The sequence below is a fragment of the Psychrobacter sp. NPDC077938 genome (assembly GCF_044542635.1).
Lineage (GTDB): Bacteria > Pseudomonadota > Gammaproteobacteria > Pseudomonadales > Moraxellaceae > Psychrobacter.
In genome coordinates this window covers 230,686-288,356 of record NZ_JBITUW010000002.1, presented here as the reverse complement: position 1 = coordinate 288,356, position 57,671 = coordinate 230,686, and the positions used below count along the sequence as shown (strand labels likewise).

At 42.9% G+C, this 57,671-nt stretch carries 44 protein-coding genes, 2 tRNA genes, 1 other RNA gene and 1 pseudogene (2 of these 48 only partly in view); 33 read left to right on the top strand and 15 right to left on the bottom strand.

Annotated elements, in window-relative coordinates:
- The 8 genes from ACIGBM_RS04720 to ACIGBM_RS04685 all read left to right on the top strand — a co-directional run.
- Positions 1 to 783: the 3' portion of an ABC transporter permease gene (locus ACIGBM_RS04720; RefSeq protein ID WP_101204314.1), read on the top strand. 117 nt of this gene lie to the left of the window's left edge; the window shows 783 of its 900 coding nt (coding positions 118-900); the start codon falls outside the window, past its left edge; it ends in the stop codon at positions 781 to 783.
- Between the two features lie 64 nt (positions 784 to 847).
- The gene (locus tag ACIGBM_RS04715; protein WP_057759272.1) at positions 848 to 1,642 is read left to right on the top strand and encodes an ABC transporter ATP-binding protein; all 795 of its coding nucleotides are present in this window, start codon (positions 848 to 850) and stop codon (positions 1,640 to 1,642) included.
- 203 nt (positions 1,643 to 1,845) lie between these two features.
- Positions 1,846 to 4,167, top strand: coding sequence for an FdhF/YdeP family oxidoreductase (locus ACIGBM_RS04710; RefSeq protein WP_397476925.1), 2,322 nt, complete (start codon positions 1,846 to 1,848; stop codon positions 4,165 to 4,167).
- A gap of 148 nt (positions 4,168 to 4,315) precedes the next feature.
- Entirely contained in the window at positions 4,316 to 5,344 is a 1,029-nt protein-coding gene (locus ACIGBM_RS04705) for a formate dehydrogenase accessory sulfurtransferase FdhD (RefSeq protein ID WP_397476924.1), read from the top strand.
- Between the two features lie 783 nt (positions 5,345 to 6,127).
- Positions 6,128 to 7,783, top strand: a complete 1,656-nt coding sequence (locus ACIGBM_RS04700) for a sodium:solute symporter family protein (RefSeq protein WP_397477114.1) — start codon at positions 6,128 to 6,130, stop codon at positions 7,781 to 7,783.
- Positions 7,784 to 7,867: 84 nt separating this feature from the next.
- A complete protein-coding gene (locus tag ACIGBM_RS04695; RefSeq protein ID WP_211181310.1) occupies positions 7,868 to 8,002 on the top strand; it encodes a putative transporter small subunit in 135 nt (44 codons plus the stop codon).
- Between the two features lie 181 nt (positions 8,003 to 8,183).
- Positions 8,184 to 8,257 (top strand) — tRNA-Cys (locus ACIGBM_RS04690).
- A 124-nt stretch (positions 8,258 to 8,381) separates the two neighbouring features.
- Positions 8,382 to 8,468 (top strand) — tRNA-Leu (locus tag ACIGBM_RS04685).
- 283 nt (positions 8,469 to 8,751) lie between these two features.
- Here ACIGBM_RS04685 and ACIGBM_RS04680 read toward each other — a convergent pair.
- From ACIGBM_RS04680 to ACIGBM_RS04655, 6 genes are all read right to left on the bottom strand, one after another.
- Positions 8,752 to 10,380 carry a long-chain-fatty-acid--CoA ligase gene (locus ACIGBM_RS04680; RefSeq protein WP_397476923.1) on the bottom strand — a complete coding sequence of 543 codons (1,629 nt, stop codon included), beginning with the start codon at positions 10,378 to 10,380 and terminating at the stop codon, positions 8,752 to 8,754.
- 894 nt (positions 10,381 to 11,274) lie between these two features.
- Positions 11,275 to 12,303, bottom strand: a complete 1,029-nt coding sequence (locus ACIGBM_RS04675) for a sialidase family protein (protein ID WP_296207978.1) — start codon at positions 12,301 to 12,303, stop codon at positions 11,275 to 11,277.
- Positions 12,304 to 12,561: 258 nt separating this feature from the next.
- Entirely contained in the window at positions 12,562 to 12,741 is a 180-nt protein-coding gene (locus ACIGBM_RS04670) for a hypothetical protein (protein WP_296207979.1), read from the bottom strand.
- Positions 12,742 to 13,130: 389 nt separating this feature from the next.
- Positions 13,131 to 13,604, bottom strand: a complete 474-nt coding sequence (locus ACIGBM_RS04665; RefSeq protein ID WP_397476922.1) for an Arm DNA-binding domain-containing protein — start codon at positions 13,602 to 13,604, stop codon at positions 13,131 to 13,133.
- Positions 13,605 to 13,767: 163 nt separating this feature from the next.
- Positions 13,768 to 14,126, bottom strand: a transfer-messenger RNA (tmRNA) gene (ssrA, locus tag ACIGBM_RS04660).
- Positions 14,127 to 14,211: 85 nt separating this feature from the next.
- Positions 14,212 to 14,883 carry an alpha/beta hydrolase gene (locus ACIGBM_RS04655; protein WP_397476921.1) on the bottom strand — a complete coding sequence of 224 codons (672 nt, stop codon included), beginning with the start codon at positions 14,881 to 14,883 and terminating at the stop codon, positions 14,212 to 14,214.
- Positions 14,884 to 15,335: 452 nt separating this feature from the next.
- Here ACIGBM_RS04655 and ACIGBM_RS04650 point away from each other — a divergent pair, with 452 nt between their 5' ends.
- The 4 genes from ACIGBM_RS04650 to ACIGBM_RS04635 all read left to right on the top strand — a co-directional run bounded on the left by ACIGBM_RS04650 (position 15,336) and on the right by ACIGBM_RS04635 (position 19,983).
- On the top strand, positions 15,336 to 16,700 hold the full coding sequence (locus tag ACIGBM_RS04650) for a glycerophosphodiester phosphodiesterase family protein (RefSeq protein WP_397476920.1): 1,365 nt from the start codon (positions 15,336 to 15,338) through the stop codon (positions 16,698 to 16,700).
- Between the two features lie 230 nt (positions 16,701 to 16,930).
- Positions 16,931 to 17,710 carry a response regulator gene (locus tag ACIGBM_RS04645; RefSeq protein WP_397476919.1) on the top strand — a complete coding sequence of 260 codons (780 nt, stop codon included), beginning with the start codon at positions 16,931 to 16,933 and terminating at the stop codon, positions 17,708 to 17,710.
- Positions 17,711 to 17,726: 16 nt separating this feature from the next.
- The gene (creC, locus tag ACIGBM_RS04640; RefSeq protein WP_397476918.1) at positions 17,727 to 19,547 is read left to right on the top strand and encodes a two-component system sensor histidine kinase CreC; all 1,821 of its coding nucleotides are present in this window, start codon (positions 17,727 to 17,729) and stop codon (positions 19,545 to 19,547) included.
- A 235-nt stretch (positions 19,548 to 19,782) separates the two neighbouring features.
- Positions 19,783 to 19,983, top strand: coding sequence for a hypothetical protein (locus ACIGBM_RS04635; protein ID WP_298808020.1), 201 nt, complete (start codon positions 19,783 to 19,785; stop codon positions 19,981 to 19,983).
- Between the two features lie 134 nt (positions 19,984 to 20,117).
- Here the strand turns inward: ACIGBM_RS04635 and aroC are convergent, their stop codons facing one another.
- Both aroC and prmB read right to left on the bottom strand, forming a co-directional pair.
- The gene (gene aroC, locus ACIGBM_RS04630; protein WP_394124253.1) at positions 20,118 to 21,221 is read right to left on the bottom strand and encodes a chorismate synthase; all 1,104 of its coding nucleotides are present in this window, start codon (positions 21,219 to 21,221) and stop codon (positions 20,118 to 20,120) included.
- A gap of 144 nt (positions 21,222 to 21,365) precedes the next feature.
- Positions 21,366 to 22,538, bottom strand: a complete 1,173-nt coding sequence (gene prmB / locus ACIGBM_RS04625; protein ID WP_101206117.1) for a 50S ribosomal protein L3 N(5)-glutamine methyltransferase — start codon at positions 22,536 to 22,538, stop codon at positions 21,366 to 21,368.
- A gap of 340 nt (positions 22,539 to 22,878) precedes the next feature.
- Between prmB and ACIGBM_RS04620 the strand changes: the two genes are divergently transcribed.
- The gene (locus ACIGBM_RS04620; RefSeq protein ID WP_379544005.1) at positions 22,879 to 24,282 is read left to right on the top strand and encodes a L,D-transpeptidase family protein; all 1,404 of its coding nucleotides are present in this window, start codon (positions 22,879 to 22,881) and stop codon (positions 24,280 to 24,282) included.
- 156 nt (positions 24,283 to 24,438) lie between these two features.
- Here ACIGBM_RS04620 and ACIGBM_RS04615 read toward each other — a convergent pair whose 3' ends face one another.
- The gene (locus ACIGBM_RS04615) at positions 24,439 to 24,651 is read right to left on the bottom strand and encodes a hypothetical protein (protein WP_057759250.1); all 213 of its coding nucleotides are present in this window, start codon (positions 24,649 to 24,651) and stop codon (positions 24,439 to 24,441) included.
- A 276-nt stretch (positions 24,652 to 24,927) separates the two neighbouring features.
- Here ACIGBM_RS04615 and ACIGBM_RS04610 point away from each other — a divergent pair, with 276 nt between their 5' ends.
- The 5 genes and pseudogenes from ACIGBM_RS04610 (at position 24,928) to ACIGBM_RS04590 (ending at position 32,163) form a co-directional block, all read left to right on the top strand.
- Complete coding sequence (locus ACIGBM_RS04610; protein ID WP_397476917.1) at positions 24,928 to 26,547, top strand: DUF389 domain-containing protein; 1,620 nt, start codon at positions 24,928 to 24,930, stop codon at positions 26,545 to 26,547.
- A gap of 154 nt (positions 26,548 to 26,701) precedes the next feature.
- Complete coding sequence (gene alaS, locus ACIGBM_RS04605) at positions 26,702 to 29,374, top strand: alanine--tRNA ligase (protein WP_397476916.1); 2,673 nt, start codon at positions 26,702 to 26,704, stop codon at positions 29,372 to 29,374.
- Positions 29,375 to 29,731: 357 nt separating this feature from the next.
- The gene (locus tag ACIGBM_RS04600) at positions 29,732 to 31,018 is read left to right on the top strand and encodes an aspartate kinase (RefSeq protein ID WP_057759246.1); all 1,287 of its coding nucleotides are present in this window, start codon (positions 29,732 to 29,734) and stop codon (positions 31,016 to 31,018) included.
- Between the two features lie 423 nt (positions 31,019 to 31,441).
- Positions 31,442 to 31,609: pseudogene (gene csrA / locus ACIGBM_RS04595) on the top strand (carbon storage regulator CsrA); the annotation flags it as partial.
- A 179-nt stretch (positions 31,610 to 31,788) separates the two neighbouring features.
- Positions 31,789 to 32,163 carry a HopJ type III effector protein gene (locus ACIGBM_RS04590; protein WP_057759243.1) on the top strand — a complete coding sequence of 125 codons (375 nt, stop codon included), beginning with the start codon at positions 31,789 to 31,791 and terminating at the stop codon, positions 32,161 to 32,163.
- Positions 32,164 to 32,288: 125 nt separating this feature from the next.
- On the opposite strand, the gene ACIGBM_RS04585 is transcribed toward ACIGBM_RS04590, so the two are convergent.
- Both ACIGBM_RS04585 and ACIGBM_RS04580 read right to left on the bottom strand, forming a co-directional pair.
- Complete coding sequence (locus ACIGBM_RS04585) at positions 32,289 to 32,600, bottom strand: YeaC family protein (protein ID WP_102094259.1); 312 nt, start codon at positions 32,598 to 32,600, stop codon at positions 32,289 to 32,291.
- Positions 32,601 to 32,655: 55 nt separating this feature from the next.
- Positions 32,656 to 33,660 carry an NAD(+) kinase gene (locus ACIGBM_RS04580; protein WP_179798759.1) on the bottom strand — a complete coding sequence of 335 codons (1,005 nt, stop codon included), beginning with the start codon at positions 33,658 to 33,660 and terminating at the stop codon, positions 32,656 to 32,658.
- A 319-nt stretch (positions 33,661 to 33,979) separates the two neighbouring features.
- Here ACIGBM_RS04580 and ACIGBM_RS04575 point away from each other — a divergent pair, with 319 nt between their 5' ends.
- Complete coding sequence (locus ACIGBM_RS04575) at positions 33,980 to 34,702, top strand: Bax inhibitor-1/YccA family protein (protein WP_057759239.1); 723 nt, start codon at positions 33,980 to 33,982, stop codon at positions 34,700 to 34,702.
- A 119-nt stretch (positions 34,703 to 34,821) separates the two neighbouring features.
- Here the strand turns inward: ACIGBM_RS04575 and ACIGBM_RS04570 are convergent, their stop codons facing one another.
- Positions 34,822 to 37,620, bottom strand: a complete 2,799-nt coding sequence (locus tag ACIGBM_RS04570; RefSeq protein WP_397476915.1) for a heavy metal translocating P-type ATPase — start codon at positions 37,618 to 37,620, stop codon at positions 34,822 to 34,824.
- Between the two features lie 437 nt (positions 37,621 to 38,057).
- Between ACIGBM_RS04570 and mrcB the strand changes: the two genes are divergently transcribed.
- The 6 genes from mrcB (at position 38,058) to purH (ending at position 46,205) form a co-directional block, all read left to right on the top strand.
- Positions 38,058 to 40,562 (top strand): penicillin-binding protein 1B, encoded by a 2,505-nt coding sequence (gene mrcB / locus ACIGBM_RS04565; RefSeq protein WP_397476914.1) that lies wholly within the window; start codon positions 38,058 to 38,060, stop codon positions 40,560 to 40,562.
- Positions 40,563 to 40,625: 63 nt separating this feature from the next.
- Positions 40,626 to 41,438 carry a tetratricopeptide repeat protein gene (locus tag ACIGBM_RS04560; protein WP_397476913.1) on the top strand — a complete coding sequence of 271 codons (813 nt, stop codon included), beginning with the start codon at positions 40,626 to 40,628 and terminating at the stop codon, positions 41,436 to 41,438.
- A 134-nt stretch (positions 41,439 to 41,572) separates the two neighbouring features.
- Positions 41,573 to 42,499 carry a 50S ribosomal protein L11 methyltransferase gene (gene prmA / locus ACIGBM_RS04555; protein WP_397476912.1) on the top strand — a complete coding sequence of 309 codons (927 nt, stop codon included), beginning with the start codon at positions 41,573 to 41,575 and terminating at the stop codon, positions 42,497 to 42,499.
- Between the two features lie 172 nt (positions 42,500 to 42,671).
- Positions 42,672 to 43,934 (top strand): DUF3426 domain-containing protein, encoded by a 1,263-nt coding sequence (locus tag ACIGBM_RS04550; RefSeq protein WP_397476911.1) that lies wholly within the window; start codon positions 42,672 to 42,674, stop codon positions 43,932 to 43,934.
- 178 nt (positions 43,935 to 44,112) lie between these two features.
- The gene (gene fis, locus ACIGBM_RS04545; protein WP_394124262.1) at positions 44,113 to 44,475 is read left to right on the top strand and encodes a DNA-binding transcriptional regulator Fis; all 363 of its coding nucleotides are present in this window, start codon (positions 44,113 to 44,115) and stop codon (positions 44,473 to 44,475) included.
- A gap of 149 nt (positions 44,476 to 44,624) precedes the next feature.
- Entirely contained in the window at positions 44,625 to 46,205 is a 1,581-nt protein-coding gene (purH, locus tag ACIGBM_RS04540) for a bifunctional phosphoribosylaminoimidazolecarboxamide formyltransferase/IMP cyclohydrolase (protein WP_102090397.1), read from the top strand.
- Between the two features lie 179 nt (positions 46,206 to 46,384).
- On the opposite strand, the gene ACIGBM_RS04535 is transcribed toward purH, so the two are convergent.
- Both ACIGBM_RS04535 and ACIGBM_RS04530 read right to left on the bottom strand, forming a co-directional pair.
- Positions 46,385 to 48,259 carry a SurA N-terminal domain-containing protein gene (locus tag ACIGBM_RS04535; RefSeq protein ID WP_397476910.1) on the bottom strand — a complete coding sequence of 625 codons (1,875 nt, stop codon included), beginning with the start codon at positions 48,257 to 48,259 and terminating at the stop codon, positions 46,385 to 46,387.
- Positions 48,260 to 48,610: 351 nt separating this feature from the next.
- Complete coding sequence (locus ACIGBM_RS04530; protein ID WP_045445077.1) at positions 48,611 to 48,883, bottom strand: HU family DNA-binding protein; 273 nt, start codon at positions 48,881 to 48,883, stop codon at positions 48,611 to 48,613.
- Positions 48,884 to 49,407: 524 nt separating this feature from the next.
- Here ACIGBM_RS04530 and ACIGBM_RS04525 point away from each other — a divergent pair.
- The 8 genes from ACIGBM_RS04525 to fdx all read left to right on the top strand — a co-directional run bounded on the left by ACIGBM_RS04525 (position 49,408) and on the right by fdx (position 56,563).
- The gene (locus ACIGBM_RS04525; protein ID WP_397476909.1) at positions 49,408 to 50,052 is read left to right on the top strand and encodes a hypothetical protein; all 645 of its coding nucleotides are present in this window, start codon (positions 49,408 to 49,410) and stop codon (positions 50,050 to 50,052) included.
- A 394-nt stretch (positions 50,053 to 50,446) separates the two neighbouring features.
- Positions 50,447 to 50,956: an Rrf2 family transcriptional regulator gene (locus ACIGBM_RS04520; protein WP_057759222.1), complete on the top strand. Its 510-nt coding sequence runs from the start codon at positions 50,447 to 50,449 to the stop codon at positions 50,954 to 50,956.
- Entirely contained in the window at positions 50,953 to 52,179 is a 1,227-nt protein-coding gene (locus ACIGBM_RS04515) for an IscS subfamily cysteine desulfurase (protein WP_397476908.1), read from the top strand. Before ACIGBM_RS04520 ends, ACIGBM_RS04515 begins: the two co-directional genes overlap by 4 nt.
- Positions 52,180 to 52,333: 154 nt before the next feature.
- Positions 52,334 to 52,744 (top strand): Fe-S cluster assembly scaffold IscU, encoded by a 411-nt coding sequence (gene iscU, locus ACIGBM_RS04510; protein ID WP_057759218.1) that lies wholly within the window; start codon positions 52,334 to 52,336, stop codon positions 52,742 to 52,744.
- A 226-nt stretch (positions 52,745 to 52,970) separates the two neighbouring features.
- Positions 52,971 to 53,291 (top strand): iron-sulfur cluster assembly protein IscA, encoded by a 321-nt coding sequence (gene iscA, locus ACIGBM_RS04505; RefSeq protein ID WP_021814983.1) that lies wholly within the window; start codon positions 52,971 to 52,973, stop codon positions 53,289 to 53,291.
- Between the two features lie 175 nt (positions 53,292 to 53,466).
- Entirely contained in the window at positions 53,467 to 54,048 is a 582-nt protein-coding gene (gene hscB / locus ACIGBM_RS04500; protein WP_397476907.1) for a Fe-S protein assembly co-chaperone HscB, read from the top strand.
- Positions 54,049 to 54,257: 209 nt separating this feature from the next.
- Positions 54,258 to 56,138, top strand: a complete 1,881-nt coding sequence (gene hscA, locus ACIGBM_RS04495; RefSeq protein ID WP_397476906.1) for a Fe-S protein assembly chaperone HscA — start codon at positions 54,258 to 54,260, stop codon at positions 56,136 to 56,138.
- A gap of 86 nt (positions 56,139 to 56,224) precedes the next feature.
- Complete coding sequence (gene fdx, locus ACIGBM_RS04490) at positions 56,225 to 56,563, top strand: ISC system 2Fe-2S type ferredoxin (protein ID WP_101206134.1); 339 nt, start codon at positions 56,225 to 56,227, stop codon at positions 56,561 to 56,563.
- Between the two features lie 97 nt (positions 56,564 to 56,660).
- Here the strand turns inward: fdx and ACIGBM_RS04485 are convergent, their stop codons facing one another.
- Positions 56,661 to 57,671, bottom strand: partial view of an adenylate/guanylate cyclase domain-containing protein gene (locus tag ACIGBM_RS04485; protein WP_397476905.1) — the 3' portion only. The gene runs 21 nt beyond the window's last position; only the last 1,011 of its 1,032 coding nucleotides appear in the window; the start codon falls outside the window, past its right edge — the gene reads right to left on this strand; the stop codon is at positions 56,661 to 56,663.

Here is a 57,671-nt window from a genome sequence, read left to right as displayed (position 1 = left end):
AGTTTTCCGTTAGGTGGCGCAGTCGCTGGTATTTCTATCATCGCTGGTATCAACCCATGGTTGGCCTGTGCTTTTGGGATGTTAGCAGGTTCAGTCGCTGGTATCGTCACGGCATGGTTGCATGTCAAACTTGGCATCTTGCAACTGCTTGCCAGTATCTTGGTCATGGTTGCCTTATATTCTGTCAACCTACGTATCATGGGCGCGCCAAACCTACCCTTGCTTGGCGAAACCACAGTGTTTAGCACCTTGGTGACCGATGGTAATGGTTATTGGATGCGTTGCCTGATTATTGGTGTCGTTGTCGCAGCTGCTATGTTATTTTTGAACTGGTTCTATAGCACTGAGACAGGTCTGTCGATGCGTGCTACTGGCTCAAACCTAAGAATGGCACAGGCGCAAGGTATCAATACCTCGTGGATGACCATCATCGGTATGGCGATTTCTAACGGTTTGATTGCCTTAGCGGGAGCGCTGTTTGTTCAGACTCAGGGTGGCGCAGATATCTCGATTGGTATCGGTACGATTGTTATCGGTCTAGCAGCAGTCATCATCGGTGAGACGATCATTCCTGCCAAGCGTATTTGGCTGATTACCTTTGCCGTTGTTGTCGGCGCGGTATTGTACAAACTGTTTATTCAGGTCGCATTATCAAGCGATACGCTACGTAGCATCGGCTTTGGTCCACAGGATTTGAACTTGATTACCGCATTGCTCGTGGTACTAGCCTTGGTATTGCCAAAAGCGAAAACCAAGTTTTTATCACGCAAGGTTCGCGCCTAATGACAGTCAAAGCAGGTAGTTATAACACTTGCGACGCTTGAAGAGACAATAAGGAATAACGATTATGATGCAAGCCACTGATTTACGGTTGACCTTTAATCCAGGCACGCCTATCGAAAACCCTGCCCTACGTGGTATCAGCTTAAACATTGCTGACGGTGAATTTGTCACTGTCATTGGTACCAATGGCGCAGGTAAATCTACTTTTTTGAATGCAGTAAGCGGTACGACTCGCGTCGATAGTGGCTCAATCTTGCTAAATGGCATTGATGTGACCAAAAAGTCTGCCCATCAACGCGCGCATTGGGTTGCTCGTGTCTTTCAGGATCCGATGGCGGGCACTTGTGAAGCGCTAACGATTGAAGAAAATATGGCTTTGGCCTACAAACGCGGCGGTAATCGCGGTCTAAAATTTGCATTGAACCAGAACAACCGCGATTTGTTCCGAGAAAAACTATCCGTTTTAAAATTAGGTTTAGAAAATCGTCTAACCGATCGTATGGGCTTGCTCTCTGGTGGTCAACGTCAAGCGGTAAGTCTGCTAATGGCATCATTGCAGCCCTCTAAAATCTTGTTGCTTGATGAGCATACTGCAGCTCTCGATCCTAAGACTGCGGCGTTTGTCTTAGAATTGACTGATAAGATTGTCACGGACAATAAGCTGACTACGATGATGGTCACCCATTCAATGCAACAAGCCTTAGCACATGGCACACGCACCGTGATGCTGCATCAGGGTCAAGTCGTATTAGATGTGGCTGGTGATATTCGTAAAGGCATGACCGTACATGATCTACTCGATATGTTTGAGCAAACTCGTGGCGAAAAAGTTGAAGACGACAGTTTGATTTTAAGCTAATGCTGTCCATGACTTACGACTTATAAATTTGTACCTGTCGGATACAACCATTTCCGACAACTTAAAAGGCCTTCAAGAGAATTGATTTTTCTTGGAGGTTTTTTGTTATCTATAGTTAATGATCATATGAACTTTTCACTGACCATTATATAGTTGTCGTCTATCAAAGCTTCGCTGTTGTCACTTACTATATGAGGTCTGTCATGCGCAAAATTCCTATTTACTCCCACCCTGCTGCTGGTTGGCCTGCGCTGATCTCCTCTACCCAAAAACTAATGGACTATAAGACATTTTTGCGCGGCGGTATAAGTGTATTTAAAAGTAATCAGCCCCAAGGTGGATTTGACTGCCCAGGCTGTGCATGGCCTGACCATAAGTCACACAAAGCTATCGATGTCTGTGAAAACGGCATTAAAGTCATTGCCAGTGAGACCATGACCCACAAAGCAGATGCCGAGTTCTTTGCAAGACATACTGTCACTGAGCTACAGAGCTGGACTGGTTACGAGCTTGAGCACAGTGGTCGTTTATCAGAGCCCATGTATTATGATGCGGCACAAGATCGCTATGTTCCTATTCCTTGGGAAGCCGCTTATAGCTTAATCGCTGAGCAGTTAGGACAGTTAGATTCACCTGATGAGGCGCTATTTTATACGTCAGGACGTGTGACTAATGAGCCTGCCTTCTTATTTCAATTGTTCGTACGCTGCTTTGGTACCAATAATTTGCCTGATTGCTCAAATATGTGTCACGAGCCAACCTCAGTAATGCTAAGCAGACAGCTAGGTATTGGTAAAGCGACGGTGATGCTAGAAGATTTCGAGCAGGCCAAGCTGATATTGATGTTTGGGCAAAACCCAGCGACTAACCATCCACGTATGCTAGAGATGCTTGCCCATGCTCATGAGCAAGGCTGTCGAATCATCTCAATTAACCCAATGCGTGAGCAAGGCCTGAGTAAATTTAGGAATCCGCAAAAACCAACACACATGGCAGCTGGTCAAAGCGCTGACATGGTCGATGACGTTATTCAAATTCAAATCGGCGGTGATGCAGCGCTATTGACGGGCATTGCCAAGTGGTTAATTGAAAACGATAAAATCAATCATGATTTTATTACCATTCATACTTCAGGCTTTGAACCTCTAAAACAGTGGCTAACAGAGCAATCATGGTCAGATATCACACTTGGCTGCGGTATTTCTCAGACAGATATTATCAATCTCGCTGAACTCGTGGCCGATAGTCCAGCAACGATTTGCACTTGGGGCATGGGCATTACCCAGCATGTGCAGGGCGATGACAATGTCGCGATGATTACCAACCTATTATTATTAATGGGCATGATTGGCATCGATGGCGCCGGTGCATCTCCAGTACGTGGACACTCGAACGTACAGGGTGATCGCACCATGGGTATCCATGAACGCCCTAGCAAAAGCTTACTAGACAGTTTAGAGCATGTATTTGAGCACCCTATGCCGCAAGAGCATGGCTACGATGTCGTCACAGGTGCCAAAGCCCTTATCGCTGGCAAATTAAAAGTCTTTATGGGCATGGGTGGTAACTACGCAGTGGCTGCCCCTGATACCAGCGCCATTGAGCAAGCCTTAACCACTACTCAGCTTAATATATTTGTCGGTACTAAGCTCAATGAGACCATGCTATACCCCGGTGCAAATAATTTGATCCTGCCTTGCTTAGGCCGTACCGAGCGTATTGTCACAACAAAGGGTGAGCAATTTGCCACTATCGAAGACTCCATGTGTCAGATCGTACCCACTCAGGGCAAACTCAAACCTGTTAGCGACACTTTAAAATCTGAAGCGCAAATCGTAGCGGATATTGCGACCCATGTACTCGGCGCTGACTCGTCTATTCCTTGGCTTGTGATGAGTGAAAATTTCGATATTATTCGAGACTATATCGCTCAAGCTATTAATGGATTTGAAGACTTTAATCAACGTATTCGCACCTCTGAGCGTGGCTTTCATTTGTATCATGCGGCGCGTCATCGTGTATGGAATACCGAGAGCGGCAAAGCCCAGTTTGAAGTACCACAATATCCGATTACTTTTGTCGCTGCACAAATGGCAGCTGCAAACGATATCGATGATATTGCAGATACAGCACAAAAGGTTTGGCAATTGACCAGTGTCCGCAGCCATGACCAATTTAACACTATGATTTTTGGGTTTAAAGACCGTTATCGTCAAACGGATCGTCGTGACGTGCTGTTCATGCATCCCGATGAAATAAGTCGTTTAGGTTGGCAAAAAGGTGACCGTGTTATGGTTACTCGCCAGCGTGCTAAAGATAGCTTAGAACAACCACGCGTATTGGGCCCATTGGTATTGAGCGAGATGGATATTGCCTCTAACGCTGTTGCTGCTTATTACCCTGAGTGCAATGACCTCTTTGATTTAGATACACATGCGCCAGATTCTCATATCCCAGCGTACAAATCGACGACCGTCGTGTTAGAGCGCGTAGAGGCAAATACATCGATAGCTACGCCTGCGTAAATCATACTGCGGAGAGCTAATGAGAATAACATTTTCATTGGCTCTCGCTTCAAATGACCATAAGCACGCTCATAATTTTAGGCCATGATAAACCGTGATAACTATTGAAGATAACGCTCAGCAAAGTGAGGCTCTTATAGACCCCGCTATGATAGATAAATCAACTAGCACTAAGATAGTTACACCTGAGCTGTCTAACGATGAGAGGTTGTCAGAGACACCACTTGCTCGTAGCCACTTAGCACAAAAGCATCATTACCCGTCAGTTAGCAATAACCCTACTCATGACTCTTACCTTCAAATTGAATCTCAGACTACTAGCTTAGCCGTAGAAGCTGCGGTCTCTATCATTATTAATGGGATTCATTATGCTGTGTTGATGGCCAGTCCTCATCAGTTAGAGTATTTGGCTGTTGGGTTCTTATTTAGCGAAGGATTAATTCAATACAGTCACGAGTTACTCGACTGGGAAGTGACTCACCTTGCAGATATCGCTAGCTACCAGAAGTTTGCTCAAGATTCGAATGATGAAAGCCTTGACTCAGTATCAATTGAGCAAAGCTTAGAACAATTTCAAGATTACGATATATATGTCGTGGAGTTGGTATTGAGCCAACGCTGCCATCAACGTATCCAAGCACAAAAACGACAGCTCGCAGGGCGTACAGGCTGCGGCATGTGCGGTATTACTGGATTAACACAAGCTTTGCCTAATTTAAGTGCTTACTCTCAAGATCGTTTGCAATATGAACATAACCAACAGACAGGTATAGATGACATTCAAACGGCCGCACCAAGTCTTGACTACCTATTGGCACTGCGTCAACAAGTGGATGCCGCGCAGCATACACATCAGCTGACAGGTGCGGTACATGCCGCAGCAACGATACATAATCAGCAGCTGTATTTATTTGAGGATGTAGGCCGCCACAATGCACTCGATAAACTTATCGGTTGGCAATTACGCCAAAAAGCAGACATTAGCTGTGTGCTTATGACTTCGCGTCTCTCTATTGAACTGGTTCAAAAGTCCGTTCGAAGTCAGATCCCGTGGCTAGTTGGCATGTCAGCACCTACCAGTACAGCAGTGCGCGTGGCTGAGCGTTATGGCCTTGGATTGGCTGGATTTTTACGTGATAACCGAGTCACTTACTATACCAAACAAGATAATATATAAAAATTCACTTCTACTTGTTCGTTAAGAACAACCATCTATCGCTCATTATCTATTTTTTCTAATGAAAGTTTCAGTTACTTACTCATAGTTATCATTTAGCTCATAGCGATATATTACTCAATGCTACTCATAATAAAACCCTATCTTTCAATACCTTATTAAACATCTTATTAAATCTCTTTAAATAAATACTTATATGTTATCTTCAGTCATTGTCTGGTAAATATCGGATAATGTTTGAGGTTGGTGACATAATAGGTTACTCTTACCGCGCAAATATGTTACAGGCACTTAACAAATATGTAGTTTTATTTATTAATGCCGCTTAGTAATACATCAATCGCAATAGATAAGTAGAGACTTCCTACCTATTGCTTGTTACAGCTGACAAGGCTGTCTAAATCGAGTTCGGGTCATGCCATCATGGCTTAGTGCTTATTCGTAATTCCGCTATAGACACTCATCACATGAGTTTTCTTTAGCATGTAGCTACCTTTGTGTATGCCTATTAATAGCGTGATGGTTTACCCATTAACTGACGCCTATCGAAAGTAGTCCCTGTCTTTTTGATTTGACACTATTTGTCTCATTAAGATTTGGGCGTGACACTTAGCATTTGCTTACCACTACAGTTGGTATTTTCGCTATTTATATTAGCCACATACGTTCGGTATGAGGGCTGTGTAGGCTATGCTGTATTCCTAATAGTTTGGTATCTTTCATTTTTACTGAACTTTATTCATCAACTAACAATTGCGAGGTCTGAGTTTGAAAACTGAGTCATTGTTCCAATTTTCATCATTAACGATTATTTTATTATTATTAGCATTTTATGGCGGCACCTATTTACTGTCTTTATTAATTAAAAAAGATAAAGAGACAACTTCTGGGTTTATGGTCGCAGGTCACGGTGTTGGCTTTGGTATGGGTGCAGCCAGCATGACCGCCACTTGGATTTGGGCCGCCTCATTTTATGCTGCGGCTACTTCTGGTTATAAATATGGCGTCTCAGGGCCGATACATTATGGCTTTTGGGGTGCATTGATGATTTTATTCATCTACCCTTTTGGTATGCGCTTTCGTGAATTGGCACCAGACGGTCATACACTAGGTGAACTGATTCATGCCCGCCACGGTTCATCAAGCCAATTAATCTTAGCCATATCCAATATTATGGGCAGTTTAATTAGCTTGATGGTCAACTTTACCGCTGCTGGAGCCTTGGTGTCAGTTTTATCGCCATTATCGTTCCAAACAGGGGTAATGATCGCAGGTATCGGTGTACTGAGCTACACATTGACATCAGGGTTTCGAGCATCCGTTTTTACAGATTTTGCCCAACTAGTAGCTCTAATGGCCATTGGTATTATCATTATTCCCGCTGTGTTATTTGCCATGGGTGGCCCTGAAGTTATGGTCAGCGGACTATCAAACCTGACATTAGAGCAGCAGAACTTCTTCTCCTCTGAGGCATTCTTTCAACAAGGTGCACCCTATTTTGTCGCTGTATTAGCATATGCTATCGGTAATCAAACCATCACTCAGCGATTATTTGCGATTGATAAAACTAAGATTAAAGCGACGTTTATCACGGCTACAGTCGGCTATGCTGGTATCGTTATTGGTCTTGGGATGATTGGACTAATGGCGGTGACGATTGGCGTCGAGCCACTCGATGGCAATATGAATAACCTTATCCCTCAGATGGTCAGTACTTATCTGCATCCCGTCTTTATCGCCTTATTCTTTATTTTAGTTATTGGGTCATTGTCCTCGACCGCTGACTCAGATTTATCAGCGCTATCAACTATTATGATGGCAGATGTCTACGGTAAAAACATCGCCAAAAAAGGCCATGTAAAACCTAAAACGATGATGCTAATTGGTCGTGGCACGATGATTGTTGCGACGGCAGCTGGACTAATCTTTGCAAGCTTTAAGCTCGATATTCTCGTCATGCTAGTATTCGTTGGTGCACTATGGGGTGCTATTGTCTTTCCTGTTATTGCCAGTGTATTTTGGAATCGCGTCACCAATACCGCCTTTACCTCAGCAGTGATCGTCGGACTACTATTATTTTGCGTTGCCCGTTTCGAATTACTTCCAATCACTGGTGTCATTGCCCTATTCTTTGAAATACTGGCCAGTGTCGGTGCAGCGGTTGTTATTGGGCTAATGGTCTTTGGATTCTTAGGTCGTAAGATTGGCATGGTCGCCGCAGCCATCACGCTAGTGCTGATGCTTATCTTCGCTACTGGCTTCTTACGTCAATATATGGTCCTGCTAGCCTCTCTAACCGCTTACGGCGCTAGTACCGTTGTCTGTGTGATTATCAGCTTGATGGGGGATGAACACTTCGACTTCGACTTCGACTTAATTAAGCAGCGCGTGGGCAATTACGACAAAAAATCGGAAATCCCATCGTCACTTAAATCTTAAACCAAAGTCGCTTTATCCGAATAGTGATTAGTAAGCAGTATTTGGCTAATCGCTACTTATTTAGTAATACTATAAGGAGATATCATGGACAACGTTTTTATCTACGGCTTATATATCTTAATTTGGCCTGCCATTACTCTTGGCGTACTCGTATTAATTTGCACGGCCACTTATCGCGATGTGAAAAGTGCTAAACGTGACAATAGAGATATTGTTTAGCGTATTATATTTTAAATTATCATCATTAAACACTGGGTTACTGATGGCTTGGAAAAGCCTATTAATAGCATAAATGTCCTGAAATTAGGGCTAAATATAGACAAGATAGTAAATAAGCTGTTTTTAACGAAAAAAGGACTTGTAATTTACTATATTTTTGCTAATATAGGCGACCTTGATTGGCTGGATGGCAGAGTGGTCATGCAGCGGACTGCAACTCCGTTAACGCCGGTTCGATTCCGACTCCAGCCTCCAATTATTTATTAACTTTACGTTAATTTTGGCTTGCATTATTATCACAACCGATTATAATAGCGACCACTTATCTAGTAACTAGATGGTCTATCAGCTAGTTTACGTTTTAGATAAAACAAGTTTTGCCCGGGTGGTGAAATTGGTAGACACAAGGGATTTAAAATCCCTCGCTAGCAATAGCGTGCCGGTTCAAGTCCGGCTCCGGGTACCATTATATAGTCCTATACTATCTTATAGAACAACAAAGCCCCTGACATCAGGGGCTTTGTTGTATCTGGCGTTCTATACTGTCCTGATCTATCTATCTCAATCTGTGCATCTGATGTACATTAATCTCTCAATGCTCGTTTGAAATAATAATCATGATAAGCGATATAGATGATGAGCACCTCAAACGCTCTATTCACCTATACCAGTATTCTTAGAGAAATCTAACCAGATTACAAACTTGGTTTTGCAGGTAGCATTATCAATTTTTGTTTTTGACAGCTAAATTAACTATCCAACAATATATTGCTATAGTCATCACGCAGGTCTTTTTTGACCATTTTCCCAGCACCATTTAGGACGATATTATCTACAAATATGACTTTGTCGGGCATTTGCCAGCTGGCAATTTTACCTTCGTAAAAGCCCAGTACTTGCGACTCATCGATTTCTGAATCTGGTTCTTTCACCACAATCAATACTGGACGTTCGCTCCATTTTTTATGCTTTGCAGCAATAGCGGCCGCCATTCTTATCTGCGGATGGGCGATTGCGATGTTCTCTAGCTCTACTGATGATATCCACTCCCCACCAGATTTAATCAAATCTTTTGAGCGATCCCGAATATTCATATAGCCATCAGCATCAATGGTTGCAATATCCCCTGTGTCGAACCAACCGTCTTCAGTTATCGCATCAGGATTTTCTGTGTAATAATCATTGATAATCCAATGCCCTTTGATCTGTAAACGACCTTGAGACATACCATCTTCTTCGACTCGCTGTAGCGGCTCATCAGTATCTATGAGACGTAGCTGAACGCCGTAGGGCGGACGACCTTGAGAATTACGCAACTCATTAATCTCATCTTTACTCAGCGATTTATGCTTGGCTTTTATTTGATTCATCGCTCCAAGTGGACTGGTTTCTGTCATGCCCCAACCATGCACTGCATCACAATTGAAATCTTCTCTGAACGTTTTGATTACCGATGGTGGACATGCGGCTCCTCCGACGATGGTACGCGTCATGCTATCAAGCTTACTGCCTCTGGCTTTGGCAGCGGTCAATAGACTTTGCCAAATCGTTGGAACCCCTAGAGCAACTGTGACATGACAATCATCAATGAGAGATACTAGGCTGTCACCATCGAGATTTGGACCAGGAAGTATGAGAGAGCAACCAGTCAAGGCAGCCGCGTAAGGCGTGCCCCACGCATTGACATGGAACATCGGTACGACGGGTAGCAAAACGTCTTGTGCAGAGAGCGCGGAGACATCAGGCATGCATAACGCCATAGCATGCAGCACAGAAGAGCGATGTGTATATAAAATCCCTTTAGGGTTACCGGTAGTTCCGGATGTATAGCATAAAGAGCTGGCGGTCGCTTCATCGAATTGGGGCCAGTCAAAATCAGTAGAATTTTCTGCTAATAGCTCATCAAAGAACAGTACATTAGGCAGTTTTTCTACGATACTATCATCTCGATCACTTAGACAAATGAAGTGTTCAACACCTTTGATATGCTCTTTGATTGCCATAATTAGCGGTAGGAAAGTAGTATCAAAAAACAGTACTCGATCATCAGCGTCATTGATAATGTAGCTAAGCTGCTCGGGGAACAAACGTGGATTGATAGTATGGCAAACCATGCCACTACCTGAAATCGCATACCAAGCTTCTAAATGACGACGATTATTCCAAGCCAAAGTTGCTATGCGTTCTGATGATTTAAGTCCCAGTGTAGCCAATGCATTGGCCAATCGTTTTGAGTTATCTGAGACAGTGCGCCAATTGGTATGAGTCATCTGTCCATCGACTTCTTTGGACAAAACCGCCGTATCACCATGATAACGGGCAGCGTGTTCGATTAGACCACTGATCAGCAATGGCTGATACATCATTTTTCCTAACATAATACATTCCCTGTAGTTATTTGAAAGTCCGCTTATTCTTGCTACTGCATCGCCTGATGCGAAGAATAGGCCTCAACTAAGAATAATCAGAATTATTCTTTAAGACAAGTTAATATTATGTTCTCCATAGGCAACGAAAAATTGTGATTCAATTTCAAAGGCTTGATGATTACTCTATATAAATAGTTTTTACTTTCTCATTAAAAGTTCATTGGTATCATTGTTTCTTTAATTAACCATAAAATTTAGACAAAAAAAATCCGACCACCTAAGTGATCGGATTTTTAATATTTGGTGGAGATGGCGGAAACTAAACTATAGTTATAAATACCTGATAATAAACATTATTAATAATTTAAAAATAGACGATACCAACCATAATACCAACAATCATTTTTTATTTTGCTGTTATTCAATGCCAACCCTATCAACTAAATATTATTTTGTAATTATTTGCAATATTAAAGTTATGCTGAACGTGCTAGCAACTTAGGAATATTATTTCTTACTTGGAAATTTCTTGCATGGGGTTGAATCGCGCTAAACACTACCGATAACTGTCATAGTTGCATTGAGTCTTTAATAGCTCGATGTTATAGCGATATGTCTTGCCCTTATATTCATAGCTCATTGCCATGCTGTGGGCTTCATTGCTTTGTAGCTGTTACGGCAGGCTTTAATGCTTAGATGTATATAGTCGCTCAATGTGCGCATGGTCGTTATCTCTAAATGTTATCTAAATCATTAGGTGATTTTACTTTGTCCTATCTTAGCTTAATTATTTCGTGCTCTTTTTATGGACATCAAAAACTATCTCAAACTTTCCAAGGTTAGAATAACTTGTGTATCAATTTATACTCACTTTCACGACAATCTTGCTTTTTCTATTCCTTTTCACAAGTTATTAATATCAACAGTGCAGCTATTAATTGATGGCTTACCCTTTGTTGTCTTGCGTGCATACCATACGATAAATATCTTTCCTCTGCCCAAATCAACCACAAAAGGCTGACCACCATCAGTACTATAAATCGGGCTTACTCTTTTTCTAATTGACCATGTTTTGCCATTGTCTGTACTTCTAAAGATGGTTATACCTGTCGTATCGTTGCCATAAACTATATCGCCTGATCCGCCTGCGTAACCTGATTTGCCTGTTCGATCACCTGTGATTAGAATAATCGAGCCATCATCTAGTTTAGTCAAATTTGGTTGACGGCCATTGATGAGCTTAGGGTCTAAAGCTGTAGGAATTGACCACGTATTACCATTATTGGTAGAAATTGAGCTATAAAGATTATTATGCTTACCCTTATCTTCACGAATATAAGCAATCCAGTTGTTTGAATGTGTGTTGACAATGTCAGCCTCACTAAACTGCCTACCTGCTGTCGCAGGAGCTATGACACTCTTAAATCTCCATGTAATACCACCATCTAATGACTCAAGCAACGCGGTTTGCCAAGTTTTAGCGTTATAACCAGTACGATAGAGCCTAGTCCCTGCATTCTTAGGTGTTGACCAAATAGAATACCCATCAGCTTTACTCGTAGTTGTTGCTTTAACTAAACCTGCATTTTTTCTCAAGTTCCAAACTTTCAAATCAACCGATTTCCCCTCGCTTAGTAAATCAGCTATTAGGCTAAAATCATAAGTTTGGTCGTCATTGATAAAAAAGTCTTTGAGTCTAAATGTGTCACCGCCGTCATCTGATCTAAACATAACCTGTTTATCTGATTTTGCGTGCGCAGTACCAGTGCTAAAAATACCGACAATACTGTTGCCTATTTTGGTTGCGTAAGGAAATGCATCGTAATTCTCGTTGTAGATAATTTTACTGCGATAGCTATTTGAGCCTAAGTGTGACGCATCATTAAAACTTACGCACAAATCTTGATTTTTTTCATCTGCTAAAACTGTCATTGATGAAAACCCAAGAAATAGTGCTATTAGCAACTTACTTAGCAAGATAACACCTCATTGTTTAAGCGATAGAACATTTTATCATCTACTGTTGAAAGCATATTGTTTATAATTAATATCGCTTACTTATTTCATGCTATTTTTATGGACTCAAGAAAGTCCGTTATCTTCCTATTGCATTTTAATGCGTTTCGGTATTCCTATACTGTCACTGGGTAGATTGGCTGATAATGTATCAACTAAGCTCTGGCAGCGTGTCTAGTAGTCTATTAAGTAAGGGTTGTCATTATTGCGCTGCTCATCGCACCATACTCTTTGACTGTGCAAATCTTCAGGGCATGCAATCAAGGCACTGGCTAAAAACCCTTGTCCATTCATTATAGGGTCAGCTAGTGCTAGCTCTAGGATAAAGCACTGCCCCTGTATTAATAGCGTCATACGCACGTTGTAGGCATCTATATGCGTATTGCATAGGCAGACTTTAGCGAGCACAAACGAAACACCTCATCATCACCATTAAGGGTCGTCAATGATGATAAGACATTACTTGCAGTATCACCATTAAAAAATTGGGCTGCTTTGTCTGTCATTTATGAAGCATTACTGATACTACCGTCAATAAACTTATCGAGTATCGGCTCAATAGTTACTTCTTTAAAACGTTCTTGGGGCTTTGGGTTGGATTCTAAAAAGTCGGCTAGCTCTTTATCTTTTAGACTTGCCTTGTCATTTTCCCACGATGATAGCTTAATAAGATAATCAGCATATAGCTGCTTTTGTACTTACGTACTTTGAAGCTAGTTAATTCCATAGCTTGTGACTTGCCGCTACCGCTTCCGCCCTCTGCCACTAATATTAGGATGGTTAGCATGAGTCTGTGTTGTATCAATAAATCCTTGCCCCATGTATGCCAGTGCCCCTAAAACGCATTGGTTTGTAATAGCTGTCGGAGCTTGCGTATAGTGTGCTACTGCCTTAACAACATACTGTAGTAAGCCTGTGAACGCATCGATAGGGTATGGCCGTGGGCTTGTTCCAGTTAATGGTTCAGATCCGTGCCATATCTCAGTTTGTAGATCGAGTATGGTTGTATCATGAAGGGCTACTATATCTCTATAATTACCAATAGTGAGGGTTTGCTGTTTACCTTGCCAGCGGTATGCGCTGATCCATGACTTAACGCCCGTGTAACGCACCCATAATTGCAGCCCGTTACCGTCACTATGCTTGTCAGGTCGCTTTGTATCAATCGAGGTGCTACTAGGCTGTAGCTTATTGATGACGGTATGAGTTAAGGGCATTGGGCTATCCTTTGTTGGTATTGAGAGTGTGTATAAACTCTAATACCAACAATAATACCAACATTCTATATGGTTCGCCATACCCCTATGAGGTAGTGAAAACCCAAAAAACGCCCAAAATAAAGGGCTAACAGTCTATGACGGTCAGCCCTTTATCAGTGTTTGGTGGAGATGGCGGGAGTTGAACCCGCGTCCGCCAGCATTACGCTCATGAATCTACATGTTTAGTTTCTGTCTTTAGTTTTAATCCGCACCGATCCGACAGTCAGGATGGATTGGACGATTCTCTACTTTTGAACCCAAGCAATTGAGACAATCACTTGTGGCGAGCCTACATGCGGACGCTTCAACTTAGTTAACCAACTGTAGGTGATCAGCAACTAAGTAAGCAGGGTTTAAGCTGCTAGAGCGTAAGTTTCGTCGTTTGCGACTATAACAATATATGTTTGATTAACGAGAGGACATACACTCTCGACATGCATCATTGAGTTTCATCACCAGCGTCGAAGCCAGAACATCCCCAATAAGACTGGCTATTATATAGGAGATATCGGTTAGGTTTCAACCTATAAGTAGCCTGCATTACATTACGTTACAGCTTAATAATTTACGCCAAAACAGTGTTTAACCATTTGCCGATATTTTGAATTTGCGGCATACAAACCTGATGTGCCATCGGATACGTATTGTACGACACATTATAATCCTTCGCCGACAATAACTGCTGTGCTTGCTCACCTAGGATGACCGGTACCACTGGATCATGAGAACCATGTTCAATCAAAATCGGCATGTTTTTGTTGGCAGCATTATACTCAATATTGTCATTGGTTGCTAAGTAGGTAGAGAGCGTCATCAAACCAGCCAAACGTTTTGGATAGCCAAGTGCCACATGATATGCAACTGCCCCGCCCTGCGAAAATCCTGCGATAACGATATGCTCTGGTAACACGCCGCGCTCTATCTCACGACTGATCAAATCTTGTATCTGCTGAGCAGACTCTTCAATTTGAGCCACATCTACTTTACGCTCCAGGCTCATCTCTATGATGTCGTACCATGCTGGCATCACCATGCCGCCATTTACCGTGACTGGGCGTTTAGGTGCATGTGGGAAGATAAAACGTACTGCCATATCATCAGCCAAGCCAAGCTGCGGTACAACTGGCTCAAAATCATGACCGCTAGCACCTAAGCCATGTAGCCAAATCACTGCGCGATCTATCTTTTTTTGAGAGGGATTATGCTCAACGACGACTGCGTCTAAATAGTTACTCATAGTTATCCTTAATAATGTAGTGAGATATGCCTTAAGCATTTCTATATTTTTTGCCAAAATAATGTGTGTGTCATTATATGGTCAATATCATCTGTTAGTTTGAGAGTATGGTCAATAGTGAGGTACTAAACGAACAATAGCAAAAATAAGAACAGTATAAGAAGACACGTATGGTTTTACGACCGATAAGCTCAATACTATCAAGCTTAAAACTATAAAGCTCAAATACTGTCAGCTGTCTATTCTTTAGTACATGTGCCTACAATTGTATCCGCATTAATGCTAAGTTCTTACAAGGCCAATTTCCTACAAGGCTAGGCTCTTACAACAATGTCACGACCTTTAGTGGTTTTTAGCAAACAGCAAGTAGCAACCAATAGTCAAACGTTAATCTTTCAATTCCTATCCATACGTCCGATGGGATTTTTTATAATTTTGCAGGAACATTTTACATGACAATTTCTAATAAATCAGCGCTTGAGCTGAGTAAGCAGACGCCGGCTAAGGTTAATAAGATTAATATCGCCTTACCTTTAACGCTGATCAGCTCATTATTGATAGTAGGCTGCACTACCGATAGCCGCTCAACGCTAATATCAAAAGCCCCTTTATCGACAGCGCAATCACAGCCACAATTGTCCTCACCTGTCGCATATACCTATGGAGTGCGTCCATTTTACCTGATCAATGATATGGACGAGGGACCACTAAAAGAAGAGCTACAGGCGTGCAAAGGGCAACTGCCAAGTAAGACTGACTTCTCTATTGCACATCGAGGTGCGCCATTACAGCTGCCTGAACATACTTATGATAGCTACGTGGCGTCAGCACAAATGGGTGCTGGAATCTTGGAATGTGATGTCGCTTTTACCAATGACGGTGAGCTTGTCTGTCGTCATGCCCAAAACGATTTGCACACCACTACCAATATTCTAACCACGCCGCTGGCCAAGCAGTGCACTGTGCCGCCCATATTGGACGCTACAGGCAAACTTACTAATGCCGATAGTATCGAATGTCGCACCTCAGATATTAGCGGTACTGAGTTTAAAACACTGACGGGTAAAATGGATGCTGCCAATAAAAAAGCAACCAGTATTAGTGAATATATGAATGCGACTGCGCCTTGGCGAACGGACTTATACTCGCAAAACGGCAAAGTGTTAACTCTAAAAGAGCATATCGCGTTGGCTCGCAAGCTGGGTATGAAGCACACGCCTGAGCTAAAAGCACCCGCCGTGACCATGCCGTTTAACGGCTATCGTTTGAACGATTATCGCCAACAGCTGATAGATACTTATAAGGCAGCAAATGTACCTGCAAGCGATGTATTTGCCCAGTCATTCAATATAGAAGATCTTGATTACTGGATCAAAAACGAGCCAGCTTATGGGGCTAATGCCGTTTATCTGATTGATGACAGCAATGAGACCGCTAAGAGTAAAACATTTGATAAAAATGACGCAAGCACATGGAAGCACTCATTGGCTGATATCAAAGCACGCGGCATTAACACCATTGCTCCAGCACTTTGGTTGTTAGTCACTACTGATGGTAAGGGAAATATGCAACCATCAGAATACGCAAAACAAGCCAAAGCCAATGGTCTAAAAATCATTACTTGGTCGATAGAGCGTTCAGGGCCATTAACCGATGGTGGCGATTGGTACTATAGCGGTCTTAGCGATGCTATCAACAATGACGGTGATATGATGAATTATATTGACGTACTAGCGCAAGATGTCGGTGTCCAAGGCATTTTTTCAGATTGGCCCGCTACGGTGAGCTACTATGCCAACTGCAAAGGTCTTAAATAGGTTTTCGCTTAGTCTATTAATAGATAATCACGCTTAGTTTTTATTACCAAGGCCAGCTTACCCATTGAGCTGGCCTTTTTTACATGCATCAAAATAATCACATCGCATACTATCTACTGAGCACCCTACTTTTCCATTAACTTTTCACACCATTTAACTCGTGGCAGCAAGAGCAACCTGCTGTTTTGTGCTACGATAATTTACTAAGCTTATAATACGATGTAGAGACTATGACCCATATTTTACTGGTAGAAGATGATCCTGCGATCGCGATGTCACTCAAGGTCACCTGCAAGCGCGAAGGTTGGCAGATAACTTGGTTGGATAATGCCAGTAGTGTGTTACCCATGCTGCATAGTCATGAAGCACAAGATCTATCGGCGATCATTATGGATGTCGGTCTGCCAGACGGTGACGGCTTGAGCCTATGTCAACAAATACGTCATACACCTGATATCGACGCCTTAAAAGACTTACCTATCGTGTTTTTGACCGCGCGTAGCGATGAGGTCGATCGTATTCTAGGATTGGAGATGGGCGGTGATGATTATTGCGCCAAACCCTTTAGTCCACGTGAATTGGTCGCGCGTTTAAAAGCCATTTGGCGACGTGAACAGCTGATTCAGCAGTCAGGCTCTCATACCACACACTCAAATGAAAGTACTGATAATACTTCCTCGAATAACCTTTCAGGACAAGCATTAACGTTTGAGAACCAATCTGGCGTTTGGCATTATCAACCGCTCAACTATTCATTAACGTGGCAAGAGCAAAAGCTTGAGCTTAGTAATACAGAACGCAAAATTTTGCTAACGTTATTGCAAGCACCGCATCAAGTCTTTAGCCGTGAGCAGTTACTTAGCGCAGTAAGCGACTATCCTGATCACCGCTTGGCACGCACTATAGACAGTCATATCAAATCAATTCGTAAACAGCTTGCTATGGTAGATGTGAATATCGACGTCATCCATACGCATCGCGGACTGGGTTACGCATTATGTCCAGCTTAACAGTGGCTGCTAGTTTATGAATAATAAAACCAATCCTACTGAGAATGATATTCATAATGACCAAAGCAATTGGTATGCCAAACTGCATCCTATTGGTACTGCTCAGCAAGCTCCTAAACACAAACGACTGCTCAATTTAAGTATATTTTTTAGAATTTGGCTAGCCGTTGCTTTAGTGCTCGTCATATGCGGCGTGGTCGTGTTTACTCAGTTGTTTGGCTACGTCAAGCCAACTGCGCAGCAGGTCATCGAAGACACGCTTCTAGACACCAGTAAATTACTCGCGGCCAGTCTACAGGTGCCGTTATCTACAGGGCAGCTCTATGCTGAAGAGTATCAAGCGCAACTTGATGCTGCATTTGTCGGCATGCCAGCGATGGACGAAACGCTAAGTCCTGTCGATCAAACCAAAAGCTACAGTAGCTTTCGGGTATATGTGACAGACAGTAGCGGCATAGTCATTTACGACTCCCTGCCCAAACCTGATAATAATGAAGGGCAAAACTATGGACGCTGGAACGATGTCTATCTCACCTTAAAGGGACAATACGGCGCAAGAAGCACGCTGCGAGATTATCAGCGGCGCGATGGTTCGGTCATGTATGTGGCTCAGCCCATCAAAAATCCGTCTGGAGATATCATCGGTGTGGTCAGTGTTGGTAAGCCTGTCGCTAGCGTATTGCCTTATTTAGATGACACACGTAACCGCATGCTCATCACCGCCCTACTTATCAGTATCGCTGCCCTTATACTGGCAGGTCTAGTAGCATGGTGGCTTAAGCAAAGTATTACCTTGGTGACTCAATATACCAGTGCATTGGCAGAAGACACTAAAAAGCCCTATTTCTATCTAGGTCATGAATTAAATAGCCTGACAGATACCATCGAGACTATGAAGCATCGACTCGAAAACCGTGCTTATGTGACTGATTATGTCCATACTTTGACCCATGAGCTAAAAAGCCCTTTGACTGCCATACGCGCCAGTAGCGAGCTGTTAGAGGACGATGGGTTAGATGGCAATAAACTAGATAATGAAGATCGGCAGATGCTTATTGAGACGGTTGGTGAACAAAGCGTAAAGATGCAACAGCTCATCGACCGACTTCTGTTGCTTGCTAAAGTAGAACAGCCTACCTTTAAGCTCAACCGACAACTGACTCCCCTATTACCACTTTTGCAAAGTCTGATCAGAGATAATGCCGCCAAGCAGCAACAGCAGAATCTATACCCTATCGATATACATATTGATAATAAGAATGTAACCAATACTGCAAACTTGCCAGCAGAAATATTGGCATCGACCAGCGTGTATGCTGACCAGTTTTGGTTAATACAGGTACTGCAAAATGTGCTTGATAATGCGATACACTTTGCAAATCGTACCATTGATATTTCATTGCATAGCACTACTCGAACCGTCACTATCGATATATTCAATGATGGTAAGCTGCTACCCGAATATGCTGTCGCAAAAGCTTTTGAGCGTTACTTTAGCTTGTCTCATCAAAGCCAACCCTCAGCTCAAATAATGAATCAGGCAACGGACCAAACGACGAATCAAACAAACATCAATGACCTAAATACAGAGTCGGCAGATCCAACGACTGAGCCGAGGCAAACTGACCATAATAGTAATACGCTTAAAAAAGGTACTGGCCTTGGACTTACCTTAGTGAAGCAAGTAATTGAACATCATGGTGGTCAGGTAGCCATCAATAATGTCCGTACCAATGGTGATAAAGCTGACACTAATAAAGCTAGAACTGATAACACTGATACTAGTAAAAACCAGCGTTCTGGTGTGATGGTTAGTATCACCCTGCCATTAGCCTGAAAATAATAACTTATAGTCGATTCAATTTAAGAGTAGTACAAGGCAACCGAGTGCAGATGTATATGTGATACTTCAAGCGAGGTTAACGCTGTAATACTTTTATAGTGGAATGATTATATATGGATTCATCAACTTTCCATCATGACTACACAGGATTTCTACTTCATTGTTTTACGATAGCACTAAGATCTGTTGAACCGTCAAATTCGTAAAGTAAATTAGGAGTAGAAAATCTATGTCACATCAATTAACGGATAACCCTATCGTCAAGAGCCTAATCGGCTTTAGCCGTCATCACTGTGCACAAACCTTATCAAGCCAAGGCGTCGATAGTATTGAGTTTGGTCATTGGCTAGCGATTCCTAGTCAGCGGTTGTTATTGGTATTTCGATACCAGCAGTGCGTCGCTATTGATGAATATCAACTGGCAGCCTGATATCTTGCTCGCTCAATACATTAATTGTATTTAGGTAACACCTCTATTTTATTTGGACATAAAAAAGCCCTTTATCATTTCTAGTATTAAACTACTGGAAACAACAAAGGGCTGATTACTCTACGACAAAAATACTAAGTAATCGATTGTACTGGCGGCTTCACGTCGGCGTTTTGACCACGGTGACGTAGATAATGATCAAGCACTACAATCGCTAGCATCGCTTCAGCAATAGGCGTAGCACGCACACCAACGCAAGGATCATGACGACCCTTAGTCAGCATATCGACGGCTTCACCTTGAGTGTTGATGCTCTTACCAGCAGTGGTAATACTAGATGTTGGTTTTAGAGCAATACTCACACGGATATCTTGCCCTGATGAGATACCGCCCAAGACACCACCAGCATGATTGGCTGCAAATCCATCTGGGGTCAGCTCATCACGAGCGCTATGTCCGAATTGACCTGCCACCGCCATCCCATCGCCAATCTCGACACCTTTCACCGCATTGATACTCATCATCGCATGAGCGATATCTGCATCTAAACGATCAAATACTGGCTCGCCTAAGCCTACTGGCACACCGCTCGCAATGATATCAAGGCGCGCACCGCAACTGGTGCCTTCACGGCGCAAGTTATCAATCAAGGTTTCAAAACGGCCAATCGCTTCTTTGTCTGCACAGAAGAACGGATTGCTATTTACAAACTCCCAGTCAATTTGGCTTGGGTCTAAGACATTACTGTGCTCATTGCCAATCTGAGTCACGTGACCACGAATTTGCACGCCTAGACGTTCTTGCAAGTATTTCTTGGCGATAGCACCAGCTGCTACACGCATAGCCGTCTCACGCGCTGACGAACGACCGCCACCACGATAGTCACGGAAGCCATATTTCATACTATAAGTATAGTCAGCGTGTCCAGGACGGAAAGTGTCTTTGATATCGCTATAGTCTTTGGATTTTTGATTGGTATTACGAATCAATAAACCGATAGACGTACCTGTGGTTTTGCCTTCAAATACGCCAGAAATAATCTCAACTTCATCAGACTCACGGCGCTGGGTTGAATACTTAGACGTACCTGGTTTGCGACGATCCAAATCTACTTGTAGGTCGTCTGCAGATAATGTTAAACCTGGTGGTACGCCATCAACGATGGCCATAAGGCCTGCGCCATGTGACTCACCGCAGGTGGTGACCGTAAAAACCTGCCCAATACTATTGCCTGCCATAACTGTCCTTAAACAAGTAAACGCTACTGATGACTATGTAACCAATCACTCATGGTCATTGCTTATACTGATTTTAATGAGTGATTGTATTGTTATTTATAGTTTCGGCTCATGAAGCCGACGTCTATTTAACCTAATATCTGTCTATTGAAGGCTATCTAATAGCTGAACATAAGAGGCAAACAATTGACGGTTTGAGACTAGCTCATCATAGGTAATCGCAAAGACACCATGCCCGCCATGTGCAAACTTCAACCAATCAAATTGAATTTCAGGATAGGCTTGTTTTAGCGCCCATTCGCTGTCACCCACTTCACAGATCAGCAACCCATCTGGGCTAAGGTAATCTGGCGCTTCAAATAAGATACGATGTACCAAATCTAAGCCATCTTGACCCGCTGCTAGTGCATGCTCAGGCTCATATAAGAACTCAGGCGGCAAATCTGCCATGATAGCCGCATCGACGTACGGTGGATTGGTGACGATAAGCTCATACTGGTTCTCAGCAGGTATCTTGGCAAACAAATCAGACTCGATTACGTTGACTTGATGACCAAGGTCATGATGATCGACGTTGACCATTGCCACTTCTAATGCGCCTTTATCGATATCGACGGCATCGACCAACGCATCAACGAAACGGGTAGCAAGCGCGATTGCGATACAACCAGAGCCAGTGCACAAGTCTAAGATACGCTCAGGCTGCGACAACTGCTTCACATCCAAGCCATGATCATAAAATACCGCTGACTTTTCGTTCGGACTGACACCCAGTGGTTTGGCCAATTCGGTAACTTCAAAGTACGGATGGAACTGCTGACGAATCAACTCTGCAATCGGTGAGCGCGGGATAAGAACTCGTTCATCGACATAAAAAGGCAGATCGCAGAAATACGACAAGTTAATCAAATAACTGAGTGGCTTACGTTCAGCGATACGCTCTTCTAACAGTCCTAGTACCAACTGCTTTTCAGACGTGGTCAGACGACAGTCTAAAATCTGCTCATTGGCAGACCAATCGAGAGACAAAGAGTGCAGGACAATGGCTGACGCCTCTGCAAACTCATCGGTTGTGCCTTGTGCAACAACTACATCGTAGTTACGCAACTGCGTGACTGAAAAACGAATAAAGTCGCGAATACTGACGAGCTGCTCACGTGCTTCGTTTAGCTCTGCATGTAAGTTAGCAAATTCATCGTGCTCACCAAGAAGTCCAGTCTCTAAATCATACTCCATCTCACCGTCTAAGCCCTCAGACTCATCATTGAAGTATTGGTTTTGAAACTCTTCTGCACTCATTGTTTGGTCTTCTGACATATCGCACCTTGTGGATTAACTGCTAGCGGGTTAAATTGCTTTTTGCTAAAAATCGTTATATTAAATAAAATTCAGTCATACATTATAGACGTAAACCTCTAATAGCGCCAATAACTGTCATTTTTACTTGCACAAAAAATAGTGCCAATAATGAACAGTTTGCGTAAGAATCGAGCACGACGCCATACACACCTTGGTTAAATTATTACCCAACTGTAGTGAATACGTCAGCAGTTGACGTTTGGCAAGTCTTAAATGCAAAAAGATGTGTCAAAAGTTTGCGATGCAATCAAATTATGCGCATAATAGCCGCATTAGTAGCAACCACAAGTGACTCAATATGATGAAAATAAAGCCAATTATTACTGCCATATCTATCGCAGCTGTAAGTGCTAGTGTAGCCGCACTTGCTGCACCTGCCGATAGTACTCGCACATTGCCAGTACGCACGGCTGACGCTATGCCAGGTCTTGCCAAAAAGGTTAGCCTTAATGTGCAAGAGAACCGTAGTCGCTCAGATGGCGCTGCTACTGTACAGTTAAATACAGAGAAAGCGAAACCAGTCGACAGCATGAACCAGCTTATCAATAATAAGCAAGAAGCCAACCAAAACGTGCCAGCCCCAGCTGCTGACAATATGAGTGCAGCAGAACTAACGCGTAAAGATGAGCAGGCTGACCGTAACGATGACATTAGTGAAGGTCAAGCCGTTGCTGCGCCTAGCGACCTATCATCTATCGACTCGTCTGATCCACTCGCTTTTGAGTTACCAGAGAGTGAGAAGCGTCAAGACTTCAGTGATGACCCAACCATCAAAAATATCGAAGATAAAGATGGTAAGAAACATACAACGCTGAACTTGTCGAACTATGCCAAGCAAGTGAACGGTGCTGTTTGGTCACCTAATATGAAAGTCAACTCAGCGATGACGATCAAAATGCAGGCGCTGCTCGATTGGAACCATGCTTCTCCTGGTCCTATTGATGGCGGTTGGGGTATGAATAGCAAAAAAGCCCTTGTTAACTTCCAAACGATGAAAGGCTTGCCAGCGACTGGTAAAATGGATCAAAAAACTTGGGATGCCTTGATTAAAAACATTCCTGCGAACAAACCTGTACTGGTCACTTATACGTTGACTGCAGACGATATCAATACCAATTTTGCGACTACCCCTTCTGGTTCAGAAGCGAAGTCAAAAATGAAAGGTCTTTATTATCAAGATATCAAAGAGATGCTAGGTGAACGTTTCCATATGGATGTACGTTACTTAGACAAACTTAACAAAAATAAAAAGTACGCTGTTGGCGAGACTATCACAGTGCTAAATACTCGTGACAAGCTGAACCAACGTATCAATCGCGTTGTCGCCAACAAAGCCGACAAAACGTTGTATGCCTACAATGGTGACAAATTGGTTGCTACTTATCCGACGACCGTTGGTAGCGATGCCACACCGTCTCCAAAAGGCACGTTCAAAATTATCAATAAAGTGAAAATGCCTTGGTATAAATCAACCGTTGGTGAAGGCGCTCAAAAGAAAGTTCACATGATAGCACCAGGACCAAACAACCCAGTCGGTGTCGTTTGGATGGGATTATCTAAGCCATCTTACGGTTTACATGGCTCACCAGTACCTGAAGGTATCAGCCGTCAAGGCTCAGCAGGTTGTGTTCGTTTGACCAACTGGGATGTGTTAGAAGTATATGCCAATATTGAGAATGGCGCGGTTGTCGAACTTCAATAAATAGAACCTTATTAAATCTAGCTTCGATGCTAGTTAGCCAAATAATTCTAATGACGACAAAAAAGACCTCAATATTGAGGTCTTTTTTTATTTGCTGATGGGCGGTTCCACTTCACATCGATAACACTGCTTGTCTTTATATTTGACTGTTTGACTTTATGTTTTATAGCCTTCCTCATTCCCAGTAATACTGCCAATTTTTTTGGTAAAGAATAATCCTGCAGGTATCGAAGCTAGAACGCCCAATCCAACCGCTATCTGAATATGAAATATCTCATCGAACCCTGTAATGAGAGCACCAATCATAAAAAGCCCGATAGTCACAGTGGCTGTCATTGAGTAAATGACAGAAAATAATGGCCAGTTCATAAGTTATTCCTTATCTTTATTGTGGATATGATATATTTAACCTTAATTCCACAAAAAAAGTAAGTATTTACCGTGAACCCTTGTAGCATCTATATTAAATGACTTTAGAATAAAAACCATGCTATTATTAAGGTTTTAGGATTAATCATAAGAAACATCAGTTCCTACTCCCATCTTCTCTCAACTCTTTTTTATAATTTTCAAGAATCCCCTATATCTTTATCTATTTATCATTACAATAATGACTTTCTTTATCTACTAAGAACGCTATCTGCTATGTCCTCATCTGAAAAAAACACTGCGCCTAACTCAGTGGATCAAAACGATTCATCAATCGCTACTGACGCCTCTCACAATCAAGACGCAACAATTGACCCAGTAGTTGATGATGCTGCTTTAGACAGTGACGATGTGGTCGTAGCAACCTTAGAATCGACAGAACCTGAGTCACAATCAAATACTGAAGCGTCTGAGGTTGCAAAGTCAGAAACTATAGAAGCGAAAGAGAAGTCAGACTTCTTCCAGTCGGATACGGCGGAAACAACAGAAAAAAGTGCTCAAGATGATAGTGATGCTGAAGTAACGGTAGAAGCAGAAGACGATCTTGCTGATGACACAAACATCGCAGCACAGTCATCAGATAACAAAACAGCCAATCAACCAAAAACAAAAGATGCATCTAGTCGCAATAATGACTATCAAAATAATGACTCAGAAGATAAAAATCAAAGTAAAGACACCGATGTAGAAGACAGCGACGCTCAAAAGTCTCAAGGTGAAAATGACGAAGATGAGGTTCAAGAGGAAAAAGAAGCCAAGCTTGAGTCTTACAAGCAATTTGTCGCCGAGCAATTTAGCAATCAAAAGGTAGATTACCCAGAAGTACGGGTTAGGATTGAGGCGAACGCGCTACCTAGCAAGATGTACTTTATTATGAACATTTTATCTGCCATCATTGCCAGTTACGGCCTAGTGACCAATTCAGCAGCCGTGGTCATCGGAGCAATGTTGGTTGCGATGATGCTAGGCCCTATCACGGGTATAGCACTAGCAATTATCGATCACCGTATGCCCTTACTGCGTAAGTCGCTCTTTACCGTCATTATTGGTGTCTCATTGGTGGTATTGGTCGGCTTTATCGTTGGTTGGCTACATAAGGATCAACCGCTAACGGCAGAAATCCTATCTCGCACCCAGCCTACCTCCATGGATCTGATGATTGCTCTAGCAGGTGGTACGGCTGGTGCTTATGCGATGGTATCTCCGCATCTCTCGGTTGCGGTTGTCGGCGTTGCGGTTGCCACAGCTTTAGTACCACCACTGGCAGCTAGTGGTATCTTGCTCGCTAATGGCGAGATGCAACTCGGGCTTGGCGCGCTGTTATTGGCAGCTACTAACATTCTTGCTATCCAGTTTACCAATGCGCTTGTATTGTGGGTACTAGGGTTCCGCCGTTTAGTCGATGACGATTATAAATCCAATACTTATTTGACTTTTTTGCAGCGTAACGCGGTGTCTTTATTACTACTTGGCGGCTTAGGTGCTTATTTGACCATCAATCTACAGACCAATGCCAAGCAGCAAGTATTTGAGAGTAGTGTCAAAGAAGCCATCAACAACTACTTTGTCGATCAAGGCAATGTATTGACCAATACGCAGTTTGATACCTCAGCAGAGAACCAAGTGGTGCGAGCAATCGTGCGTGGAGAGACATTACCGAGCTCATATGACGTACGCCAGATTGAAACGCTCATTACTAATGATATGGCAGAGAATTTCCCAGAGTACTTGCCAATCAAGCTTCAACTACGTTATCTGCCTGTGCAAGTAATCGAGTCTAATCCAACGACGCAAGACAAATTAGATGAAACGGATGCGGCAATTTTGACCAATTAGCATCAACACTCTACAAATTAGGCAATGACTAGCACACGTATAATAACCTAGTAGTTATAACTCTTGTACCAAGAGCTTGGGCGTTTGTGCTAAAATCGCTTGCAAAATTATTTTATGTCATTTACTCAATTCTATCCGTCAGTAAGGAGCCGCTGTGAGCCAGCCATTTCGCTCAGCCGATATTCGCCAAGCCTTTATCGATTTTTTCATAAGCAAGCAGCACACCCAAGTTTCATCGTCTAGCTTGATTCCACACAATGATCCGACATTGCTATTTACCAATGCCGGTATGAATCAGTTTAAAGAGACCTTTTTGGGTATGGAACCACGTGACTACACACGTGCAGTAACCTCTCAAAAGTGTGTACGTGCTGGCGGCAAACATAATGATTTGGATAATGTCGGCTATACCGCGCGTCACCATACTTTCTTTGAAATGCTTGGCAACTTCTCATTTGGTGATTACTTCAAGCAAGCAGGCATCGAGTATATCTGGGAGTTTTTGACCTCAGATAAGTGGTTAGCGATTGATAAAAATCGTCTCTATGTGACTATCTATGAGACTGATGACGAAGCCTTTGAGATTTGGAATAAAAACATTGGCATTCCGAGTGAGCGCATCATTCGTATTGGCGATAACAAAGGTGCTCCTTACGCTTCTGATAACTTTTGGACAATGGGTGACACTGGTCCTTGCGGTCCTTGTACTGAAGTCTTTTATGATCACGGCGCCGATATCGAAGGCGGTCTACCAGGTACGCCAGAAGAAGACGGTGATCGCTATATTGAGATTTGGAACTGTGTCTTCATGCAGTTCAATCGTCAAAAGGACGGCACGCTGTTACCACTCCCTGCACCAAGTGTCGATACAGGCATGGGTCTTGAGCGTATTAGTGCCATCATGCAAGGCGTTCATGGCAACTACGAGATCGATTTGTTCGTCTATTTAATGGATGCAGCAGCTGACATCTTAGAGATCAGCAACGAGCAACAATCATCATTGAAAGTCATCGCCGACCATATTCGTGCCGTGGCGTTTTTGATTGCTGATGGCGTCACGCCAAGTAATGAAGGTCGTGGCTATGTATTACGCCGTGTCATTCGTCGCGCAGTACGTCATGGCAACAAACTTGGTGCTGATAGCGAGTTCTTCTATAAAATGGTTGCGCCGCTTGTAGCTGAAATGGGCAGTGCCTATCCTGAGCTAAAGGACAAACAAAGCGTCATCGAAAGTGCTATTCAAAAAGAAGAAGCACAGTTTGCTAAAACATTGGCCCAAGGCTTACGTTTACTTGCCAGCGAACTTGAAGGCTTACAAGATGGCGATACGCTATCTGGTGAAGCGGCATTTAAGCTTTATGATACCTATGGTTTCCCACTTGATTTGACCGCCGATATCACTCGTGAGCGTGGTATCGCTATTGATGAAGCCGAATTTGATGAGCATATGCAGGCACAACGTGAGCGTGCGCGTGATGCTGGCAAGTTTGACGTCGATTACAGCAGCGTTATCCAAGTAGAAACGCCAACGACATTTATCGGCTATGAGCAGCTTGAAGAAGACGGCGTGACTATTGACGCACTTTATCAAGACGGCAACCCAGCAGACAGCTTAACAGAAGGCATGGAAGGCGTTGTGGTATTGGATCGCACCCCATTTTATGCTGAAGGCGGCGGTCAAGTTGGTGAGCTTGGTGAAATCCGTACGGCATCTGGCGTCTTTGAAGTACAAGATACCAAAAAATCTGGTCAAGCGATTATCCATTATGGTGTCGTGACCATGGGCGATATCAGCACTAAGCAAACCGCTGAAGCGCAAGTACTGTCCAGCATACGTGCAGCCAGTGCCAAAAACCACTCAGCCACTCACCTATTGCATGCAGCGCTAAGAGAAGTATTGGGTGACGCAGTCACGCAAAAAGGCTCACTAGTCTCAAGCGAAGTGCTACGTTTTGACTTTGCTTACGATAAGCCTGTTAGCGCCGCTGAAATCATGCGTGTCGAACGTCTCGTTAATGAGCAAATTCAAGCCAATACCCCTGCCCGTATCGAGCACATGTCGATTGACGAAGCGATGAACCAAGGCGCTATGGCACTGTTTGGCGAAAAGTATGGCAGTGACGTTCGAGTCCTAACCATGGGTACAGATCGTATCGTTGATGGTCAGCGCAAGCCTTTCTCTATCGAGCTATGTGGTGGCTTACATGTACAGCGTACGGGCGATATCGGTGTGCTAAAAATCACCAGTGAGTCTGGTATTGCGGCTGGTATCCGCCGAGTTGAAGCTGTCACTGGCATGAATGCGGTCAAAAACATTCAGCAAAGCGAGCAACAACTGAGCGAATTGGCAAGTCAGCTGAAAGTAAAACGTCCTGAAGTAGCGCAGCGTGTCCGTACTATGGCTGATAAGCAACGTGACCTAGAAAAACAACTAGAGCGTTTGCAACAAAAAATCGCCAGTGCTCAAGCAGCCAATTTGCTTGATGATGTACAAACGATCGCAGGTACGCCAGTTCTTATCAGCACCTTAAGCGGTATCGATGGTAAATCCATCCGTACGCTGATGGACGATATCAAATCAAAATTGCCTGATAGCGTGATTGTATTGATTGGTGATAAAGATGACCAGTTAGCACTCGCAGCGAGCGTCGCAAAATCTGTCACTGCCAAAGTGAAGGCTGGTGATATTATTCGTCATTTGGCAGGTGAGCTTGGTGGTAAAGGTGGCGGTAAGCCTGACTACGCACAAGGCGGCGCACCGAAGTCTGGTAATAGTGCAGCGGTTATCAGCGCTCTACCTGCTTGGATTGAAACCCAGCTTAGCTAAACTAGTGAATATTAAGCTAGTGAATATATTGGTATAGTGCATCACAATGTACCTTATATTTATCACATAGCTTTGCTCTACTACGCATAGAATACGTGATTGGTTATAACTACTATAACCAATCGCCATACATCTAAGCGCTCCTGAGGCTTAAAGTTATGCGGTAGATATGGTATAAAGGTCAACGTTTGGGCATATTGTTCATTCCATAAGGTTGATACATACCATTAGAAGAATGAAAGACCTAAAGGCATAACTCTTATCATCTGGCTTTATCTATACAAGCATTGACGAGCATCACATTGACTCTCATCAATGACAATAAAAAGTCATTATTGAATAAATAGGTAGATTTTTATGGCGTTAATAGTACAGAAATACGGCGGCACCTCGATGGGTAGTATCGACCGCATCAAAAACGTCGCCAAACGAGTCAAACGCTGGCATGACAATGGTCACCAAGTGGTCGTCGTGGTCTCAGCCATGAGCGGCGAAACTAACCGTTTGATTGATCTAGCTCGCCAAATTAGCACGCAGCCTGATCCTCGCGAATACGATCAAATGGTCTCAACAGGTGAGCAGGTTTCTATCTCACTCCTCGCTATGGCCATTAAAGAGCTTGGTATTGGTGCCCGTTCAATGACTGGTCGCCAAGTCGCAATTAAAACCGACAATGCCCATAATAAAGCCCGTATCGAAAGCATCGATGACAAAAACATACGCGAGCAATTAGATGCTGGCAATATCGTTATTGTGGCAGGTTTCCAAGGTATCGATGAAGAAGGCAACGCGACCACATTAGGGCGCGGCGGTTCTGATACCACAGGTGTGGCGATTGCTGCGGCCTTAGGCGCTGATGAGTGTCAAATTTATACCGATGTTGATGGTGTCTATACCACTGACCCTCGTGTGACCTCAAAAGCCAAAAAGCTTGAAAAAATTACGTTTGAAGAAATGCTTGAAATGGCAAGTCTTGGCTCCAAGATTCTACAAATTCGCTCAGTAGAATTCGCTGGTAAATATGGCGTGCCGCTACGTGTACTCTCTAGCTTTGATGAAAACACAGACGGTAGCTTTGACCAAGAATTTCAAGACAACGTGGGTACCCTAATTACGATAGACGAAGGAGACAATATGGAACAGGCAATCATCTCAGGTATCGCGTTCAACAGAGACGAAGCAAAAATCTTAGTACGCGGCGTGCCTGACCATCCTGGTATCGCCTCTGCTATCTTAAGCCCAATTGGTCGTGCCAATATCGAAATCGATATGATTGTACAAAATCTTTCGGATAACGGTACTACTGACTTTACTTTCACGGTTAACCGCACTGATTTAGATAAGACGCTAAAAGTGCTTAACGAAGAAGTGAAAGATGAAATTGGCGCCAAAGAAATATTAGGCAACAGTGAAGTTGTTAAAGTGTCATTGGTTGGTGTTGGCATGCGTTCACACGCAGGTGTCGCTAGCCTTATGTTCCAAACACTGGCTGAAAACAACATCAACATCCAAATGATTTCAACCAGCGAAATCAAAGTGTCGGTTCTGATTCAAGATCAACACTTAGAAAAAGCCGTTAAATCATTGCACACGGCATTTGGCCTAGATCGTGAAGACGGTGAAAGTAAAATCGCTGGGCTATAAGACATAAAAACTGTTAAAATATAGCATTAGCATTGATGGTTATCTATTAACCGCTATTAATGACTTTATATAGTATATAGATAAACAGCATTTAAATTAATAGCGTTTGAATCAATAGTATCTAAATAAAAACAGTACTTAAATAAAATAGGATCTTTTTAGGTCCTATTTTTATTTTTTAGCATAGTTGAAATGAGCATTTACCTAATAGTTTTGTGAAAAACCGTGACAGTATCTGTTATGCCGCCTATAATGGGGCTTTCATTTGGGCTAAATGAATCTACCTATCATTACCGCTATTGGCACGATATCTGGCATCGTGATAATGGTTATATTGCATGTTTGGTGCTGCGGTGATGTTCTGCAATTGAGAAGTAATCTGATGAGTAATAATTTGTTGATGCGACATAAGGAGTGTGACGCATGTTAATTTTGACACGCCGCGTGGGCGAAACGCTAATGATTGGCGACGAAGTAAGTGTGACGGTTCTAGGCGTCAAAGGCAATCAAGTACGTATCGGTGTAAACGCACCTAAAGATATTGCAGTACACCGCGAAGAGATTTATCAACGTATTCAGCATGAGCGTTCTGTACAGTCGCAAATGCAGCATCTTGAGCAAGGCAACTTTTCGCCTTCGTTTGATGACGAAGACTATTTTAATCGCTAAGCTAGCTAAATTATAATGCTGAACGCTCAACGGCTACTATCATCATTGAGCACACATAAATATTATATTGTTTTTTTAATCTGCTCTGAGGTCATTTATTTATGAGTATCCGCCAATCAGATGTATCGGCATTACTTAATGGTTTGAATAAAAAAGCCATTGGATTCAATGATGTCATCAGCTTTATCGATGATTTTTATCGCTATGCACCTGCCCCTTTCGTAAATGGAATGGTACATAATGCAGCCGGTGAGAACGAAGGTAGCGCAAAGATCTTTGGTTTTGCTAAGCACCATGGTCTGAACCAATTGGACACGCTTAAACTATTTGGCGAGCATTATGCCAAGGTTCAAGCAACGCCTAACGGTACCGATCATGCCAATATCCGTAATTTTTTACATTGGGGCTGGCAAGGATTTTTGATGCAAAAGAACCCGCTAACGGTTCGTCCTAGTGTCGATACGACTGCTATTTAATCGTCTATGATGATTAAGCTATTTCTGATAATTTAATTATTGATAAAGTAAAAAAAGCCACGCTATATAGCGTGGCTTTTTATGATAATTGTTTTTATCACAACTATTACAACTTATTTATAAATCTATTTATCACGAAACTTAACAGGCTGTACCGCACCTTTAGGATTCGGCATATTAGGGTAGTGATGCTCGTGCTCGACATCACATTCAGCGCCAACGACAGTACCATCGTCTTTTACGGGTTTATGAATATAACCTGTACGCTCAGCTGGCGGCAGATGCTCATGTTCCCATACCATCACAGCTTGCATACAAGTCTCACGCTGCTCAGCGGTAATCTTACGACCGTCAGGCCATTTACCTAGCTCAATCGCCATACGAAATTTATCAACCACTTCGGGCGTTAGACTTGCTAGTATTGTTTGTTTATCCATCTTGCCTACTCTCCACTACCATTTTTTGCATCATATTTTGGTCTAATAGATACGCTTATTCATCGTCTATAATATCATCATCGACATCAAGACTGAATTCTTCGGCATGTACGTTCCAGTGCAGCTTTGTACGGCAGGCCTCATAAAAGTCAAACCCAGGTGGGTGCAACAAAGTAAGCTTATCAGGATGCTTACGAATATGGAGACGTTGCTCTTGCTCAAGTGGCACGCTTGGCTTACCGTCCGCACTCACCATCGGCTGAGTACGATTGTCTTCGTGGATACGAATACAGACCTCACTATTACCACTGACCACAATCGGTCTGCTAGATAATGTATGGGGATGCATCGGCACCAGACAAATAGCGTCCATACTCGGATGAATAATTGGACCGCCACCTGATAAGGCGTAAGCGGTAGAGCCAGTCGGTGTTGCTGCTATCAAGCCATCACTATGCTGTCTATAAACGTCATGTCCATCGATTTTCATCTGAAAATCAATCATATGTACGGATTTACCGGCGTGCAGTACGATGTCGTTCAGCGCCATGTCTTCATGGATAATTTTGCGTCCTTCTCGTATCTCCATCGTCAATAAAAACCGATGGTCCAGTTGATAGTCTCCCATCAATACTTGGCGTAACTTAAACGCAGCTTCATCAGGTTTTACATCTGCTAAGAACCCTAAACGACCACGGTTAACCCCTAATACAGGTACACGGTAGCGTGCTAGCGCTTCAGCGGCATGTAGTATCGAACCATCACCGCCAACCACAATAACCAAATCACAAATCTCACCAATCAAACCCCGTTTGACGATTTTGACTCTTTCTATGTCTGTGAGGTCAAGCGTTGGCAAATTGGCAGTTTGTACATCCATTATTAACGTCAAATTCATGTCATTGACGGTTTGGGCAATCTGTACCAAGCTTTGAGTGACACTACGTTTACCAGCACGGCCCATTAGACCAATACGCCTAAAGGCGGGGTTTTTAATAGCGTGGAATAGCTCTGATTCATGTAAGTGTGGCAATCTTGCTGACTGCGCTGAGTTTTCCATAAAACGACTCGGTATAACGGTGAAGTACAAGGTAATGATAGCGATAAATGCGCGCTTAGACTAGCATGTTTATTAATTATCGTTGTTAACTGTCGTAACTGACCCCATATAAAAGCTATCAAATGTTTTACTTAGCCGAATCTTTCTGTTCAGTTTTTCAATTAGCGTATTGAGCGATACAGTAGCCTGATGCGCTAGCCAATGAGCAGCCTGAGGTTGCACCGCAGCAGTTGTCACGCAAACACAGTTGACAATAATGGCGGTTTTGCTAAAGTAACTAACATTACTATTTTTATATTTTATTATTAAGGACTTATGTATGGCCAATCCTATTGTCAGTCGCGCAGAACTTGCGATCGGCGGTAATCCAATGACGGTCAAGGGCGTAATTCAAAAGACCAGCTTGTTACTTGGTTTATCAGCCATTACTGGTGTGGGCTTTTTCTTTTATGCGCTTATGGCAGGTTTATCGCAAGGTTTTATTACGATGGCAGCCTTTGGTAGCATGATTGCTGCGTTTGTTCTGGCTCTTTTTATTACCTTCAAGCCGCAAAAAGCCAAGACTTTGGCTGTGCCTTACGCACTGTTAGAAGGTATATTTTTGGGCGGTATCTCATTATTTTTCATGAGAATGTATCCAACAGTACCAGTCACTGCAATGTGCGCAACTTTTGTCACAGCTGCGGTTATGCTGGGTCTATATCGTTCAGGTTTAGTTAAAGTTACTGAAAAGTTCCGTTCTATCGTGACCTCGGCGGTTATTGCCATTATGCTTGTCTATGTCGCACAGTGGGTACTTTCTCTAGCGTTTGGCTCATCATTGCCGTTCCTATTTGAAGGTGGCGCTATCGCTATTGGCTTTAGCTTATTTGTCATCGTTATCGCTTCTTTCACTCTACTATTAGATTTCGATAATATTGATCGCGGTGTTGCGATGGGTGTTTCTGAAGATTACGAGTGGTTGTTCAGTATTGGTATTCTTGCAACCCTAGTCTGGATGTATATCGAATTTATGCGTCTGCTAAGCTATCTACAAGACTAATTTTAAGAGCGACCTAACAGTATCTCTGTATAGAAAAAACCGCCTTCCATTTGATGCAAGGCGGTTTTTTTATGAGCAAACTTTACAGACCTGTTTAAATTAAGTACCTCTTAAAGAAGCTAAGCACGTTTTAAGCGCAATGCATTTAATACGACAAATAGCGAACTGAGCGACATACCAATCGCAGCGAGCCATGGTGGCACATAGCCTAAAGCCGCTGGTATCAAGACAATACTATTATAAGCAAGCGCCCAGCGGAAATTTTGCTTAATGATACGTTCCGTTTTATCAGAGATGCGTTTTGCGGCGGTGATGGCTTCGATTTGTCCATTTAAGATAATACTGTCACTGGATACTTGTGCTAAGTCTGCCGCACCTGCAATCGAGGTCGACACATCTGCCGCTGCTAACACTGGTGCATCATTGATTCCATCACCCACCATCAGTACGACCGCACCTTTGGCTTGCAGCTGCTGAATATGATTGACTTTATCAGTCGGTGAGAGACCATTATAAGCCGCCTGCATTCCTAAACTCTCAGCCATGACCAGCGCTTGCGGGCTTGGGTCACCCGTCAACATCACAGACTCAATACCTAGCTCTTTGAGCGTATCGAGCATGGACTTAGCGCTATCCCGTACTTTGTCGTTAAAGTAAAAGCACGCCAGCGCCTGCCATTCATTATCATCAATATTTTGACGAGATAACACGACTGCTGAGCTGGCTCGCTGTGCCACCAAATCGATGGTTACATCATTATTTGCCTCTATATCATTGGCACTGCCCCTTGTTTTATCTAACGCAAAATCCCTATGACCGATACGGTATACCATGCCATCAATCATGGCTTCTACACCGCCTGCTGGATAATTTTGTACCGCTTGCGTCGATGGCAAGTGTAACTGATAGGCCGCCGTCAGTAACGCGTGAGCAATCGGATGGCGGCTCCCTACTTCTAGAGCAGCGGCAATGGCCAACAGCGTGTCTTTTTGCGCCGTTGAGGATAAACCATCAGATTCGGTCTGGCTTTTTGGTGTGACTAACTCAATATTTAATAAATTTGGCTTACCATAAGTCAGCGTACCCGTCTTATCAAAAGCAACATGCGTGATTTCAGCCAGCGTTTGTAATGTATGTCCACGCGTCGTCAAAAAACCATAGCTTGCCAAACGATTGGTTGAGACGGTCAAGGCAATCGGCGTCGCCAATGATAATGCACAAGGACAAGTAGCCACCAAGACTGCCACGGTTGCCCAAATCGCTTGGCTTGGGTCAACAATATACCAACCGACAAATACTAAGACGGATAAAACCAAAATACGCGCCACAAACCAACGTGCCAGCTTATCTGCTTGTTGTGCCAATTTGGGCTTTTCGCTCATGGCACGATTCATCAATCGATCAATTAAGCCTATCTGGCTGTCTTTTGGCAATGCTGTGACGAGCATTTCGAACGGCTGGCTATCGTTTTGTGCACCGCCAACAATATAATCGCCTTGAGATTTGATGATTAAATCACCTTCACCGGTCAGTAGACTTTGTGACACCGTTGCAGTAGAACTTAGCAAGATACCATCACTGATAATCTCTGAACCCGCTTCAACCAAAATGATGTCGCCCACTTGTAAACTGTGAGCGGTGACCATTTGCTTTGACTCTATATCGTCTTCGAATTGTGATTGCACATTCTGTTGGTTGCGTGACTGCTGCCAGTCTTGAGCGATACGCGATGTGAGCTGATGAACATTGGCATCCATACGCTGCATAAAATCAGGCATGACTTCAGCCGCCACACTCGAACCCTTTTGAGCATTATCTTCGACAACTTGACTTTGTTGAGATTCATTTTCTTTTAGCAGTTGTAAAATACGCGCAGCTGCTGCTTTGTCTTCAGCGATTTTTTGTACCAATACCGGCTCAACCACGACCAAATCATTAGCCATAGTCGCGGCTTTTAGACGTGCGTTATGCTCGATATAACGCCCTGCCAGCAAAAAGAAAATAAACATACTAACCGAGTCATAGTATGTCTCCCCTTGCCCAGTGATGGTAGCGTAGAGACTGGCAAAGAAAGTGATAATCAATGCAAGACTGACGGGCACATCCATATTGACTTGGCGAGCACGAATCGCTGACCATGCAGAGGTAAAAAAAGGAATACCAGCATAGAAGAAAACAGGCGTGCTCACAAATAAAGACACCCAACGTAAAAAGTCACGCTGAAATATCAACATGTCGCTATACTCGCCAAAATACAGCGCAACGGCATACATCATCGCTTGCATCGAACCTAGTGCAGCGATGCCGAGACGCAATAGCATTTGATTATTATGACGTGCCAGCATGGCTTCATGAGTATCTTGCCGATAAGGCTTGGCTTCATAGCCGATTTCATTGATGACCGCTAAAATGCGACTGATGGGTAATTTGTTCTCATCCCAAATGACCCGCATACGTTGGTTGGTCAAATTTACCTGACACTTACCAATACCCTCTAGCTCATCGAGACGCGACTCAATCAGCCAAGTACAGGCAGCACAGCGTAAGTTATTAACAGACAGCTCTGCTACTGACATGCCATCTTGCGCGTAAACGAATTGCGATTTTATCTCGTCATGATCATAGACTTCGAGACGCGTCAGCTGAGTTGGCAAACTTGCCGTACGGTTAATCTCTGAACGGTCAAGATAGTATTGCTCAAGACCAGACTCTACAATACTTTGGGCAGCTAACTGACAGCCCATACAACACATCTCTCGTGACTGACCTAATATCTCAGCATAAAAGGGTGGCTGAGGTACGGGGTCGCCGCAGTGGAAACAGTGATCAGCCAGCGGGAGCACTAAGCCTTCGATGATAGAAGTGTCTTCATAAGAATGATTGGTAGCAGATGATACTGATGATGGGATACTAGACATAGTCGCGCTTACTTCCTTTGACAGGCTTGCTTAAAATGCATTCATTTAAAGCAAACTTGCTCTTATTGACTGTAGTGTACGTCATGCAATAGAGCCGTTTTTAATCACATGAATATTACTACTGCTAGTAGCATAGTATTAATAACAAACGGCTAATAGCAAACAATTAGCAACAGCGAATTCATACAAAATACATCGTGAGGGCAATCGTAAATTGTTATCTTATATGGCGTTTATCTACCAGATTGAAAGTGACTGACGCTTTATTACAAGTATCGGTATTTTAATAGGGATTATACTATAAGCCGTCGCTATGAGCAGTACCATCACTCATGGTCTACGACCAATAAATGCCTGCGTTGACGATGATAGATTGAAAAATTTGTCAATTTGCGTCATTATGAGGCAGTTTTTTATCCAAAAATGGTGCGACATCCGTGCAAAAACCTAATTACAAGTTACCAAATACCAAGTTATCAGCGTCATCTAAGTCTGCTATGCACACGCTACCCTCGCAGCAGCGCGGCTTGGTCTTTAGTAGTCTGCTATTAATTATCATCATCGCAGGCATGGTGCTGTTGGCGCTATATTTGATCAAGCTTGATCGCACCATTACTCATAAGTTTGAGGGTAAGCGCTGGGACATTCCAGCCAAAGTGTATTCGCAGCCGCTTGAGCTGTATCAAGGTGCCAATGTCGATAGAGATACAATGAAGACATGGCTAGAGTTGCTTAACTATCAAAGCAATAAAGCTTATGACCGCACAGGTACCTATCATCGAACAGGTAATACTTACTTTATTCACACGCGCGGCTTTACGTATAGTGCTAATGATAAAGATGCCGAACAAGTCATCAAAATGACGATTTCTGGCAATAAAGTAGAGTCTATCCAAAGTACTCTGCCTGCCAAAAGCGGTATCATTCGTCTAGAGCCTGTCAATATCGGTGGTATCTATCCCGACAGCAATGAAGATCGGATGGTTGTGTCTTTGGACGAAGTGCCTCAGCCGTTAATTGATGCACTCATCGCTACCGAAGATCGCGCTTTTTATGAGCACAAAGGGGTATCGGTACGTGGTATCGCCCGTGCCGTAATCAATAACTTTACTGGTGGTGCTAGACAAGGTGGCTCGACCATCACTCAGCAGCTGATCAAAAACTTCTACCTCAATTCAGATCGCACTATCAAACGCAAAGCCAACGAAGCATTGATGGCCGTGCTACTTGAGCTGCATTACAGCAAAGATGAAATTTTACAGACCTATTTGAATGAGATTTATCTGGGTCAAAATGGCAATCGCTCTATCAATGGTTTTGGTCTGGCATCACAGTTTTATTTTGACAAACCACTTAATGAGCTGCGCTTAGATCAGCAAGCGATGCTAGTTGGTATGGCAAAAGGCCCAAGTATCTACAACCCACGTCGTAATCCAAACGACTCAAAAGCACGCCGTGACGTAGTGCTTAACAACATGCTGACCATGGGCACATTGAGCCAAGAAGACTATGACAAAGCCTTAAAGCAACCACTTGGCATCGTGGATAAGCCTGCTGAAGGCAAAAGTCAGTTCCCTGACTTCTTAGATATTGTCAAACGTGAGCTAAATACCGTCTATTATTCTGACGACCTCAAGAACGAAGGTCTGATTATTATCAGTACTCTAGACCCTATCGCTCAATTGGCAGCAGACAAGGCCGTTGATAGAAAACTTGGTGAGCTACGCCGTAATAGTAGCAAAACTAAGGATTTACAAGGCGCGTTAGTGAGTGCCAATCCTGAGACTGGCGAGCTAGTGTCTGTCGTGGGTAGTGGTAGTGAATTTACAGGGTTTAACCGCGCGGTCGATGCCAAACGCCAAGTTGGCTCATTGCTGAAGCCTATCATTTATATGACTGCGCTTGAGAGCGGTCGTTATAACTTGGCCAGTTCAGTAGATGACTCCCCTATTACGGTCAATCTAAACGACGGTACTGACTGGAACCCTAAAAACTACGACAACCGTGATCATGGCTATGTACCATTTACCACGGCATTGTCTCAATCCTACAACCAAGCAGCAGTACGCTTAGGTATGGAGTTCGGCGTTAATACCTTTGCTAAGCAATTACAGCGCATGGGTATCAAAGAAAAAATTCCACCTTACCCATCAGCATTACTAGGCTCAGTTAATTTGAGTCCGATGGATATGCTTGGCATTTATCAAGTATTTGCCACTGGTGGTTTCCGCACTCCTATTCATAGTATCCGTACCGTCATTGATGATCGCGGCCGTATCTTACAGCGTACTGGGCTTAATACTCAGCGCAGTATTCCACCTGAAACCAACTTTTTGACCAACTATGCATTACAACAAGTCGTCTCAAATGGTACGGCTAGACGTGCGCAATCACTCGGCAGCAATTTAAACCTAGCAGGAAAAACAGGGACGACAAATGACTACCGTGATGCTTGGTTTGCAGGCTATAGTGGCAACTATGTGAGTGTCGTTTGGGTTGGTCGTGATGATAATAAACCGATTGGTTTGAGTGGTGGTACTGGCGCCTTGCCAGTTTGGGTAGATTATATGAAACGCCTAAAACTGACTCCAGTTGCCCTACCAGAGCCAGAAGGTATCGAGTGGTTATGGCTAGAGAACAACTCAGGCAAACTGTCTAATGAACGCTGTGCCAACGCTCGCTACTTACCAGTAATGTCAGCTCATCTACCAGAAGAAGCCAGCAGTTGTGCGCTAAGCCTATATCAGCAAGATCGCGCTCGTGAACAGACACAGTTTCAGAACCAGCAAGGTGATATCAATCAACAACGTCGTCGCGAAGGTTTAGAAATTCCAAATGGCGAAGTTGTTGAGTCTGATGGTGCAGAAGGTAGCAGCGAGCAAAGTGAAGGTGATGAAAACCGTGCTGATACTTGGTATGACCGCGCTGTTGAATGGTTCTAGCTGTTGAATGGTTCTACTAGTGTTTTTGGTATTTAGCTTTTAATATTTAAAAAAGGTTTTAACATGATGGTGTCATCTTTACGGACAACTACTTCAGTAAAACAAACCATAGTGCTATGGCGTAATAAAATTACGTCAAGCAATACCTTACTTGCAGGCAGCGCGATCGTTGGCATGCTAAGCCTAAGTGCTTGTCAAACAGCACCTAGCACATCGACCACAGTGCAAACAACGCCTGTTCAAATATTACCAACGTCACAACCGACCGTGCCATCAACGACAACTGCTCAAGCGCCTGTCACGGAAGCAAATGATCAAAGCAACTACCCAACCGAGCCTTACGATGCAGTTGAACAGTCCGAAACACCAAATCCGTTAACGCAAGAGACCCCTGTATTTACGCCTCCTGCACCAGAAGTGACGCAGCCTGACCCTATTATCATTGCGCCTTCTCGTAATGACTATATAATCTCTGAACCATCAGTACCGTCGCATAATGAGCTACTTGAGCACGCTAGAAGAAACTCGCAGCAACGTACTCAACAATCTGCCAGCAACAATAGTAATCTACCTGCATTTCGCAATTTGATGCAAGTAGGTATCAGTCAGTTGAAAGCGGGCAATCTAACCAATGCCGAGAGCAGCTTTACCCGTGCACAGCGTCTAGCGCCTAAGTCATCGGCGGTATATTTCTACTTGGCACAAGTAGCATTAAAAAAGAACCAACCTCGTAAGGCAGAAGCGATGGCACGTCGTGGTCTTAGCGTCTCTCAAGATAGCAATCGTAGACGAGCACTATGGCAAGTTATATTGCAATCAGGACAAGCTCAGGGTAACTCACGCGTGGTCAATGAAGCAAAACAAGCCTTGCGCTAATAACTGAGTATTTGTACCTCTTAGATTTATTAGTTAAAACATCTATATACATCATTCATTTCATTGTATGTAGATTTATCTAGGGCAGCCCCTAACACCTACACTTATTTTTATTTCCGCTTAAGGTTATCTTTATGGCATGGCAACAACTGCATTTACAATGCGAAAAATCAAACGTCGACTTGGCTGAAGCGCTTTTGTTAGAAGCAGGCGCATTATCAATAGCTTTAGACGATGCTGGCGATCAACCTCTGTTTGAGCCACTTCCAGGTGAATCACCGCTTTGGGATGAGGTGATACTAACAGGGCTATTTGATGCGACTACTGATGCTGGTAGTCGTCAAGCGGTTGAGCAATTAAGTCATGAAATTGCTGCACAAGTACAGGCTACTCGTATTTGGCTAACGGCTGTTGATGATAAGGACTGGGAACGCGAGTGGATGAGCAACTATCATCCTATCGAATGCGCTAATGACTTATGGATTGTACCTGACTGGCTAACGCCGCCTAACCCTGAAGCCACCAATATCATTATGGACCCAGGTTTGGCATTTGGGACTGGCTATCATGCTACGACTCGCCTATGCCTAGACTGGCTAACAGAGCAAGACCTAACAGACAAAGTGGTTATCGATTATGGTTGTGGCTCAGGTATTCTAGGGATTGCTGCTTTGCTATTGGGTGCACGTCAGGTATATGCAGTCGATATTGACCCGCAGGCGGTACTTGCTACCAATCAGAACGCGGTACGCAACAATGTAGGCGATCGTTTGCAGGCATTTTTGCCAGAAGAATTTACAGAGTATTGCGCGCAACATGACATTTTGCCTGTAGAAGTGATTGTTGCCAATATTTTAGCGAAGCCGCTTGTTGGTTTAGCACCTTACTTTGCGACACTGATTGCGCCAAAGGGCCGTATTGTATTAGCAGGTTTGATTGAGTCACAAACCGAGCAAGTCACTGAAGCTTATCAGCCATATTTTGCACTGGATCCTAAGCATGCTTTTACTGCGCAAGAAGACCAACATTGGCAGCGTTTATCAGGTACATTTACCAGCTAGCAACATTTAATTACATCTGTTACGATAGAGGGCAGTCAAATGTTATGTGTTTGACGCCACTCTGTCTTTGCCCATAATTCATCGAAATTGAAAAAGTACAATGCGTATTGTGGGCAGCTATTGGTGAGTGGCTAAGCGGTATTGATAACCATACTTTTTTGGATTCGCCTCTATGACCACACCAATAAAAACACAATGCCCCCATTGCCAAGCTTGCTATAGCGTTAAACAAACTCAATTAAATCAAGTCAATGCTACCATCAGCTGTGATCGTTGCCAGCAAATTTTTTTGGTCAATAAGCATCTTGTGGTAAATTCTGAGGTTATTCAAAAACCAACACCACAAAAAAATATTCCTGCTCAACAAAAAGCTCAAAATCAACCAATATCAAACGAGCAAAAAACGTCTACTAATAGTAATCAGCATAAACCTCAAAATGTGCCAAATCGCCCTACATCTTCAATCAGTAAGAAAAAATCATCTGATACTTTGATTCATGACGACTTAATCTATGATGATATGGATATAGACGATCCAGAAGAGAACGTTCAAGAGTATGACTCATTAGATAGCATGGATGCATGGTTAACCCAAGCCAGTAATACCAGTCCTAGCGTATCAACCACAGAAAAACCAAAAGCGACTCCTTCTGAAGAAACTATCAAAAGCCCTAATCCATCAATAAAGAAACCATCTACTAGTACAATATCAGCATCCTCATCAACACAGGACATGCTCAGCTCGGCAGCGGCCAATGATATTCATGCCAATGTTGAGAGTACTGATAACAATTCATGGCTGCAAAAACTATTAGAAGAACAAAATCAACCCGAAGAAACACCACCAGATGATACAGACTTATCACAGCTTCTGTCTGATATGGGAGTACCCGTCAAAGATGAAGACCCTGTTGCCGACGATCGTTTAAGAAAAACTCAGCTACCGTTTGCACCAACCCAAACGACACGTTCAATTGCATCACTATTATGGATATTAGGTTGTTTGGTCTTAGCACTGCTACTCGCAGCACAGTATGTTATTTTTAACTTAGAAAATTTAGTCAAAAACCCAGCATATGCTCAGCGTCTCCAATCGATCTGCTCTGTCGCTGCCTGCAGCTTGCCCAGTGCAGACTTATCAGCGCTTACCATCAGCAATACCTTTCATAGAAGCAGTCAGATTAAAACTGCTGGTACATTTAGCGATATAGGCGCTACTCTGAGTAACGGAAGCCTGCAATCACAACTATACCCCAATGTTAAAATAAGCGTTTACGGTAAAGATGAGATTATTGGAGAGTTTATTGCAGATCCAAACGATTATTTACTAGGAAAGCAAAGTCAGTTAGCTGCCAATACAGATAGACAGCTATTATTCACTATCCCTGTGGCTAATGCGCAAATTCGTGACATTACTATGACCGCTCTTTATTAAATTAAGTTGTCATATATAAATAAGCGTGATTAGAAAATACACCGTCAATTCATTTTCAATTAAACCGTGATAGCCAAGATAACAATGAATCTATCAGCGCTAGGCGATATTAATTTGATATACTATGGTTCTGACCCCTTACAATCAGAATTCTTCTTCATCTCAAGGATATTATTTTATGGCACCTCATGCACAGCATAATGCCAATCATTTTGCTAAAAGCTCTGAGCACCCTGCCGACTATAATAAAGACGAATACCAACCACCTACGCACGGCTTTGATTTTGCTAGTCAAAACTATACAAATAGTGCGCAGCAACCTCTACGGGTTCATGTAGAGCGTGTGGTACGTCAGTACTTTGCGATGTTAGGAGATGAGATGCCCACTGATTTATATGAGCTAATTTTAAAGCAAGTCGAAGAGCCTCTCTTATCTGTCGTCCTAGAAAAAACAAGAGGCAACCAAACCAAATGTGCTCAGATATTAGGCCTAAATCGAGGCACCTTGCGCAAAAAAATGAAAACCTATGATTTAATGTAGCATTGTTATATGAGCTTACCCATCATCATTGACTATCATTATGTATGGCAATTAAATGTTTCTCGCTTTATCTATCATGATACGGCATACCGTTGTCATCATCACCTTGCCAGACGTTTACGTCAGGCTTTTTTTATGGAAAATTTCTTATGAGTACAACCCCACTTGCCCTACTATCGGTCTCCGATAAATCTAATATCGTCGAGTTTGCTCAAGGCCTTCTCAAAGCAGGTTTTGGTTTATTATCTACTGGCGGTACTTATCGTCTGCTCACAGAAAACAATGTCGACGTGACTGAAGTATCAGATTACACAGGCTTTCCTGAAATGATGGATGGTCGTGTCAAAACGCTGCATCCTAAGATTCATGGTGGCATCCTAGGACGCCGCGGTACAGATGATGCAGTAATGAGTGATCATGCGATCGAACGTATCGACTTGGTCGTCGTGAACTTATATCCGTTTGCTGAAACTATCGCACGTGCTGACGTGACTATGAACGACGCTATCGAAAACATCGATATTGGCGGCCCTACCATGGTGCGTTCAGCAGCGAAAAACCACGCTCATGTAGGTATCGTAACTGATCCAGCGGATTATGACCGTGTACTTAACGCCTTAGACGGTGGTACCAAACTGACAACTGCTTTACGTTATGACTTAGCAGTAAAGGCGTTTGAGCATACGGCACAGTACGACGGTATGATTGCAAACTTCTTAGGTAGCCGTGTCAACGAAACTCAAGAACCAGAAAACTTCCCACGTACATTCAATGTCCAGCTTGAAAAAGCACAAGACCTACGCTACGGTGAAAACCCGCATCAAAACGCGGCTTTCTATACTGAAAACCAGCCTTTGAAAAGCAAACAAGCCTCAATCGCAACGGCTAAGCAGTTACAAGGCAAAGCGCTATCTTATAATAATATCGCTGATACCGATGCTGCGCTTGAGTGCGTTAAAGCTTTCAGCGCGCCTGCCTGCGTTATCGTTAAGCATGCCAACCCTTGCGGTGTCGCAGTTGATAATGACCAAGTAGCGGCTTACCGCACTGCTTTTAGCACTGATCCTGAATCGTCTTTTGGCGGTATCATCGCATTTAACCGTCCGTTAACGCTTGCTGCGGCAAAAGCCATTATCGACAATCAGTTCGTAGAAGTAATCATTGCACCTAGTATCGAAGACGGTGTACTTGAAGCGACAGCTACTAAGAAAAACGTACGCGTATTGGTATGCGGCGAGCTACCGGCACCAGATCAGCGCGATATCCAACTTGACTATAAGCGCGTTAACGGTGGCTTACTAGTACAAGAGCAGGACCTCGGTTTGATCACGGCTAACGACCTAAAAATCGTCACTGATGTACAACCAACTGAAGCGCAAGTGGCAGATCTACTATTCAGCTGGAACGTGGCAAAATACGTCAAATCTAATGCCATTGTCTACGCAAAAGGCCAACGTACTATCGGTGTTGGCGCAGGCCAAATGAGCCGCGTTAACTCAGCACGTATTGCTGCTATCAAAGCAGAACATGCCGGACTAGCAACTGAAGGTGCTGTTATGGCATCAGATGCGTTCTTCCCTTTCCGTGATGGCATCGACAATGCTGCTGAAGTAGGTATCTCTGCTATCATTCAGCCAGGTGGTTCTATGCGTGATGACGAAACCATTGCTGCTGCTAATGAGCATGGTATCGCGATGGTATTCACGGGCATGCGCCATTTCCGCCATTAAATAATCATCTATTGATTTAAGACTGGGATTAGTCACAGCAATTGTGTTTGTCACTGCGACTAATCCCAGTCTATATAATATTTGTGATAATTAACGTTAAAGTATCAATCAAAAAAAGCCACTGCATCAATCGATACAGTGGCTTTTTTAATATCTAAGAATAATAAACTAGCAAATACTTAGCGTCCTTGTGCGTTTGCCATGTTGCTTTCATTAATCTCAACCGTATATACCATACGTAGATAGTCCAAATAGTCTTGCAACTGGTCTTGGCCTAAATTGTCACGAATAATACTGGCTGTTTGCGCTCGTTGCATATCAGACAGTGGTGACTGCTGCTCAGTTTTAATACGGTCTCCAACCAGTAGCGTTGCACCCATCTCAGTCTCACTAGCAATCGCAACAACACCGTTATCCGCGGCTTGCTGGCTAAAGGCCAATCCACGCTCTTTGTCCGTTAGCTGCGTCGTTTGACGATTAATCTCACCCAGTGCTTGGAAACTAACCGATTGCTTACTGATATCAGCTGGCGTCTTGATACCAGCAGCCAATGCTTTAGCATCTTTTAAAGCTAATGCTGTCGCTTTCTGCTGACGGAGTATCTGAGTGATCCTTGGGGTTGCATTTGCTAGAGCAAGCGTCTTAGTAGGACGATAATTGCTTGGCTGTAGCCATACGGTACCGTTACCAACTTCCACGCCTGCCGTTACCGCTTGATCTTGAATGGTAAATTCATCAAATGCCTGTTTAACCACTGCTGGTTGCGGCAATGCAGACTTATTATTCACTTTACGATAATCCTTGATACGCTTTAAACTGACGTTTTCTTGCTGTGCAATATCTTCGATACTGAAACCATCTGCCGCCAAATCATTGATTGACGTTACTTTATCAGCATAGATTTCCTGACGTTTATATTCTTTTGCTTTCGCAGTCAGCTCATCACGCATACTGTCTAGACTTGGAATCTTTTTGCCATTGTCTTCAGTAACCGTAAATATCTGATAACCAAAGCTAGTCTTGATAGGCGCAGTCACATCACCAACGCTCAACCCTTCTAGTGCCTCTTGCACAGTATCTGCATCACTGCCAAACACTGACGGATTAAAGCGTCCGATATCACCACCTGTTTCACCTGATGGATCATCCGACTCTGCTTTGGCAAGCGCAGCAAAAGCTTCACCTTTATTCAGACGTGCTCTCACTTTATCGGCTCGTGTCTTAGCATCTTTACCAGTAAACAGTATCTGACTGACTTTACGCTCATCAGTAGCCGCGATGCTTTGTTTATAAGCTTCGTACTGTTGCTGCAATTCTTCTGCGGTTACTTCATCAACCTTGATAGTTTGCGGGCTGAGCTGAATATAAGCCAAGTCAACCATCGCTGCACTTTTCAATGTGTCTTTGTTGGCATCATAGTAAGACTGAATGTCTGTTTTGCTAAGCTTAACTTTGTCAGCATAGTCCTGCCAATTAAAGCGGTGTACCCAAACGTTGCGCGATTCAAGTTGCAAATCAATTAATTGACTGACCGCTTGCATAGGATAGACAGCCGTACCAACGATACTGGCATTTAATTGATCCAGGCTTAACTGATTGCGAAATTCTGCAAATAGCTGGTTTTTGGTCATGCCGCGCTGACGCAAAAAGTTTGAGAACTGATCGTTTGAAAAGTTACCCTCTGCATCTTGGAATATTTCTTCTTGACGCAGCAGACGATTGATCGTGTCGTCAGAGACTGTCATACCAAGCTTGCCTGCTTGCTGCTCTAACAACGTACGGTCGATTAGACCTTTTAATACTTGCTCATGAAGCACATCTTCATTCAATAAGCTGGCATCTTCGACTTGCTCTAGTACTTCAGAACGACGGCTATTGACAGCAGTTTGATACTCGGACAATCCTACGCTTGCCTCACCTACCTGCGCAATCTGGTTGGGATCGACGTTGCCGCCAAAATAGCTTTCGACACCCAAGAGAGCGAGCGGCGATAGGCATAAAATCAATAAAATGCGACCTGGCCAGCTTTTTAAGAAATCGCGCAATTTATCCATAGTTATCTCTGCTTTATTAACCTATATTGATGAAAAACCATTGTAATACTGTTAGGAGCTGTTAAGTGCAACCTGCCAATATCAGTGCTATCTAAGCTCGCAATGGTAAGAGTAAGAGCGTATGCATTTTATAGTAAAAAACAAAATTTACTAAAGAAATCTGACTTAAATGACACACCTATCGCGCGCCCTATGATACGTGATTTTTCATGCAGACTCAAAATATTCACGACGCATGATACAAACTATAGCGATAAAAAAAGCACCTAAATATTAGGTGCTCTCTTCGATGGCTAGCTCATTACTTCAGCTATGAACCACCGACTATCATTTTATGCTTAAAAAATCGGCTTAGTTCAAGCGCTCTTTTAAGTTTTTACCAGCTTTGAAGCTTGGTACTTTGCTTGCTGGAATGCTTAGCTCTTCGCCAGTCTTAGGGTTACGACCAGTGCGCGCTTTGCGATCTTTTACACTGAAAGTACCAAAGCCAACTAATGAGATGCTATCGCCAGCTTCTAGCGCTTCGCCAACACTTTCCATAACAGCGTTTAGTGCATCACCAGCTTGGGTTTTATTTAGACCACTTTTGTCTGCGATGCTATCAATTAATTCTGACTTATTCATAAAATTTCCTTCAAGTTTAAGGGGGTAATAAATGCTCACGCCAAGTATTGTAACGCTCTCATGGTGCTTACGCAATAAAAACTACCTAACTGGCGCATTAACAGGTTCTTCTTTGTTATCGTCTTTATATCAAGGCAGCATAAGGAGCGCAAGCGATTTTACATATTTTTGTGCTCTACACTACGTATTTGACACCTAATGTTACGCAAAGCGTTAGGAATTTATATATAAGTGGCTCTGCATAACTGAGACGATTGGCTTTTCTATTTTCTACGCTTTGACAGATTTGTCAATTGCCGTCTGTGCATTGCTATACATTAAGTTTGTATATTACTGGTCATAAATAAGAGTGTCTTTATTGACTGCTAAATTGTAATGTAATAGTTTAGCCACTACAGAAACTAGCGTTACTTTTTATTATAAAGACGTTACTATAAGCAAAATATCACTGCAAGTCTTGGGCAAATACAGACTTCTGTTTGCTCAATAACTAAAACTTGCTAAATAAAAAACGGATTACTTACATGAAGCGTTCTACGTTGTCTCACTCTTTTCTTAATATCATTTTAGTATTTATCGAGTCGGCGCTGACATTACTGTTACGTTTGGATCCTGAACTGCGTAAGGCCGCTTATCCGCTCGCCAAGCAAGGCACCGTGGTGGCGCTTCGCCTGTATTTACCACATGTAGAAGTATTTGCCACCTTTAGTACCAAAGGCGTGTTACTAGATGCGCAACTGCCGATTGGTCGTAGTGAGCCTGACGTGGTTATCAATGCCTACAGCATTCAAGTTATCAACGCCATCACCACTCATGATAGCGAAACCACTGAAAAGCTACAGATGCGCGGTGAGTTGATTCAAGTACAACTGGTCAAACAGTTTATTATGCAACTTGGGCTTGGCAGCTTGATTCAGGGTCTGATAAAAAAGATAAAGGGTGGTAAAACTAAAACCAAACCTACAGAAGCTGACTTGGAAGAAAAAAAGAACAACTACAAACTGCGTATTAAAGAACAGCAAACACAGATTAATACCTTAACTATCAAAAATCGTGAACTTGAAACAACCGTAAAAGAGCTTCAGAGCAAGCAAAAAACGTTGATGATTGTCACTGTTGTGGCGCTTGTCATTATGATCGGCTCAGTCATCGCACTATTGATGAATTAGTTTTGGTTCGCTGAATTACCTATAAATAAGCGTTCAATGTCTTCTATAGATATTGAACGCTTATTTTTTACTTCATTAAATATATCTGAGCAGACAAATTAAGCTGCTTATTTCTCACTCATATATCTCTTCTAGACATCATTGTTTTTATCAATTACAGCAATAAGCTTGATTAACCATTGAACCACACTTTAATCTTGACTAAATTACTCGGGATTAAGTATAATTACCTTAATCGTTGCACACATCGGGTTAATCATCTGTTGTTCAATAACGATAAGACAAAACTTAGCTGACGTATGATTGGTTGCTCTTTTTATCTTATGAGCACTGATTCAAACTTTTGGCTAAGATCGTTGTTAAACATAAATGACATCAAGTTTGGAGATAACACATGCGTTTGACTACTCGGGGCAGATACGCTGTTACCGCATTATTAGATTTGGCATTACAGACCAGCCAACAAGACAGTGCTGTATCATTATCCGATATCGCCAAACGGCAATCGATTTCAATCTCGTATCTCGAACAGTTATTTTCTAAGCTCCGCAAACGTGGTCTTGTCACGAGTATTCGCGGTGCTGCAGGTGGTTATCACCTAGCTAAGCCATTGAATGAGATAGATGTGATGAGCATCATATCTGCGGTTGATGAATCAGTAAACGCGATGCAGTGTGAAGGACGCGGTGACTGTCAAGGTGGTACAATGTGCCTAACTCACGATCTGTGGTGTGCACTATCAAATCATATCGAACAGTACTTGAAAAATATAACATTAGCGCAATTATTAGATATGGAAAACGTGCAGTCAGTCTCAGAGCGTCAGCACACCTCTACAAAAGATATTTCCATAAAAGACATTAATACTATTACTCTATCGAACAGCGAGGCAAACCCAGCATGAGCCAACATAACAACCTTATATACTTAGATTATGCCGCCACTACCCCAGTTGCTAAATCAGTAGCTGCTAAAATGAGCGAGTATTTGACTGTAGATGGTGTCTTTGGTAACCCAGCTTCACGCTCACATGGTTACGGCTGGCAAGCGGAAGAAGCAGTAGAAACTGCTCGCGGTCAAGTTGCTGAAGTTATCAACGCTGATCCACGCGAAATCGTCTTTACTTCTGGCGCGACTGAGTCTGATAACCTAGCCATTAAAGGTGCAGCACATTTTTATCAGTCTCGTGGCAAACATATCATTACCAGTAAAATTGAGCACAAAGCTGTATTAGATACTTGCCGTGAGCTTGAGCAAGAAGGTTTTGAAATTACGTATCTTGAGCCGCAGCCAAGCACAGGTCTTATCCTGCCAGAGCAAGTAAAAGAAGCACTACGTGATGATACGATTTTAGTATCACTTATGATGGTAAACAATGAGCTTGGTACTATTACTGATGTTGCAGCAATTGGTGAAATCACTCGCGAAGCTGGCGTGGTTTTCCATGTTGATGGCGCACAGTCTGTTGGTAAAGTAAAAATCAATCTTGAAGAAATGAAAATTGATTTGATGAGCTTCTCAGGTCATAAAGCATATGGCCCTAAAGGTATCGGCGCATTGTTTGTTCGTCGTAAGCCACGTATCCGCTTGAAAGCTGAGCAACATGGCGGTGGTCATGAGCGCGGTATGCGTTCCGGCACTCTACCGACGCATCAGATCGTTGGTCTAGGCGCAGCATTTGCTTTAGCTAATGAAAGCTATGAAGCCGACCATGCACATGCAGTCAAACTACGTCAAAAGCTTTGGGATGGCCTACAAGACATCGAAGAGATTTACTTAAATGGTGACCTTGAGAATAGCGTACCAAACATTGTAAACATCAGCTTTAACTTCGTTGAAGGCGAGTCATTGATGATGTCACTTAAGGACTTAGCTGTATCATCAGGTTCAGCCTGTACGTCAGCGACGCTTGAGCCATCATATGTACTACGTGCTATTGGTCGTCCAGATGAATTGGCACATAGTTCAATCCGCTTTAGCTTCGGCCGTTATACTACTGACGAAGACATCGATACTGTTATCAAACAGATGCATGAAGCTGTTGATAAACTACGTGCTCTATCACCACTTTGGGATATGTATCAAGAAGGTGTTGATCTAAACTCAGTCGAGTGGGCTGAGCATTAATTTCTAATATAGCTTTTTAGTATAGCTAGCAAGATATATTTATTAAACAATTGATCAGACAATTAAATTAAGCGTTTGACCCCAATTATCGATGAGTAGTTAGACACTTAAAGTTGATAAACGACTACTCATCATCTAACTAGGAGAAAACCCCATGGCCTATAGTGACCAAGTTATTGATCATTACGAAAATCCACGCAACGTTGGTAATCTTGATAAAAACGCCAAAAACGTTGGTACCGGTATGGTCGGTGCCCCAGCATGTGGCGATGTAATGCGTCTACAAATCCAAGTCGACGATAATGGTATTATCGAAGATGCACGTTTCAAGACTTATGGCTGCGGTTCAGCGATTGCTTCAAGCTCGCTTGTTACTGAGTGGCTAAAAGGCAAAAGCTTGGATCAAGCTGGCGAAATCAAAAACAACGATATCGCTCAAGAGCTAGCATTACCACCAGTAAAAGTGCATTGCTCTGTACTTGCAGAAGACGCCATTAAAGCCGCTATTAGCGACTATAAAGGCAAGCATGGCGTTGCGGCTCCAGCAGAAGAAGCTGCGATCTAAGCTAGGCTAAACCTGCTAGCGTATGCGCTACGTTGTACTAGCAACGCTAAAGTAGCAATGTGTAATCGCTACTGACGCTAAAGAGGTGACAATGACACTTATGTAATTGTCACCTTTTGTTTTCTAATAGTCGCAAGCCTATTGTTTTGGTAATTTCATAATTCTGATTACCAGTTTATCTAGATTTTTTATTGATACTTATGATTAATAGTCAATGGGAGTTGGCATGATTGAAATGACAGAACGCGCCGCTCAGCATGTTCGAGACTTTTTGGACAATCGCGGCAAAGGCGAAGGCATTCGAGTTGGTATCCGTACGGCGGGTTGCTCGGGCCTGGCTTACGTTTTAGAGTTTGTAGATACCCCTGATGAAAACGACACGCGCTATGAAAGTCGCGGCGTTAGCATTTTCATTGATCCTAAAAGCCTCGTATATTTAGACGGCTTGTTGATGGATTATGAAAAAGAAGGTCTAAACGAAGGCTTTAAATTTACCAATCCTAACCAAAAAGGTGAATGTGGTTGCGGTGAGTCGTTTACAGTTTAATTGTTCAACGGCTGAAAACTGATAGATTTATGCTTCAGTAAGCTTTCATAAGAACAGTGCAGTATCTCTGCTATCGCCGTGAAAAATGGCTAATTTAGTTAGGTAGCCAAGCGATTGAGATATTCTTAGCTAGGTCATGACCTCAAAAATAAATAAAAAAGTAAGGCATCAGATTATGACAGATATTACTTCAGAACCACAGTTTGATAACTTCTTTGCCCTATTTGAGCAGCCTGTACAATTTGAAATCAACCAGAGCAATCTAGAGCAACGTTTGCGATTGCTGCAGAAACGCTATCATCCTGATAATGTTGCCAAAAATCAGACCGATATGGTTCAAGCACAGTTGCAGTCTGAAAAAGCGTCGGCTTTAATCAATCAAGCGTATCAAACGCTAAGCGCTCCTGATAGCCGTGCTGGTTATTTACTAGACATGGCAGATCAAGCACAAAACATAGAGCACTCAATCGCAGATTTGGACTTTTTGGAAGATGCGATGCAGATGCGTATGGATCTAGATGATGCTATCGAAGACAAAGATCTTGCAGCCTTGCAGCAATTACACCCTCAGATTACAGAGCGTCTAGTAAATCAATCTGAACGCTTTAATAATGCTTATCAAAATCAAGATTGGCAAACAGCGATTGATGCTACACAAAAACTAAAATTTTTAGTTAAGCTAAATGCTGATGTGACGACTGGGCTTGATGATGTTGCAAATTCATCGCATTCAGATGATGATGACTTATACGTCTAAACATCTGTGGTTATGACTCTCACTAACAAGCTAAATTCTATATATTTGGTTAAAATAGTGACCGTGATACCGTATAATCTTTGAGTCTAAGCGCATCAAACTGTCAGAATCCTTATTCCATGGAATGAGATTACCGACGTTAAGCTCTCGTACTGCATATGTTATATTTGCTCCATTTCACTTATTTATTTTATCTCTGAGTTATCCTTATGTCTTTAATGCAAATTGCTGAACCCAATCAAAGCGCTCAACCTCACCAACATAAATTTGGCTTGGGCATCGACCTTGGTACTACACGATCGTTGGTTGCTGTGGTGCGTTCAGGTAAGGCACAAGTCTTAGAGGCAGGCGCAGCGACAGATACATTATTACCGTCTGTTGTCTATTATCCAGCTACTGGTACGCCATTGGTTGGCTATGACGCTCTAGCGCATTTAGCGGATGATCCAAAAAATACGATCGTCTCGGCTAAGCGTTTTATGGGTCGTAGTCAAGCTGATATCAAATTCTCTCATCCTTATGAGCTGTCTGGTAACAAAGACGATATGCCCGCCTTTGTAACGGCTCAAGGTGAGGTTTCCCCTGTTGCAGTATCGGCGCGTATACTAGCCGCTCTTGAGCAACGTGCAGCGAGTGCTTTACCTGCAGATAGCATTGAAGGTGCCGTAATTACGGTTCCCGCTTATTTTGATGAAGCACAGCGCCAAGCAACTAAAGATGCCGCTCAAGCAGCGGGTATCAACGTACTTCGCTTGTTGAATGAACCAACAGCGGCGGCAGTCGCCTATGGTCTTGACCACTCATCAGAAGACAGTAAGAAAGAAAGCTATTACTTAATCTATGATTTGGGTGGTGGTACTTTTGACGTCTCTATCTTAAAGCTTACCGATGGCGTCTTTGAAGTGTTGGCAACTGGTGGTAATAGCGCACTAGGCGGTGATGATATCGATCGTCTTATTACCAATTGGATTATTAAACAACTAAATATCGATCCAAAAGATGTAAGCCTACATGACAAATCAATACTAGCTCAACAAGCCAAAGCTTATAAACAAGCACTGACTGATGCTGATCAAGTAGACATCAGTGTCACTGTCAATGGCCAATCTTATCAAGGTGTATTAAGCCGTACAGATGTGCTAACGATTGTAGAGCCTGTTAGTCGCCGTACGCTCAGCGTGTGCGAACAAGTCCTACGCGATGCTAAGCTGTCTACTACAGATCTAGATGAAGTTATCTTAGTGGGCGGTTCGACTCGTATGCCTGCCGTACAGCAAGTCGTGAGTGAGTTTTTTGCTAAACAGCCACTTTGCCGTCTGAATCCAGATGAGGTGGTTGCTTTAGGTGCTGCTCAGACTGCTCATCAATTGGTTAACGGGGATAGTGATAATAATTTATTATTATTGGACGTAACGCCATTATCATTAGGTCTTGAGACCATGGGCGGTTTGGTTGAAGTACTCATCCCACGCAACACGCCTATCCCTGTGAAGAAACGTCAGGTGTTTACCACTTATCAAGATGGTCAAACAGGCATGGTGATTCATGTGGTGCAAGGTGAGCGTGAAACGGTGGAAAACTGTCGTTCACTTGGACGTTTTGAGCTGTATGGCATCCCGCCAATGAAAGCCGGGTTTGCTCGTATCGAAGTTACCTTTAGCATCGACGCTAACGGTCAGCTTACTGTCAGTGCACAAGAAACTACGACCAAAACAGAAAGCAAAATCGAGATTGTACCTTCTTATGGTCTATCAGATGAACAAAAAGAACAGTTGCTGATTGCAGGGTTTAAACACGCAGAAGAAGACAAAAACGCGCGGTCTTTAATTGAGACAAAGGTAGAAGCGGAACGTGAAGTACTTGCCCTAGAGTCGGCACTTAACGAATTTGCGGCGTTGCTTTCTACTGAAGAACAACAATCACTAGCAGAGCATATACAAGCGCTACGTAACTCTCTCAGCACTGATGACTTAGCGCTTATTGAAGCACAACAAGCACAGCTCAAGCCACATAGTGATGCCTTTGCTGCACGTATTATGAATCAAAGCGTCAAGACCAGTATGGCAGGTACTAGTGCCAAAGACTGGTAATAAATACATCGACATATATAGCTTAGCTAACACGTTAAGCTAATTTCTAATATTTTTTAAATTGATTAGCATCGGACAGATAATTTATGCCAAAAGTTACCGTACTACCCCATCACGAAATCTGCCCTGAAGGCGCAGAAGTTGAGTTGCAAGCTGGTGAAAACTTATGCAAAGCACTACTAGAAAAAGGCATTAAAATCGAGCATGCCTGTGAGATGTCGAAAGCTTGTACTACATGCCATGTTGTAGTACGTAAGGGTTTCAACAGTTTAGATGAGATGGATGATATTGAAGCTGATCTACTTGATCGTGCTTGGGGACTAGAGCCTGATTCACGTTTATCTTGTCAGGTCATGCTTGATGATGAAGACTTGACCATCGAAGTTCCTAAATATACCCTCAATCATGCTAAGGAAAATCATTAAACACTGATGATACTTTCTAGTTAAGATTAAAAAAGGCCAGCTATGTGATAGCTGGCCTTTTTCTATATAGGATTTTGAGACAATAAGCTTAAAACGCTTACTTGCGATTGGCATTCTCACGTTTACTTTCTGCGGCTATGCTCTTTACTACTTTTTCTTCCTCTTGCTCGATGCGTTCCAGCGCAAAATTTAAACGAGCTCTAATATCTTGATAATCATTGTCTTTCATATCTTTAAAATTCAAATGCAAATTGAAACCAGGCAATGTGTGGTCAACCCATTTAGACAGATGACCTGTACTGGCACTAGGATCAAGTACTTGCCATGCATCGACCTTTTCATCAATTCCCTTTAAGCAAAATGCGGCAACGTGCTCGCATTCATAGTTATGGCATATATAATCGTAAGTGCTTTCACTAACCAATATCTGATCTTTGCCCGCACAGGACTCAAGCCTAGAGGCTAGGTTGGCTTCTTTACCAATAATTGTATAGCTTAATCGACTACTACTACCAAAATTACCAACGTGACAGTAGCCAGTGGTAATACCAACACGTATATACAAGCCTTCAAACCCCATCAACCGCCATTTTTGGCGCAAAGTACGCATTTCTCGGCGCATATCAATTGCCATTGCCACGCAATCTAATGCATCTTGACGCGATCCACAGCTATTCGGTTCACCAAAGAAACATACCATGCCATCACCAATGAACTTATCAAGCACTGCACCATGTTTATCAGCGATCGACGTCATGCAATGCATATAAGTATTGAGGATGTCTGCCAAGTTGTCAGAGCTTAGACTATCAGACAGTTCGGTAAAGCCGACAATATCCGAAAACATAATAGTTATTTTTGCGCGTTTATTAGAGACACTAACGGGGCTATCCGATTTGACAATAGGCTCCCAAATTTGTGGGGGTACAAATCGAGTCAGTTTATTGATCACTGATACCATCGTGCTTAGGCGTCCCGCTGCCTTATGGGCGGAAGCCTTATAACCAATATATTCTTGATACATACGTCGAAACTGACATAGGATAACAATCATACTAGCTAGCAGTACGGTAGGTGGTAGCCAACTATCACCGCAGTCCAATTCATC

Excerpts from the sequence above, each read along its gene's own strand:
- ACIGBM_RS04715 (WP_057759272.1), top strand. The coding sequence starts at position 848 with ATGATGCAAGCCACTGATTTACGGTTGACCTTTAATCCAGGCACGCCT.
- ACIGBM_RS04710 (WP_397476925.1), top strand. The coding sequence starts at position 1,846 with ATGCGCAAAATTCCTATTTACTCCCACCCTGCTGCTGGTTGGCCTGCG.
- ACIGBM_RS04705 (WP_397476924.1), top strand. The coding sequence starts at position 4,316 with ATGATAGATAAATCAACTAGCACTAAGATAGTTACACCTGAGCTGTCT.
- ACIGBM_RS04695 (WP_211181310.1), top strand. The coding sequence starts at position 7,868 with ATGGACAACGTTTTTATCTACGGCTTATATATCTTAATTTGGCCTGCC.
- ACIGBM_RS04680 (WP_397476923.1), bottom strand. The coding sequence starts at position 10,380 with ATGTTAGGAAAAATGATGTATCAGCCATTGCTGATCAGTGGTCTAATC.
- ACIGBM_RS04675 (WP_296207978.1), bottom strand. The coding sequence starts at position 12,303 with ATGACAGTTTTAGCAGATGAAAAAAATCAAGATTTGTGCGTAAGTTTT.
- ACIGBM_RS04670 (WP_296207979.1), bottom strand. The coding sequence starts at position 12,741 with ATGACGCTATTAATACAGGGGCAGTGCTTTATCCTAGAGCTAGCACTA.
- ACIGBM_RS04665 (WP_397476922.1), bottom strand. The coding sequence starts at position 13,604 with ATGCCCTTAACTCATACCGTCATCAATAAGCTACAGCCTAGTAGCACC.
- ACIGBM_RS04655 (WP_397476921.1), bottom strand. The coding sequence starts at position 14,883 with ATGAGTAACTATTTAGACGCAGTCGTCGTTGAGCATAATCCCTCTCAA.
- ACIGBM_RS04650 (WP_397476920.1), top strand. The coding sequence starts at position 15,336 with ATGACAATTTCTAATAAATCAGCGCTTGAGCTGAGTAAGCAGACGCCG.
- ACIGBM_RS04645 (WP_397476919.1), top strand. The coding sequence starts at position 16,931 with ATGACCCATATTTTACTGGTAGAAGATGATCCTGCGATCGCGATGTCA.
- creC (WP_397476918.1), top strand. The coding sequence starts at position 17,727 with ATGAATAATAAAACCAATCCTACTGAGAATGATATTCATAATGACCAA.
- ACIGBM_RS04635 (WP_298808020.1), top strand. The coding sequence starts at position 19,783 with ATGTCACATCAATTAACGGATAACCCTATCGTCAAGAGCCTAATCGGC.
- aroC (WP_394124253.1), bottom strand. The coding sequence starts at position 21,221 with ATGGCAGGCAATAGTATTGGGCAGGTTTTTACGGTCACCACCTGCGGT.
- prmB (WP_101206117.1), bottom strand. The coding sequence starts at position 22,538 with ATGTCAGAAGACCAAACAATGAGTGCAGAAGAGTTTCAAAACCAATAC.
- ACIGBM_RS04620 (WP_379544005.1), top strand. The coding sequence starts at position 22,879 with ATGATGAAAATAAAGCCAATTATTACTGCCATATCTATCGCAGCTGTA.
- ACIGBM_RS04615 (WP_057759250.1), bottom strand. The coding sequence starts at position 24,651 with ATGAACTGGCCATTATTTTCTGTCATTTACTCAATGACAGCCACTGTG.
- ACIGBM_RS04610 (WP_397476917.1), top strand. The coding sequence starts at position 24,928 with ATGTCCTCATCTGAAAAAAACACTGCGCCTAACTCAGTGGATCAAAAC.
- ACIGBM_RS04600 (WP_057759246.1), top strand. The coding sequence starts at position 29,732 with ATGGCGTTAATAGTACAGAAATACGGCGGCACCTCGATGGGTAGTATC.
- ACIGBM_RS04590 (WP_057759243.1), top strand. The coding sequence starts at position 31,789 with ATGAGTATCCGCCAATCAGATGTATCGGCATTACTTAATGGTTTGAAT.
- ACIGBM_RS04585 (WP_102094259.1), bottom strand. The coding sequence starts at position 32,600 with ATGGATAAACAAACAATACTAGCAAGTCTAACGCCCGAAGTGGTTGAT.
- ACIGBM_RS04580 (WP_179798759.1), bottom strand. The coding sequence starts at position 33,660 with ATGGAAAACTCAGCGCAGTCAGCAAGATTGCCACACTTACATGAATCA.
- ACIGBM_RS04575 (WP_057759239.1), top strand. The coding sequence starts at position 33,980 with ATGGCCAATCCTATTGTCAGTCGCGCAGAACTTGCGATCGGCGGTAAT.
- ACIGBM_RS04570 (WP_397476915.1), bottom strand. The coding sequence starts at position 37,620 with ATGTCTAGTATCCCATCATCAGTATCATCTGCTACCAATCATTCTTAT.
- ACIGBM_RS04560 (WP_397476913.1), top strand. The coding sequence starts at position 40,626 with ATGATGGTGTCATCTTTACGGACAACTACTTCAGTAAAACAAACCATA.
- prmA (WP_397476912.1), top strand. The coding sequence starts at position 41,573 with ATGGCATGGCAACAACTGCATTTACAATGCGAAAAATCAAACGTCGAC.
- ACIGBM_RS04550 (WP_397476911.1), top strand. The coding sequence starts at position 42,672 with ATGACCACACCAATAAAAACACAATGCCCCCATTGCCAAGCTTGCTAT.
- fis (WP_394124262.1), top strand. The coding sequence starts at position 44,113 with ATGGCACCTCATGCACAGCATAATGCCAATCATTTTGCTAAAAGCTCT.
- purH (WP_102090397.1), top strand. The coding sequence starts at position 44,625 with ATGAGTACAACCCCACTTGCCCTACTATCGGTCTCCGATAAATCTAAT.
- ACIGBM_RS04535 (WP_397476910.1), bottom strand. The coding sequence starts at position 48,259 with ATGGATAAATTGCGCGATTTCTTAAAAAGCTGGCCAGGTCGCATTTTA.
- ACIGBM_RS04530 (WP_045445077.1), bottom strand. The coding sequence starts at position 48,883 with ATGAATAAGTCAGAATTAATTGATAGCATCGCAGACAAAAGTGGTCTA.
- ACIGBM_RS04525 (WP_397476909.1), top strand. The coding sequence starts at position 49,408 with ATGAAGCGTTCTACGTTGTCTCACTCTTTTCTTAATATCATTTTAGTA.
- ACIGBM_RS04520 (WP_057759222.1), top strand. The coding sequence starts at position 50,447 with ATGCGTTTGACTACTCGGGGCAGATACGCTGTTACCGCATTATTAGAT.
- ACIGBM_RS04515 (WP_397476908.1), top strand. The coding sequence starts at position 50,953 with ATGAGCCAACATAACAACCTTATATACTTAGATTATGCCGCCACTACC.
- iscU (WP_057759218.1), top strand. The coding sequence starts at position 52,334 with ATGGCCTATAGTGACCAAGTTATTGATCATTACGAAAATCCACGCAAC.
- iscA (WP_021814983.1), top strand. The coding sequence starts at position 52,971 with ATGATTGAAATGACAGAACGCGCCGCTCAGCATGTTCGAGACTTTTTG.
- hscB (WP_397476907.1), top strand. The coding sequence starts at position 53,467 with ATGACAGATATTACTTCAGAACCACAGTTTGATAACTTCTTTGCCCTA.
- hscA (WP_397476906.1), top strand. The coding sequence starts at position 54,258 with ATGTCTTTAATGCAAATTGCTGAACCCAATCAAAGCGCTCAACCTCAC.
- fdx (WP_101206134.1), top strand. The coding sequence starts at position 56,225 with ATGCCAAAAGTTACCGTACTACCCCATCACGAAATCTGCCCTGAAGGC.